Consider the following 57671-nt stretch of genomic DNA (forward strand, 5'->3'; position numbering starts at 1 on the left):
GCCGGTGGCCACATCCAGGGCGGCGAACAAGGTGGTGATTCCGTGCCGCACGTAGTCATGGGTGCGGCGCTCGGGCATGCCGGGCATCATCGGCAGGACCGGCGCGCTGCGATCCAAGGCCTGGATCTGCGATTTTTCATCGACGCAGAGCACCAGTGCCTTCTCCGGCGGGTCCAGATACAACCCACGACGTCACGGACCTTGTCGACGAACTGCGGGTCGTTGCTGATCTTGAAGGTGTCCACCTGATGCGGCTTGAGGCCGAACGACTTCCAGATCCGTCCGACCGTTGACTTCGACAACCCGGTCTCAGCCGCCATCGAAGACCGCGACCAGTGCGTGGCGCCTTTGGGTTGACGCTCCAACGTGGCCACGATCAGCTGCTCGACCGCCTCGTCGGTGATCTTGCGCGGCGCACCAGGACGCGGCTCATCGGCCAGACCCTCCAGTCGCGCCTCCAGGAACCGTCCACGCCATTTGCCGACCGTTTGCGGCCACACACCTTCATCAGCGGCGACTTCCTTGTTGGATTTCCCTGCCGCGCAACCCAACACGATCCGACAACGTTGGGCCAACGCCTGCGAGGACTTCGATCGACGGGCCCACCGCTGCAACGTCTCACGTTCGTCGTCGGTCAACACCAACTCGACTACCGGCCTACCCCTGGTTCCCACCCGCCAATTCTACAATTAATCAACTAATTTACGGCGCAGGACACTAGACCGCGGCTTCCGTCACCACCATCTGCTGGGCTCACAGACACGCGTTCAGCCTAAACAGCACTCGTGTTCGAATTGACACCTGCGGCAACCGCCCGGCGCCCCCACCGTGAAGTCATGCCCGGAGTCAAACATGCCCTGCGGAGTGCGATCAAGGCGAGATTGCTGCTGGCGAGGCTCTGCGACGTCTGCGAGAATCGAACACGATGTCGCACCTGACGGGGTGGAGGCGCGCTTCCGGGGAGGGTAGCTGTGAGCAACGACGCGGCTCGGCATGAGCTCGCCGAGGTGCTGGCGCTCGCCCAGGAACAAATGGCCGATCTGGCCGCCGTCCAGAAGAAGCGTGCCGCGCTCACCGCGAGCGCCACAGTCGCCGACGGGACGGTCGAGGTGACGGTGAACGCGCAGGGCATCGTCACCCGCACGGTGATCGACGAGACATACCTGGACGAATTCGAGTTCGCCGATCTCGGTGACTACATCACCACCGCGGCCCAGGCCGCGGCGCGTGACGTGGGGAAGCGGTCGGCGGAACTGCTGGTCCCGATGACTGAACGCCGCAAGAAATTCCCGGCGTTGTCCGACATCGTCGAAGGCGCGCCAGACTTCCGCGAGTGGATGCCGGACCTGACGCCACTTCGCCCCGAATCCGCCGCTGCCGCAGGCCCCGGAGATGACGACGGTGATGACGACACTTCCTACACCCCCACTGTGAGGAGATAGCGATGAGCCAACCGCTGGGTGTGACACCCGAAGGCTTGCGGGCCACCTCCGACCATTTGGCCGACGTGAGTTCGCGGATGAAGGGCGTGCTGTCCACGCTCCAGAACAACCTCAGCAGTGAGGGCGCAGCCTGGGGCGACGACAAGATCGGCAGCCAGTTCGCCGACGGTGGCGATGGCTACCTCGCCCAGGTGGATTGGGTCGACGGCTCGATCGATGCCAAGACCGGACTGTTGGACAACTATTCAGAGGGCTTGCGAACTGCTGCTGACACGCTCGAGCAGCAGGACCAGGCGTAGTTCTGACTGAATCGTGTTGATCGGCAAGGGGATCTCACGTGGGCATTGAGATCCCCCCCGGTTTGCAATGGGTTTCGTACCTCACCGGCTCGGAATGGCCGCAGGGCGACGAAACGGCCATGCGCCGCATTGGCGACTACTGGCGCGACGCGGCCAGTGACCTGTCCGACCTGATACCCGACCTGAACCGGGTGCGCTCGGAAACCATGTCGGTGCTGATGGGCGAAACCGCCGACGCGGCCGAAGAGCAATTCGCCATGCTGTTCGACGGTGACTATTCGGTCGACAAACTCTCACAGGCGATGTCCGCCCTGGGTGATCTGGCCGACGGGGCCGGCACGGAGATCGAATACACCAAGCTGCAGATCATCACGTCGTTGGCCATCGCCGCGGCGGAGATCGCCTGGGCGCTCGCCGCGGCGCCGGAGACTTTCGGCGGCTCACTGAGCCTCATACCGCCGGCCGAGGCCGCGACCATCATGACGGTGCGCCAGCTGGTGATGATGCTGTTGCGCCAACTGCTCCGAAAACTCGGCGAGGCCATGACCAAAACCATGGTCCGCCGACTACTCAGGGAGGCCGCGCAGGAAATCGCCATCGGCCTCGGCCAGGAGCTGGCGATCCAAGGCTTCCAGGTCGCGCAGGGCAACCGAGACGGAATCGACTGGAAGCAAGCTGGAATCGTCATCGCCGCTTCCGGAATCGGTGGGGCGGTCGGGTCGCCCGTGGGCGAGGGCCTGACCCGCGCCATGGGCCGGTCGGACAACCCAGTGACCAATGCTCTCAAGGGTGCCTTGAGTGGCTACGGGGCGGGTATTGCCGGCAACGTCGCCGGAACGCTCGGAACGGGCGGCGATCTGGATGCCGTCTCCATCTTCGGCGGTGCGGCCAGCAGCGCAGCGACCGGCGGTGTGCACGGCGCCAAGAGTGGCTCCCACGGTAATTCAAACAATGGCAACGGCAGACCGGACACGGGCTCGCCGGGGCGTCCTGACATCAACGGCGCCAACGGTTCCCGCCCGAACGGCGAAACGGGCAACAACGGGCAACAGACCCACAACGGCAACGACCATCAATCGTCAAGCAACACTTCGACTTCTACCTCGCATTCCTCGTCGGACACCAACAGTCATGCCGGAGTGTCGCAGTCGCAAGACACCTCCGCCGGCTCGCCCGCCACGAGCACCTCACAGGATCCGGTATCGCACACCGCTCCCTCCTCTTCGACGTCCACCAACGGGGACGGTGGCTCGCACAGTGCGTCCGCCACGCACAGTGGTGACAGCGGACCTTCCGGGCCGTCGGAGACCAGCCACGCCCCGGCCGGACAGGACGGCAGCTCGGCCCAGCACGAGGCCGGGCCGACCAAAGAGCCGTCCGGCACTCAGGAGACAACGAGCCAGAACGGAACGCCGACAACCGATTCCGGGCAGCAGGCCCACCACTCCGGCGAGCCGAAGCTCGGCGGTGACCCCACAGAGTCCTCCGGCACCCGCCCGGACACCACGTCTCCCAGCCACCCGACTGACACCAACACCACCGACACCGCAAGTCATACGACGCCCTCGACCCCTACGGACCACACAACCAGCGAGCCACAACCGTCTGCGCCCGTCGCTCAACCGGGCGCATCGACTCCGTCCGCCCCGAGCACACCGTCGATGCCCGGGCCGACGTCACCCAGCAATACCCCGACTCCGACCACACCCGCCAACAATCCGTCGACACCTCAATCAGCCCCTGCCAAGACCAGCCCCACCGATACACCGGCACCTACCGCGCGGCCATCGCTGTCAGACCCCTCGACTGCACATACCTCGACCGAACCCGCGGGAACCCCCGCTGCACGAAGCGCGGAAACCTCTGCCGCACAGGATCGTTCAGGTCAAGAGATCACCGACCAGCAGGACGGACAGCACCACCAGGATCCGGGTTCGAAACCCGAATCGACCATCCCGCCCATCGCCGTGACACCCGTGCTGCCCCACGCCGGTGGCGACAGCACGTCGACACGGACGGGGGGCAACGGCCGACCCGATACGGCGCGTCCCGGGCAGCGGCCCGTCAACGGCGCCGATCGCATCGGTGCCCCGCGTGATCCGGCCGACAATCCGCCGCCGCGCAACGGCGAGCCGCCCGATCGCGATGGCGGCCGCGCACGCCCCAGCGAGGATCCCGACCACTCGAACCACAGCCCGGCCAACCGCGAAACACGCAACCCGGCACAGATTGTCGATGAGCTCGGCCAGCACCGCACCGATCAGGACAACGGCCAGACCGCCGACGTGCATGACGCGGCGCAACGGGTCCGCGATCAGTGGAGCGACCTGACCCAAGCCGAACGCGACGCGGTGATCGCCCAGGAGACCCGGGAAGGACACCGCACGGATCTCGGTGATCTCGACGGCTTGCCGGCCTCGGTGCGCGATGTGCTCAATCGGCACAACCTGGTCGAGGACATGGTTGCCGTCCATCCGCAGCACGCCGATGCGATCCGTGAGTTCGCGCACGCGATGAACGCGCACCTGGCCGATCCCGAGAACGTCGCGCGGCCCGCCCCGGTGCGCAGCGATCAGTTCAACCCGTCCGGCCGGTTGAAACGGCTCGCCTCGTTGTTCTCCGATAGTTCCGAAATTCGCCAATTGGCGCGAAATGCCGACGCGGCGTGGAACGCGGTGTACGGCCATCCCGAGAATGCCTCGCCACGCCAGCTGTACACATACGACCCAACGGCTTTCAACGGCGACGGTCGGATCGCGGTTGCCGTCGGCAATCTCGATACGGCTGCCGCGGTGGCCGTTCACACGCCGGGTATCACCACAACGATCCGCAGCATCGAACTCAATGTCGACAACGCTGAGAACCATCACATCCGAGCACACCAGGAACAGGGTGACTTGGAGACCGCGGTGGTGTCCTGGATCGGCTACGACGCGCCGTCCGGTCATCCGATCAAGCTAGGACGAGAAACCGCGACCCAGCAGTTCGCCGAAGCAGGCGGGCACCGGTTGGCGCACGACGTGGCCGGCATCGTGGGCTCCCGCTCGGACAGTCCGAGTGTCCATCTGTTCGGCCACTCGTACGGTTCGACGACCACTGCGCACGCCGGCGTCGGTGGCCGGCTTGCCGACTACATCAGTACTGTGACGCTGCTCGGCTCCCCTGGCGCCGGACCGCTCACGCACGCACGCGATTTCGGGATCGGTCCGGAGAACGTCTATGTTGCGTCCGCGAGCCGGGATGTCGTCACCTGGACGGGCGCGCACATGGACGGCACGCCGAACAGGGCCAGTACTTACCTGCAGAACCTGAGTACTTCGACCTTCGTAGGCGCTGTGGAGGGCCGCTACGGATCGCTCACGAACCTGGCGCTGGGCGTCTCAAGCCTCGCTGACCGGCTGAGCGGTCGGCTGTCCGGGCTTGGTCAAGGTTTCGATCCGGCGATGTCAGAGTTCGGCGCGAACCGGCTTGCCGCGCAGTACAGTTCGCCCGAACATCTCGGCGGGATCAAACCACACACTCGCTACTTTGCCTCCGAAGAGTTCAACGGCAAAGATCCGATTCTGTTGCGCGACAACCCGAATGCCCGGGTAACCGAATCGCTGGACAACTTCAGCCACATCCTCACCGGCAACACCGACCAGATCAGCCTGGAGACGAATCACCGAGATCCGTCAGCGATGTTCGGCGATCCGGCGCGCACCCGCACGGCCGAACCGGCGTTGGGCTATCCGGCGAACGACTGCGTGCCACGAACCATCGACGGTTTCACCGAACGTCACCCCGGCACCACGGTCCGGCAGGTCGAGGGCGAGTACGGGGATCGTGGTGTCCCGCGGTCGGATTACGAACGGGCCCTTGGCACTCAATTGCGGGACGCAACGCTCGACGACATCATCGCGGCAACCCGCAGAGGCGAGAGCGTCATCGTCGTCGACACCTATCACGCCGACGGGTTGCCCGATGGGCATCCCGGTTCGCACACCTACTCCGTAGAGCCCAATCCCGACGACCCAAGTCGGCCGCTCGTTTACGAGGGCGACGAGCGGACTCCGCGTCCGTGGCCGCCGCAGGGGATCGACCACGTCTCGCACACACAGATCGCGACGTTCCATCCCGACGGCACGCCGACCCATCCGAACACCGACACCACCCACACCCCCCGGGCGGGCGACGGCCAGCGCATCGCCGCGGAACACCGCGATCCGACCGACCTTCCCGCCCACGACCGGACCGACGGCCACGAGTACCCGCCCGATCACATCTCGGACCTGCTCGGCCTGCCTGCCTACCACCCCGGCTCGCTTTCCGATTACGAGGTGCGGTCGGTGTACCTCAACGGCGAGCAGCGGATGCATGCGCTGCACGAGAACCTGGTGCAGCGCGGTGTCGACCCGGAGACACGCGCGCGGGCAATGTTCGAGGCGCGCAACGAACTTCGGTCCTGGGCACGCGAACTGATGAGCGACCGCGCCGGTGCCGAGCGGCTCACGCGGGAGAATCCCAATCACAGCTGGGATGACATCGTCGCCAAATACCGTGAGCGCGGACTGGACGGCGATGACCTGTACAACACCATCGCCGAACGCTCGATGGCGAGCCGGCCGAGCGTCAACGAGAGCCTCGGCCTCGACCCGAACCGGCCACCTCCGCTCCCCGAAGTCCGTGGTGCACCGGATGATCGAATCGGCGCCGAACACCCGGAGTCCGACCACACCCCAACGGGCGAGACGCGGCCACAGTCCGACGAGTCCGGCCACGATACGCACCGGCCGCTCCAAAACACCGATCTGCCGTCGCAATTGCCCACCGACCCGGTGCTACGCGATCAAGTGATCGCAGAGGCCGTCGCCCGCGCCCAAGAGCAGCATCAAGCCAGAGTGGACGAGGTCCAGCGGCTCCGAGATGAGCTCGCAGATCTCGACGCCCGCAGGAGAGCCGCTGATGGTGACGAAGCGGTGCTGAAGCAGGAACTCGATGCCAAGAAGAAGGAGCTGACCCAGGCGCAGTACCGGGCTGACGAATCGCGCGAACTCATTCGCGCGGTCAGTCACGCCGACCATCTGCAAGAGTCGATACAGAGGGAACTGCGTACACCGGCCTCCGACGACACAGCTTTGCGTGAGGTCCGGCAGCGTATCGATGAGGTCCGGCCGGACTCGGATACCCGCCAGGCCGAGATACGCAGGTTGGCATATGAGGCAGCCAGGGTTGAAGCAGAACGCAAAGAGGCTGCCCAAGCTGGCGACGACGCGCGTGCGCGAGAGCTTTCAGATCGTCGCAAAGATCTCAAGGCGGATCTCAAGGCGGCCCGAGCCGAGCTCCGTTACTCCGATGAAAACCTATTGCGGCTCGGTGATGATGAACGCCAGGCGGCTTGGGATCACCAGTCCCCAGAAATGAGGGGACGGCTGCTGGCCGAGCAGATGACAGAGGCAGAGCGACGGTTGGCAAGCCGCTACGCGGAGTTTGTCTCCGGTGATAACGCGCGCAGCGCGGTCGACCTCGCTCGCTCGCAGAACACCGATGTCGCGGTCGCATTGAAACATCTGCGGGAGGTGCAGGATGCGGCCGCTCAAGCCCGTCACATCGATCTAGACGCCGAGATTCGTGCGCGAGTCGATGAAGTAGCCCGGCAGTACATCGAGTCTCGGATACGGACCAACGGTATCGACGACCCGTGGGTGGCCCGTGAGCTGATGTCCAATGACCAGCGGGCACAGCATTGGCCGACCTTGGATCTGCAGCACATCCGGCAAGATATTGCAGACCGACTGGGCCCGGGCTTGGAGTGGCAGTTCGAGCGTCAGATGCGGGGTCTGACCCGCTGCACCGCGGAAGAGGTGGCAGACGCTCTGTCCGTCTTCCACGATGACAAGGTTCATCCGTCGCGTGATGGGAACCTCCCCGCGCGCGAGTCGTTCCAAGCGTCGTTACGCGAACAGCTGCGCGCGGAAGCAGAACGACTTGTGGAAGAAGGCCGCTTAGCCGATCCTGAGCAGTTCCTCAACGAACAAGTCGCATTCGTCATGTCACGGCTGGCGGCGCTGCACGAGCAGGACTGCGCCGGAGGAGGCGCCGACCACATCCCGACCTACGTCGGCCTGCCGGTGCTCGGCGATTCGTCGATCAACTCGTCACTAGGGTCGATCTGGACGCAACAGATTGTCGACCCCGACGGCAACCGAAACAAGCTGTACAAAGCAATTCAAGCGATTGCTCAAGCGCAGATCGATGCTGGGCGTGGTGACGAGCCGCTTGATATCTGGTACACCGATGTCCGGTAGCGATTCCCGCACCGTTAAAAGATCCGCGTGCGTGGGGCTTTCAGGGATCGCAGCCGCGTGAGTTCGGTGGCGGCATCCGCAATCTTGGCGTATTCGACACGGATGTCACCGCCTTCCTGAACACTGGGGTCGAAGGTGTAGATGGTGTCGTGGGTGGTGCGGCCTAACCGCTCGACGATGCGGGGGAACAGATCTTCTTGCAGGTCGTCTCCCTCATCCGGCGGATCGGCGTCTAGAAGAAACTGATTGGCCGGATATTTGAGAATGCTGCTGATATCCATATCGATCCATTTTTGGCCCGCAACGGGTTCCGGTCGGAAAAGAGCGATCATGGACAAAGCGGGATTGATCGTGAGTTTCTGCCCAAGTCCTGGCTTGAAGCACTTCGTCTCCCCGTAGGCCGTGCGGAAGATGGGAATCTGTTCGCCCCGGTAGTCGCCGGGCAGCTCTACGCCGTCGAGCCAGGTGTCGACGATCGGTTGCCAGGCGTGCGGGTCACATACCCAGAGCAGTCCGTTGCCGAACCCGGCGAATCCGATCTCGCGCCACAGGTCAACCATCAACTCGGGCAGTTGATCGCCGTACTCGTCGAAGTAGCTCTGCGGCACCTCGACGGGGTCGATCGGCTCGCCCCATCGGGATATGAAGTTGAGCAGCTCCAGACGCACAGTCGTGTCCCTTCACCTGTTGCGGTCATGCAGGGTCGAACCCCAGCGTAGCCATGCCGCCTGACATGGCCATACATTGAAGTTGTCGACAGAGGTGCCAGCGTCGGCAAGATCAGCTGCAATTGGGGTGTTGCGGCGTACGCGCTGTCAGGTAAGGGTGGGGGAGTGACACGTAGGTGAACTCGTCGACGGGGAGCGAGAGGCCGCATCAGGTCGCGGCACTACAGACATATGCTGAGGAAATGGTGGCTGACGGACACGATGAAACGCCGCGGTGGCAGGTGATCCGACTGGACCAGACGGGCCTGACTGGCACCACCGCACGATTGCTCACCGCCGACCCAACTGACGACGCGGGATGGCCCGCCGACTTGCCGCCCGGGACAACAGAAGTGGTGATCGCCGACGATACGCCCGGGCCACTGCTGACCTTACGCGTGCACCCGGTCGGAGACCCGTCGAAGGTGTCGTACGTCCGGTTCGATCAACTCGCCGTTCGGAGCTGAAGGGAAGACACCGGTGACTGACCCGCAGGAGTTCGATCCCACCCGATATGCGGCGGAGTCGTTGGCCAAGGCGAACATTGGCGGCGTCTCGGCAGAACCGGCCACAGATCCCCAGGCCCTGGTCGACCAGGCAGCCGCGATCGTCGCTCAGGCGGCTCCCGAGGGATGGCGCTCGCTGCACGGTGTCTTCAGCCTCGCCGGGGGAGAAGAGATCGCGAAGGCTGTTGCGGTGTTGGGCGACCGCATTGTCGGTGTACCCGTCGCCCCCGCCGCTGTCGACTTGGTCCGCCGGCAGCGAGAGTCGACCATCGGTGCGCAGGGTCCATGGCTGCGGCTGTTGTTCGATCTCGACAACTCCGGTGAGCTGAAGGTCGCGTTCGACTACGGCGACGTCGAGATTCCGGAAGATCAGCTGCTGTCGGCAGAGGCATACTTGCGGGATTTCGAGACCTATCCTCGCCCGGATGCCCCCGTGTGGCTGTTGGCGCACATGGGAAATGAGGGCCAGCAGACGCGAACACCCGCGCAGGCCTGGGCAGAGGCCGGCACCGAGGGCGTCGGCGTACGGCAATCCGATGATGAGCTGCCGGCGTTCCCAGCGTTGTGGGCTCGAACCGCGGTACTTGCCGCCGTATGCCGTGGCTCCGACGCGCCCGTCGGACCACGCACTGATCCAGCGTTCGCGGTGTACCGCGGTGAAAACGGCGGGTGCACCATCGCCCGGCTGCCCGGAAACCGCGCAGTCGTCTCCGGCGGTCGCGACGACTCGCCGCTGCTCTCGGCCGCCTACAAGGGACTCATCGAGTGGCCCGACCTTTATCGCGGCGCGCCACCCTGGCTACAGAACCTGTACCTGGATCCGCGCGCCGGTCGTGGGCTCCTCTCGTTCTGCTACTGGTGGGCTGGCGAGAACTGGTTTCGGTCCGACCTTCCCCAAGCCGCCACGCTGAGCCCCGACGACCAGAACTGGCAGCCGACGGACGAGATCACTGCCGGAATGCCTGGTCTGTGGACGGCAGAAACCACCGCTGACCTCGTGGCGAACGTTCTCAAGCGCATCGGTGTCGAGTTGACCGACCGCAATGCGTACGCCGCGCTCAACCTGGTGCGTGCCGCGGAGGTCGGCGTCGCGTCCGAGCGGTACCTCAACCGGCTGTTCATCGACGGCGTGCCAGCGAATTTCGATGTGGCCGAGGCGATTTCCCAACTCGACGCCGCAGGTGTCTTGCTGCCGGCATACCCGCCGATCGATGAGGTGACCGCAAAGAACCTCGTCGTGGATTACTGCCTGACGAACCGTATCGACCCAGCTTCCTACCCACTGGATCAACTGGTCGCCGCGCGGATGGACGCCGGTTGGCAGGTGTTCGCCCCGGTCGAGCCGGGCGAAATCGCCATCGGACGTGCGTACTTTCTGGTCGCTGACGACGGGGTCGTTGAGAAAGCGTCGACGTCGACATTGCCGGATGAGGTGGCGCTGACGTTTGCGAGTCGATTCGCCGCCCGCGTCCGTGGCACGAACGGCGGCTAGACGTGGGGCGGCCGTGGGCAGATCGCTCCGTTACCGAGTGGATGTGGGTGCAGCTCCGCACGGGTTTTCGGCAACAGCACGCATATGTGATCCCCGATGTGGCGCAACCGGGTTGCCGAGCCGGGATGGTCTCCACCCGGCATTGGTTGGACTGGCGACAAGCCAACTCGGTGATCGTGTTCGGAATCGAGTTCATGCGCGAGGTGGCCAGAGTCCTCGCCGAAGGTGGTACAACACCCGCCGACGCATGGATAGAGCAGTCGTGGCACACGAGAGCGGGTAGCCCCACCCGGCATCAGTCCGTCATGGATCCCTACGGCGAGGCCAACTGCGCCGCGCTGGTCAACAAGCTCACCTACCCAGTGAACAGTCTGACGTTCCACCAACTTCTCAACGATGTGGTGCCCCAGGTTCTCAAGACCCTGCCGATGGATCTGAGTAAGACCGTCGGCAAGCCGGGCGAGCACATCATCGCTCCGTACATGTGGACGATTGACCTTAAAAAACCCCAAATACCAAGCACTTTCAAGTACCGTGACGATCTCCGTGAAATCGTCTTCACCAGTCCCCACTACTACTGCGGATACACCGCGGCCAGCACAGGACCGGCATCGTTCAGTTCACGAAGTTGGCCTCTGAACCCCGCCGATGAGCGGCGACCTATCGTCTATGACGCCAATCCGGCGTCATTGCCAAAGCGATCCGATGTCCCTGCGCAGGCCGATCGCATAGTGGACACCATCCGCAATTGGGGGCACACGCTGGGCTTCACGGTCGGCCCGACTGAAACCGGATCGTGGAATGCGCCCACCGGTGGCAAAAGTGTGAAGTACATCGTCGACGCCCCTGTCAACGTCGATGTATCCCTCGTCGAGTTCCTCCAGAGGGCACAAAAGCTTGCAGACATAGTTCACCCGCTCATAAGCGAGCAAGCGGCCAGGGACAAACCCGAGAAGTACGGCTATGACCACGTCCGTTTCAGCACGCCACCAGGGTTCTTCGCGAAATTCACCGCACCGGACAAGAATGGCCAACCAAGACTGCGTGTTGAGACACGGATATACGAGTAAAGACGCCACGCAGCACCCGTCACGATCGAGCGGCAGCTGCGTTAGAGGCCGGACCACGTCGCGAAGACGCCAGAGCAGATCGACAATCAGCCAACTTGGAGAGCGCGCTATCGCCCGTCGTACGACACCCGCAGCCTGGAGAACTTCTCGGACACCGCACCGGCCAACTCGATGTAGGCCTGCATCGTGGCCGGCTTGAGCAGTCCAAAGTCGATGTCTGCGCCTTCTGCGAGATGCTCGTCGAACGGAATCAAATGTATTGACCGGCAACGTGCTTCGAAATGCTCGTACACCTTGTCCAACTTCAGGGCCGCCGAGCCGGGCCGGGACGCGCTGAGGACAACGTGGGCTTCCCGCACCAGCCCGGCATGGCCGTGCTGCATGAGCCAGTCAAGGGTGGCCGACGCGCTGCGGGCGGCGTCGATGGCCGGTGAGCTCACCAACACGATGGCGTGCGCGAGATCGAGCACGCCCGCCATCGCGGAGTGCATGATGCCCGTACCGCAATCGGTGAGGATGACGTTGTAGTAGTGCCGCAGGATGTCCATGGTGTGGCGGTAGTCGGTCTCGCCGAACACCTCGGCCACGGCCGGATCCTGTTCGCTCGCCAGCACTTCCAGCCGGCTCGAGGCCATCCGAGTGTGGGCACGCACGTCGGCGTAACGCCGGATGTTCTGATCGCGCAGCAGGTCACGCACGGTCGACCTGGTCGAGAAGTCTCGCACGCGTTCGGCGAGGGTGCCACGGTCGGGGTTGGCATCGAGCGCGATCACCCGGTCGGTTCGCACCATCGCCAGTGCTGAGCCCAAGCCCAAAGTGGTCGTGGTCTTTCCGACTCCACCTTTGATCGACAGCACCGCGATGCGGAAGTCGCCGACTATCGGCTGGCGGATCTGAGCGAGCAGCTCTTCCATCGCGCGGTTCTTACGGGAATCACCGGGATTGATCCGGCCGCCGGTGGCCCTGTGCACGGTGCGCCGCCAACCAGACTGCGGCGCATGGCGGCTCCGGTTGAACACCTCGGCCTCGTCGAGCGAGGGTGGCACCCGGAAGGCTTGCGGCTGCTGGTAATTCGGTGGGGGCGGGGACGCCGACGGTGGTCGCACCCATCCTTCCGGCTGCGCGTGCCGGGGTGGCTCGGTCTGCGGTGGCGGCGGTGCTGCGTGACGCGCCTGCTCCGCGTGCCGCGGCGGCGGCGGTTCGTACCCGGGCGGCGCGGGCGGAGGTGGCAACCAGCCTGGCGGTGGCAGGGGCATGGTCATCCACGGCGGCGGGTTTCTCCAGCCGGGTGGCGGGGGTGGCGGCGGAAGCGGGCCCCACCCCGGCGGCGGGCCCTGGAAACCCGGCGGTGGCTGCGGCGGCTGATCCTGCGCAGGAGGCGGCGGTTCCCGGTCTGCCGGTGGAGGCGGCGCCTGCGCGATCGGCTCCTCCATCTTGGGCTCGACGGGGTGGCGCACGGCCTGACGCCCAGTCGCATCGAGCGTGGGATCGAACTCGCGGCTCATCGCCGCACTGGGAACCTGCCACGGCGGCAACGCCATCCGCTTGTCAGACCGCTGCCGAGTGGGGCGCTCTGGGGCACCGTCGGCGTGATGTTGATCAGGTTCAGGCTCGGCCACCGCGAACGGATCGGCGGGCGCATCGTGCGCACCAAGTGGCTGCTGCACCGCGGGCTCGTCAACCCGATCTTCCGACGACTCGATCTGCTCAGCGTTGGGTTCAACGTCGGCTGGTGGTGGTGTCTCGGGGGCAGCCGGTTCTTCGACATCCGCGACATCCTCCACAGCTGCCGAAGCAGGTGCTTCGACAACTTCCGGCTCGGCCGGCGGCTCCGGCTCTACCGGCGCACGCTGCCCACGCCGTGCTTCCATCTGCGCGAGTAGGCGCGCCGCACGAGCTTCGATCTCGTCGACCTCAGGTTCCGCGGGCGCTTCGGGAGCCGGTTCGGAGTCGAAAGCCGTTGGTGGGGTGCTGTCGTCGAGTTCGAGCTCGACACCAGGTGGGGCCGATTCCGGTTCAGACGATGCGTCATCGAAGGATTCGCCGACGGTTTCGTCGAACGCATCGCCGGTGCCATCTACGCCGGTATCCCCAGCCTCGTCGACAATGTCTTCTTCGGAGGGCGTCTGTCGTCGCGCGAGCAACCGGTCAGCGCGAGCCTCGATGTCGTCGAACTCAAAAGAAGCCGCCGGCGTTTCGGGTTGCGGTTCGGCCGGCGAGGATTCTTCAATCGCCGCCTGTTGCCGCGCGAGTAACCGATCAGCACGCGCGGCAATGTCGTCAAACTCGAAAGCATCCGATGGCGGTTCCGGCGATGCCTCACCATCGGCATCATCAGCTACGTTGTCCGCGCCGGGACTCTCGGAGGTCTCTTCGCGCCCAACGTGAACAAGATCGCGAGATTCCGGGGAAATGTCACCATCTTCTTCACGCTCGTGATTTGGCGAGGGTTCGTCGACATCGTCTGCGTCGTGAGAACGCTCGTCGAAGGCTGCCGGCGCGGTCTCGGCATCCTCGGTCAACGAGAAGTCGGTGTCATCGACCGCGTCGCCGGGCTCATCGTCGTATTTCTGGGCGGCTTCATCGAACCAGGACGAACCGGCATCGGAATCGACGTCCTCACCGCGTGCGTGACGCGGCGCCTGGCCAACATCGACAGCGGGATCCGCCGGCGTTGCCGCCCGCCATTGCGGCACACCTGCCTCTGGGTTCTCAGGGCGGTCGTCCGACGGATTGAGGGCTTGCTCGGCCCGGAGCTGAGCAATTCGATGTTCGACGCTTGGCGGAGGGCTGGCCAGGCGTACACGCTTGATCACGCCGTCGGGCAGAACCTCTGGCGGCTCATCGACGCGCGGCGGTTCCGCCGCTGGCTGAGGCGGCGGTGGCAGCAGAGTGTCATCCGCTGTCATTTGTTTGCTGCGGCGTGAACGGCGGCGCCCCTCGCGCGGTTCCTCCTGCTCAGGTGTCCGTGACAGCCAGGGAGGATGCGCAGGCCCGCTCCGCTCCGCCGGCGGCGGTTCGTGATCGGCCAAGTCCCCTCGCTCCTCTGTAACACTGAACTCGTAAATTCTACGGGGATTCTGTGAACAAGGTGGCACCGGTTTGTCAGAGGGAGCCGCCTGAGGAGGGGGCATGACACAGCCGATCGATTACAGCCGACCGGTCGAACTGACCTGTGCACTCAACGCGGACAAGACCGTCACCAGGTTGATACCGGTTTTGCTGGTGCAGGCGTTCGCGATCTGGTTGCTGGTCGCGCTGGCGCTCGGACTGATGTTCCCGCACGTCGCGGCGGTATCGCTGGTGGGCGGAATCATCGTCGCGGCGGCGGTGTGTGTGCCCCGCTACTTCCGGAAACGTGACGAGCTGCGCCGCACGTATGGTCAGCTGCAGCGCCTGATCCTGCATCCGGGCGGGTTACGAAAGTCCGACGATTCCGTGGTCATCGACATGCCGTGGGCGCAGATCACCCGGTTCGAGTACCGGAACTCGGCGCTGCCGCCGATGCGCAATCCCACCCTCGCCGGAAATGCGATGCGGCCGGCAGCGTCGGCAGCGTTGCGGCACGCCCACACCGTGATGGGCTGGGGAATCGTCGGCTACGGGCTGGTCACTCCGCTACCCGGCGCATCTGCGCGCAAGCTCAAGTTTCTCGATGAGCTGGGCCGGTCAAACCTCCGCAACGGCCAGCCCCACCAATCACCGGACTGCCTGATCTTCCCTGCTGAATTCGAGCCGAACTGGCCGTCGGGCGTGGTCGGCGCATGGTTGCGGCACTACCGCCCGGATCTGGTGCTGCCGGCGCTCGAACGCTGACGCGCCGGCCGTTTGATGACGGCCAGGGCGATTGCCGCCGCGGCGATGCTCAACCCGACCACGCCCAACACGATGTTGCGCGCCATCATGCTGGCCGGATCGGGCGCCGGCGGCCCGTCGATCGGTCGTCCGGTCTGCGGATCCGGCAGTTGGTCTGCGGGTGGCAGCTGATAGGTGAGGGCGGCGACGGGATCGACGATGCCGTAGCCCGTGGCCAGGTTGGGGCCGGCTTCCGGTGTCCGCGCGGTGCGTTTGATCCGCTCCATCACCTCACCGGCCGACATCCACGGAAAGCGGGCGCGCACCAGTGCGACGACACCTGAGACGAACGGGGTGGCGAAGCTGGTTCCGTTGATCGGCGTCAGACCCTTGTCTCCCTGAAAGGCGTTGATCAGGCCGGGGCCGTTGGGGCTGAGTGAGGTGATCTTCTCGCCTGGCGCCGCCAGATCGACCCACGGCCCGCGCAAGCTGAACTCGGCGGGCTCGGCTTCGGGTGTCAATGCGCCGACAGCCAGCACGTAGTCCTGGAACCACGCGGGGCTGGCGATCGTCTTCACGGATTTCCAGGCGTCGGCCAGGGGCAGGTTCGGATCCCGGATCTCGTTCTGGGTGTTGCACCAGCCCTGCTTGTTGAAGTTGCCTGCTGCGGCGACCACCACCACATTGCGTTCAAAGGCGTACCGGACGGCCTGACCCAGTTCGGCGTCGTTCATGCCCGCGCCGACCGGTGCGCAGGCCACCTCGGACAGGTTGATCACGGTCGCACCCATATCGACAGCGCGGACGATGGCGCGGGCGAGCGTCTGGGTGCTGCCATACCCCTGCGACACCGAGTTCGGATCGTTCTGGGCGCTCGCGCCCTTCAGTTCGAACACGCTGCTGTTCTGCCGGATCGACAAGATCGCGGCCTCGGGCGCCACTCCGGCGAACGCGTCGTCGGGGCTGGGCGTTGCGGCGATCAGCCCGGCCACCAGGGTGCCGTGGGCATCGCAGTCCGAGAGCCCGTCCGACGACGACACGAAGTCGCCACCGCCCTCCAAGAGAGGCAGCCGCGGGTGCGGCGACACCCCGGTGTCGATCACCGCGACCTTCTGGCCTGCGCCACGGGAGAACTTCCAGGCGTCGGAGAAGTTGAGCATCGCGTCGGCGCTGGGCTGCAGGCTGAAATCAGAGTTGGGGAACACCGCCCCGACACCGCAGAGCGACTTCTGCTCGGTGGCATCCGGCGCGCCTCCGGCTCCACTCGGTACGGGCCCGGGCGGAACCACCGGCGGATCGATGGCATGCGCGCTCGGTGCGCCCCCGATGGTGACGACGACCATGGTCGTGGCCAGGGCCGCCGCGAATCGTTTCATCAGATCTCCAGCCGGCTGTAGATCCCGGTGACCCAGAGGGCCAGCGGAATCAACGCCGCCGAAGCCAGATACTCGAGGTAGGCCAGCACGGTGGCGAACCGGTCATCGGTGGTTCGGACCATGGCCACGACTGCGCACACCACTGCTGCGACCAGGAGCAGGCCGAAGGCCACGAGCGGGATGGGCTGGCTGCCGTTCTGTGCCGCCCAGCCGGTGTACACGGCGAGAGCGAGGGCAGGCACAGCCAGCGACGCGCGTTCGACGGGAGTACCTGGACGGCGGGTGTAGAGGCTCAACGCCACGGTGCATATCACGGCGAAGGTCAGGCCCGACCAGTGCACGCGTTCCTCCGAGCTCAACACCACCGCCGCGCCGACGGCTGCCGCGGCGGCCAGACCCGTGTAGAGCGCCGACCGCGTCAGCATCGCTGAACGCACGCGGTCCCACACGCCCTCGGCGGTGGGTGTCGAATCGGCGGCCTCTTCGCCATCCGCCCGGATCGCGCGCGGCGGCGTGTCGAACGGGTTCTGGAACAGGGTGTCTTCGCGGTCGGGCTCGTCCGCCGCGGTCGGGGCCTTGAACCTCTCGAGAGGAGCAGTCATCCGCGGAACGGTGAGGCACGTGAGGATGCCGACGACGGCCAGCCCGCTGCCCACGAAGTCCGTTCGGACACCGACCTGGTGAACCAGCAGGGCCAGGCCCGCGAGTCCGAAGAACACCCCGCCGGCGAGGTAACCCCAGTGGCCGGTGCCGATGGCGCGGTAGAACCCGAGCAGGATCACGATCAACCCCGCGCAGCCGGCAGCCAGGGCATATCCGCCCCAACCGGACGACAGCGCCCACACGACACCCGACGCGATGGGAATAGCGGCCCATCCGAGCACCGCGCCCCCCGCCGGCTCCCGATAAGAGCGGTGTGCCAGGGCTCCCACGCCCACGAGCGTCAGCGCCGCCACGATCGACACTCCGACCAGCGCGGGCCGGTGCGCCTCGAACGCGTCGGCGACCAGGAAGTACAGGAGGGCCAGTGACGTCAGCAAGACCCCGGTGAACGCCATCCATTTGGCGGCGACCGCGTCCCAGCCCGCGTACGAGGCCCTGTTGAGCCGCGCCGCAGCGTCGACCACGTCGTCGTACAGGGTGGGTGCCGACAGCGCACGTTCGGCGGTGAGTCGCAGCAAGGCCCCGTTTTCGACGCCCGCGCTGCGCAAGGTCGCGTCGGGTGACAGGGGCTCGGCGTCGTCGGCGCGGCTGAGCACCCAGAAGTTGCGTTTGGCTTCCTTCGCCGAGGTGTCCTCGGATCGGTCTGCCACGTCGCGTGATTCGACGAGCTTCACGAGTTCGGGCATCAGACTGGCGATCGGCGCGTCGAGCGGCAGCGACACGTCGAGTTGCGTGCGGCCGCCCACGACCGAGAGCCGCACGTGTTCAGGCGCGGCAGGTACCACCCGAACCTGGACGAGTTCGCGGGCGCCGGTCACAGGTCCGGCATCCGGGACAGCTGGATGACGTCGGACTTGATGCTCCGGGAGACCAGCATGCCGCGGCCCGGCGGCATCGGTTGCGGCTTGTACCCGAACAAGGCGCCCTCATCCTTGGTCCCGTTCATCACCAGACCATTGCACGACAGATCTTTGAGCCTGCCGATGATCGGGTCCATGATGGCGCGCCCGGCGCCGCCGATCCGCCGGGCGATGACGACCCGTAGGCCGATGTCGCGGGCCTGCGGGAGGTATTCGACCAGCGGGCCGAGCGGGTGGTTCAGCGAGCCACCCGGGATGAGGTCGTAATCGTCGATCAGCACGTACAGGTCCGGGCCACTCCACCACGACCGTTCCTTGAGCTGCTGCTGCGTGACGTCGCTGGGAGGCAACCGATCCTTGAGGGATTCGGCCAGTGCCTTCATCAGGTCGGCGCAGGACTGTGCGGCAGTGGCGTAGCCGCCCAGGTAATCGTTGTCGACGACGCCGAGCATGGTGCGGCGGAAATCGACCAGAATGATCTTGGCCTCGTCCGACGACGCGTTCTCCATCAAACCGGTCGCGATGTTGCGCAGCAGGCCCGTCTTGCCGCATTCGGTGTCCCCGAACGCGACCATGTGCGGCTGGGCATCGAAATCCAGGACCACGGGCGCCAATTCGGATTCGCTGATCCCGATCGCTACCTTGGCCTTGCCCAGCAGACCACCTCGCCGCGCAGCCTCGACCACCTTGGCGCGGTCGAGCTCGTGAGGCAGCATCCGCAGGCGAGGTGCCTGCCGGTCGCCGTAGAACTGCCGGACGGCTTCACAGGAATTGGCGACACCCGTGGGCAGATCCTCGACATCGGAGCTGGAATCCAGCCGGGGCAGGCCGATCAGGATGTGCAGCCGGTCGGGGCTCATGCCGCGACCGGGCCGGCCCATCGGCACCAGCTCGGCGAATTTACGGCCCACGTCGCTGTCGATCGGGTCGCCCATCCGCAGCTCGATGCGCGTGCCGAGCATGTCCTTGACGGCGGGCCTGATCTCCATCCACCGCGTGGCGCTGATGGCGAGGTGAATGCCGTAGGACAGGCCCTGGATCGCGATGGCCTGCAGCGCAGGCTCCAGGATGTCGAAATCAGCCTTGATGGTCGCCCACCCGTCGACCACCAGCACCACGTCGCCGAACCGGTCTCGGCTCAACGGATCACGAGCCGCGGCTTCCGGAGGCAGCGCGGCCAGTGCCGCCTTGCGCTGCCGGAAGTCCCGCATCGATTCGATGCCCAGATCCCGGAATCTCAGTTCGCGTTCCCGCAGCAGCCCAGTCACCTCGGCGACTGTGCGGCGGATGCGATCGGTGTCCATGCGGCCCGCGACACTGCTGACGTGCGGCAGGTTCGACAGGCTGCCGAGCGTGCCGCCGCCGAAATCGAGGCAGAAGAACTGCAACTGCTCGGGAGTGTGCGTGGCTGCGGCCGACATCATGATGGTGCGCAGCGCCGTCGATTTGCCCGACTGCGGACCACCGACGACGGCGACGTTGCCTTGCGCGCCCGACAAGTCGATGGTCAGCACGTCGCGCCGCTGGTCGTACGGGCGGTCGACCACGCCGATGGGCAGCCAGAGCCGGCCATTGACGTTCTGCGGGTCGTTCCACGTCGAGTCCGGCAGCAGATTGTTGACGGCCGGGCTTTCCTCGAGCGGCGGCAACCAGACCTCGTGCGCGGGCCTCCCGTGGCCGCGCAACCGGCTGACCACCATGTCGAGCAGGGTGATCTTGGTCGGCGAGGTCGACACCGGATCCTTCGGCGCCTCCGCCTCGACGGGCTCGACCGGAGCCACCGGCACGGGATCCTTCTTGACCGGCGTCGCGGTGAACAGTTTCGGTGCCAACACCCCGAGCTGCGACGTCCGCCCGGTCCGGGCCGACACCCGCGGCTTGACGTATTCACCGGACACGTAACAGGTGTTGAACCGGATCGGTTCGTCGGCGTCGCATTTCAAGAACGCCGAGCCCGGGACGCTGGGCAGGTGATAGGCATCCGGGACACCCAGCACGCTGCGGGACTCACCGGCCGAGAACGTCTTGAGGCCGATCCGGTACGACAGATGCGAGTCCAGGCCACGCAGCTTGCCCTCCTCCAGCCGCTGGCTGGCCAGCAGCAGGTGGATGTGCAGCGAGCGGCCCAACCGGCCGATCATCACGAAAAGCTCTGCGAAATCCGGCTTTTGGGACAGCAGTTCGGAGAACTCGTCCACCACGATGAACAGCGCCGGCAACGGATCCAGCTTGGCGCCGTTGGCGCGGGCCCGTTCGTATTCGGTGACGTTGGGGAAGTTGCCTGCGGACCGGAGCAGTTCCTGACGACGGTTCATCTCGCCGGCCAGCGCGTCGCGCATGCGGTCGACCATCGTCAACTCGTCTTCGAGGTTGGTGATGATGGCCGCGATGTGAGGTGCGCCGTCGAGGCCCAGGAACGTCGCGCCGCCCTTGAAGTCCACCAGCACGAGGTTGAGCGCCTCAGGTGAGTGCGACGTGATCATGGCAAGCACCAGGGTGCGCAGAAACTCGGACTTACCCGAACCGGTCGCACCGATGCACAGACCGTGTGGCCCCATGCCGTTCTCAGCCGACTCCTTGATGTCCAGCTCGAGGGGCTGGCCCGACGGCGTGTAGCCGATCGGCACGCGCAGGCGTTCCCGCGGTGTCCGTTGCCGCCACACGTCCTCGGGCACGATGTCGGCCGCATCCGGGATCTTCAGCAAGGCCATCAGGCCCGGGTCGGTGGCCCGGGTCTCGGATTCCAAGCTGACGATGTGGGCCGCGTTGCCGGGGCGGTAGCGCCCGAAGCGCCGCGCGGTGACCTGGGCTTCGGCCAGGGTCAGCCGGTCCGGAGTCGCGAAACGTTCAGTGCCCGCGGCGGTCTTGGCACCGATGTCGTCGTCTTCGACCACGAGGTGCAGGCCGCGCCGCGCGGCGGTCCCGTCAGCGGGGCCGTTGAGGTCGAGCACGGTGACGCTGTCCAGGCCGGCGTCGGTGATCAGCCGCTCGTCGCCGGTGACGTAGCCGTCGTCGATCACGATCACCAACTGCTTGAGGCCCTGCGGCAATTGCGAGTTGCGGTTGAAGCGGCCCCGCTCGGCGAGATCGGTCGCAAGCGAGTTCTCCAACAGCTCCAGCGACGGGTACAGCATCCGCATGGTGCCGCAACCGTCGCGCGTGGTCGGATGCTGCGCCTGCGGCAGCCACTTGACCCAGCTCCAGTTCTCGTTGTCCGGATTGGCCGCGACGATCGCGACCATGAGGTGGTCTGGCCCGTGGAACGCGCACAACTCCAGGATCATCGACCGGACCAATTGCTGGGCGAGCTTGCGATCCCCCTCGAACGTGATGGTCGGGAACGCCCGCAGTGACACCGCCGTTGGCAGGGCGTGCACCACCGAATGGGTCTTGACGAAACGACGCAGCGCGACCGTGGACACCGGCTCGAGGTCTTCCGGGGGCCCGGTCTCGGGTGCCAGCAGCCGCGTGGCCAGACGGTGCGTGCCCACACCGACACGCACGTGACAGAAATCCTGGTCGGTGGGCCTGCGCTCCCACATCCTGCGGGTGCCCGCCACATCGCTGAGCGTGCGGGGATCGGGATGGCTCCACTCGAGGGCCTTGCGCTGCGACTCGCCGGTGTCGTCGGCGTCGTCGCGCAGGTTCGCGAGATAGCTGAAGTAGTCCTTGCGTTCCTCGTTGAGCTCCGCGGCCGCTTTGCCGGTGCGGCCACCGCCGCCCATGAACATGCCGGCCATCGACATGATCATCATCATCGGGAAGATCAGGAACATCGGGTTGCGGGTCAGGTCACGCCCGCCCACGGTGACCATCAGCGCGATCATGCCGATGACCGCGACGATCATCACGAACGGCATGAGCTTCATCAGCAGATTGCCCGGGATGACCCGTGGCACTTCCGGCGGCGCCTGGAGGTTGACCTCTCCACCAGGCATCCGCGGTGGTGACACCCGCAGACGACGAACAAACCCCTGCGTGGCCAAGCTACCTCCCCGCCCCGATAGTCGCCCGACCAGGCTACGAGCGATCGTGGGTATTGTCACACCGTCAGGATCGCGAGGTGGGAGGCACTATCCGATGACGTTGCCGCCGTCGCTGTCAGAGTTGGATTCCGAGTCCGAATCCGAGCTCGAGCTAAGTCGCATCGCCGTGCTGGTGGGCGACATGCTGCTGGACGTGGGGTTGCCGACCCACACCAGCATCGCGGCCGTCATCAACGACGTCATCGAACTCGCCAACGATCAGATCCCGGTCCACAGCGACATCGACGACGTCGAGTTCGACAACACCGAGGGCAAATGGACGTTCGCCCGACTCGGCGGCGCTCCCATCGATCCGAACCGATCACTGGCCGAGGCCGGCATCTATGACGGCGAGCTCCTGGTGGTGCAGGAGATCGGGGTGCCTGCCGCACCGCTGTTGTTCGACGATGTCGAAACGGTGTCGCCGGAGGTCGACAGCCGAAAGCAATGGCTGATCGACAACGCTTGGCCCGCAACGTGGTTCGGTTTGAGCATCTTGCTGGGCGTTGCCGTCGCGGCGGTGCTGCCCAGGCAATCGGTGGTTTCGCTGGTACCCGGGGTGCCCATCGCGGCCATCGCGACCCTGCTCGCGGGCGTCGTCTGTGCGATCGTCGCCTGCGTGCTGCCGTACCGGACCGGCGACGATGCACGGTCGGCGTGGCTCGGCGGGGTGGCACTGCCCCTGGTGTTCGGTGGCGCGCTCTACGTGATCCCGGGCGGCCACGGCGTGACGGCGCTTCCGATGGCACTGGGGCTCACCGCGGTCATCGCGCTTCTGGTGCTGCTGATCTCCGGGCGGGGACGTGCGCTGTACACCGCGGTGATCGCTGTGTCGGTCCTGTGCGCGCCCGCCGCGGTGGCCGAGATGTTGTTGAACCCCAATCCACGTTCCATCGGGGCGATCCTGACGACGGTCGCGGTGATCGTCGTCTATCTGGCGCCACGCACCACCATCATGCTGTCCAAATTGCCTGTGCCGCGGGTGCCGACCGCAGGCGAGCCACTCGACGACATCGAGACCCAGGGCGGCACCACGGTGGAGGGCGTCAACGCGATCGGCAAACAGATCATCCCCACTGAGGAGGGGATGACCGAACGGGTCAGGCGCGCCAACGAATACCTGACCGGGATCATCGCCGCGGCGGCCATCGCGGCGGCCATCGGCTGCTACCTGGCGGTGGACGTCAGCAACGGGTTCTTCTGGCAGGGAACGGCTTTCTCGATAGCAGTGGCGACAGTGCTGTGCCTGCGGGGGCGCAGCCACCACGATCTGGTGCAATCCGCCATGTTGATCGGCGGCGGCCTGGTCATCGCTGTCGCGATGATCGTGAAAACCGCCACGTCACTTGACGGTTGGCAGGTCAACGGGGCGGTGGCGCTCGTGGCCTTGATGGCCCTGGTCGTGGCGACCGGCCTGGTCGCGCCGCGACTCGAGTTCTCACCCGTCGCACGGCGGCGCGTGGAGATCCTCGAGTACATCGCGATCGGCCTGGTATTTCCGCTGGCCTGCTGGATCATTCGGCTGTACGCGTTCTTCCGCGAGCTGCGGATCTAACTGCGTCGGCAGGGCACCGCTCAGCCCTTGGGCGGGTTCACCTTGAAACCGTCGGGATCGGCGGCCATGCCGTCATGCGCGATCAGCGCAGCCTCCTGGGACAGCTCCGGGCCGGGCGGCAGCAGGCTGATCACGGGCCACGGTGCGGACTGCGGCACATCGTTGGGGCTGTCAGGATCCTTGACGCCGACAACACCCAGCGCGGCCGACGTGGGCAGATCCTTGATGTGGTACCGCACGCCTGTGTCGGCGACATAGAACAGCTGACCCATTGCGCGGCTGTCCGGTTCACCGCCCGTCGCCTGCACATACTCCCCGGTGCCGGGCTTGAGGTACGCGTAGTCCAGGCCCGGGCCGTTGCCGTCGGCGGTGGCGAGCCGCACCGGCAGCGCGTCCTTGGGCAGCGGCAGCCGATGGCCGACCAGCAGCTTGGTGGTGGCCTCGGCCGCGGTGTTGCCGCGTTGCCAGGACATACACACCACGCGGTCCGGTTCGGTGCTGATGAACTCCGGCGGAGCCGTCGGATAGTGGTCGACGTGTAGCGGGTGCACGATGGGCACGTCGCTCACCACCGCGGGGGAGATGTTGCCCGGCTCGGCCACGGTCGGTGACGTGTGGTCGCCATACCGGATGATGTCCGCGGTGGCCTCCGAAATCGGTTGCAGGCCTTCACGAAGCACGACATACAGGTGGTCGCCGCGAGAGTCGACGGTCTTGACGATCGAGCCGATGCGATACTTCGAGTCCAGGTAGTTCGTGGACTGGCCAACACCGTCGATCGTGACCGGCACGATCGGGTCGACAAGCGGAAACGCGTTGAGCAGGCCGGGGGAGACCTCCCGAATCTCGGCGCCCTCGAGCCGCAGCGCACTGTGTAGCACAGGATCCATCGGGTCGATCGGTGCGCGGACGCCGTTGTAGATCAGGAACGTGGTGTTGCCGGCCTGCGTCAACAGCATCTGCGACGGGTTCGCCGCCCGGATGTCGTCGGTGAGGACCGGATTGTTGGCCAACACCGACGTCTCGACGGCGAACGAGCCGACGGTCTCGGTCACCTTCGGGGTCTGGGTGGTGTCACAGACGGTCCACGACGACATGCCCATGTCGTCGCCCTGGTGGATGGCCGCCGGGGCGCCGACCACGCCGACCATGGGCCCCAACGGGACCGTGTTGAGAAACTTGTCGTCCACCTGTTTGGGGGGATCCGCTTTACCGGCGATGAGACGCGCCGAGGCCAGGTTCAGCGTGGGGTGCAGCCGGTCACCGATGCGGACGAAGATCGTGCCGTTCGATTTGCTGAGCATCACGGTCGAATTACCGAAGTTGGGCATGGGCTTGAAGAACGCCAGCACTCCCGCTGCGCCCGCGATCAGCACGGCGATCACCGCGCCCACCAGCAGCGCCCGCATCTGACCGCGCATGGGGTCGTGGATCATGCGGGAATCACCGCGGATCAGCGCATGTTCCAAGCGTCGGATGAGGAACCGATACCCGTTGACCTGTGCACGCGTGGTAACTTGCGCTGGCATAGCTGCCCCCCGTCAGCCTCTGAAGAACGCTGCTCCTGCGCACGTGAGGAGCAGATAGCCCAAGGGCACGACCAGGGTACAGCACGATCGCGGGGGTAGCTGGGCGCCGAAAGAATCGCTCATCGAACGAGGGACCGGGGGCGTGAAGGGTCGTCGTAAGGCTCGAAAGAGTTCGGCGGAGGTGGCCGAGCCGGGGGAGCTGACCGCTGCCGCCGACATCGTGCCGCAGCGGGTGGTGCCGCTGCTCGACCTGTTGCTGGTCCAGTTGTTCATCGCGATCGGCCTCACCGTCGCGCTGTTGCTCGAACAGCCCGGGTGGTACGGCGCCGCCGCCGGACTCGGGGTCGCCCTCATCTTCGTGGTGCGCGTGCGCGGCCACACGCTGCCGCGGTGGATCGCGGCGCGGTGGAGCTTCTCCCGCGAGCGCAAGCGCCGCGCCGGCCGCAAGGAACGCCTGGAACCGTTCGACGCCGAGCTCGGCGACGGCACCCAGATCGGATTCCATTGGGACGGAAAGACACTGCTGTCACTGGTGCGGATCCAGGAGAACCCGCAGGCCATGACGGTCATGGAACCCGGTGTCACGGTGTCGGGGGACATGGTGTCGATCCAGATGGTGGCGGATTGCCTGCGACAGTTCGACATCACGCTGGATTCCATCGACGTGATCAGCCAGGGCGCCCGCTCGCAGGGACATGGCCACATCGCCGCGATCTACGACGCCGTCCTCGGCCCGCTGCCCGCAATCGCGCAGCGCAGCGTGTGGGTGGCCGTTCGGTTCGACCCGACCCTGTGCCCCGATGCGGTGCGTAACCGGGGCGGCGGCCGGGAGGGCATCATCCGCACCGCGGCCACCGCGACCCGGCGTGTCGCGAACCGTTTGGCCGAGGCCGGTCTGCGGCCACAGATCATGACCGCGAGCGACATCGCGTTGGCGACCAACCAGCTCGCCGACGGCGTAGCGCTGCACAGCGTCGAGGAAACCTGGTTTACGTGCCAGGAAGGCCGGTTCCAACTCCGCAGCTTCTCGGTGAAACCGTCCATGTTCACCACCGCGGGTCTCGGTCTGCTCTGGACGATCCCGAGTTACTCCACCACCGTGTGCATTTCGTTGCGCCAAGACGATCGCAAAGACACCATCAAGATCCGGGGGCTGGCTCGGTTCGACAGTCACGGCCGCACCCGCGTGCGGTTGCGGGGTGTGAGCCCGCTGCGCGGCTACCAGTATTCGGCGCTGGTCTCCAGTCTGCCGCTGCCCCCGCCGCGACGGCAGATCGACGACCGATGGGCGTACGGGAACAGCGGGGACGTGCTCACGGATCTCGCCATCCCCGCATCCGGTTGTGGGCAGGTCATCGGTGCCGACGATCACGGACGCGCGGTGGCGCTGCCACTGTTCGGCCCGCAGATCGAGCGAGTCGAGATCTGCGGAACCCTGCACCTCGCGCAACAGGCGGTGCTGCGGTCTTTGGCGCTGGGCGCGCGGGTGCGCGTGCACACACGCCGGCCCGCCGCCTGGCGCGACATGGTCGAGGAGGTCGGCGACCAGAACCTGCTGCGGGTCACCGACTTCAACCGCAGCTCGATGCAGGCCGGGTCCGACCGCAACTACTCGGTGGAGATGTTCGACGGTGTCACCGAACAAGGGGTGCGGGTCGGTGTCACCGCGATCGTGGTGAAACCGCCGCAAGCCAGGCCATCCGGTGATGCGGACGTGACGCTCCAGCTGATCGACCCCGACAACGACGTCGTCCGGGTCGGCACCCGCTCCGGTGCTGCTGTGGTCACCATGGTCGCGACCGATGACGAGATGCGATACATCAAATCCTCGTTCGATTCCGCCGAGTGACCGATTAGGTTTGGTGCTGAGGAACTGTCGACAGCGTTCAACTGGACGAACAGGGGGCGGCCATGACGAACTCGCCGGGCTACTACTCGGGCTACAGCGCCGGATACGGCAACGACGGGCCCTATTCCGGCTACCAGTTCGGCGCGGCGGAATCGCCCGGCGCCAATGAACAGCGCAGCAGGATGCTGCGAATGGTCGTGGCCGCACTGGGTTTGGTGAGCTTCGGGGTTAGTTTTGGCTCGCCGGTGTCCCTCGGCTGGAGCGTCTGGCTGCCGGTCCTGGCAGGTGCGATCGCCGCCGTCAGCCTCATCCCCAACGAAAGCAAACGGGATTGGCTCGTCGTCGCACTCGCCCTCACCGGGCTCCTGGTGTCCGTCGAATCGTGGGTGAGGGCCGACGAAGCCGGCTGGGCCGTCGTGGTGGTCGTCGTGCTCAACGCGCTGCAGACGCTCGCGGCGGTCACCGCGCTCATCCTGCAACCCCGCACCGAGGCCGGCGCAGACAGCATGTCCGATTACGCGGCGTATGCGCAGTACGCGCAGGCGTACCAGGCCTATGCGATGCAGTACCAACAGGGCCCGCCACCTCAGGTCGACGCGTCCGGGCAGGCGACCGCGCAGGCCCAGAGTGCCGCGACAGCGCAATCCCGCGGCGTCGCGGGTGCGCGCGGTCAGGCAGCGGACCGGGCGCAGGAGTCCTACGAGGCACTGCAGGACCGGTATACGCAATACGGCGGATATCCGCAGGCCCCGCAGCAGCGCGGATCGGCCGCGGCGCCCGCGGCCGCCGCCGGGCCCGACCCCGGCATCCCGAACTACGAGCGCGGCGGCGCCGCCGCCGCGCAGCATCCTGGCGCGCGGACGGAGAACCCGGGGGAAGCGTCGTCGAACTGATCTGACCAACAGGGGGAATCACTGATGCGGATCATCGCCATGCCGGCTGCCATCGCACTGGCGGGGCTTATCTTGTCCGGGTGTTCAGGCTCGGGCGGTGAAGACCGGAAGCCGGAACCGTCCGGCTACGTCGGGACCGCATCTGGCACGAGCACCGCGGACGTGCCCGAATACCGCCTCGAACCCGGTGGCACACCCGCCACCCTGACGGTCTCGGTCGACAAGGCGTATTCCAAGAGTGAAATGACCGCGATCCTGGACGATCTCAAACGCCGGCACGACGGCCAGGACGACGGCTTCTTCGTGCACATCAACTGCGCGCAGGGTCAGCCCAGCCGACTTGCGATGGGCAAGTTCGCGGTGGGCCCGGCCGGGGCGCAACGCACGGGCCTGGCCGTGGGTGAAGCCAGCGTCGACATGGTCGAGGGAACGAAGTGCCCGGGCGAGGCGCCCCTCAACGCGCCGGCCGATCCGAAAGCCGTTACCGCACAACAGGTTGCTGATGCAATCTTCGACTCTGGATTGCCCGGCACCGATGTTCGCGACAACTCGCAACAGATGTGCGATTACTTGACATGCGTTCAGTTCGTCAAGACCGAAGAATATTCCGTGTACCAATTCCCCGATGTGCAGACAGCTCAGGCCCGCGGTGAAATGTTGGGCAAAGGCACGGTCAGCGGCGCGATCCTGACCGTGTTCGACGGGGTCGACCCAGCCCGCGTCGCCGAATACGAGGCAGCGGCCGACGCGGCCATCGCGGGCCGGTAGGCAACGCACCACGATTGGTGTCGCTGAAAGTCGCACGGAGGAACCGATGACCGGTAGCCGCGTAAATGCGCCGCTGGTCCCCGAAATTGGTGAACAGCAGCTGACCAGCAGCAAATAGAATTGGTCGTTGAGCACAATCGACGACGTCCACGGGGGGTCAAATGGCAGAGCCAATCCAGCAGTCCGCTGCAGACAATCAGCTTTGGAGAAGTGCTCTGGCATCAACCCAGCAGCAGTACCCTGCGCCGCCCGTTGAACCGATCTTTCAGGTCTCGACGATGACGCACATTGGCGCATTGATTCTGTGGTTCAACCAGCGTCGCGTCGTTACTGGAACCTACGCCCAATGTGACGCCGCATTGCGTAGCGCACAGACCCAGAATCTTTTGGTGGGGTGGTGGAGTTTCCTGTCCATCTTGATCATGAATTGGGTCGCGCTGGTCCACAACGTGAATTCGCGCAAGAAGCTGAACCGAGACTTGCAACAGGCGCAGGCGTACGCCCAGTGGTGGCACCAGTATCACGCACATACACAACGGCACGTCCCCCCGCAACCGCATGTGTAGGCGCAACCTTCACTCCCACGAGTTGCGGGTCATCAGATGGCACAACGCCTTGGATCGGCGCCACGCTCGGACCATTCGGACCGACCAGTGACCAACTCCACCAACCATCCCGGGAAGGAACGATCATGCGTGTGGCGAAAGCGGTGATATGGGTCGGCGCCGTGGTGCTCGTCGCCGCGGGTTGTGGGGAGCCTAGTAATACCGGTGGCACGGCCAGCCCCACCAACGCCTATCCGACTCCCGGTGATAAGCCGCTAGCCGGGGTGAATGTCGGCGAGTGCATATCGTCAAGCCACGTCGCGCAGGATCTTCCTGGCAATGTGTTGTCAGTGACATGCCCCAGCCCCGCAGCCCCGTACGAATTGGCGCACAAGGGTCTTGCCGAGAAGGGTTGTCCGGACGCGAAAGCCGGCGACCAAGGATCGGCGTATGCGCGGGTAACCACCACTGATCGAAAGACCCCGACGAACCCCCGCCCGAAAAGTTGGGTGATGTGTTTCGCACTGAATATGATTCCCGGACAGTGCTATTCGGAAGCCAACAGTTACTTCAACTCAGCTCCAGATTGCGTCTCGATCGGCACCGTGTTCCGTGCGGTCAGTCAGGTCGCCGATGCCAACGGTACCTGTGAACCGACGCAGGAACTTTACTCGTGGCCAGTGCCACAGCGCACCATCTGCCTCGAACGCGTCAGCTAACACTAGCGAAAGCAAGTTACCAGGTCGACTGTGTCCGCTCCTCTTGCTCAGCCATGAGCGCCGTGCAAACAGTCATCCACCGACCTGCTCAAAAATTGAGTTTGGGCCTATCTTCGGGTGGCAATAATGGATAACGCGAGAACCGTTGGATCCAACCATCCACGTCCGTTAATTCACCATAAAAGTTCCAAGATGCACCGACTGGCGTCGTCAAGATCGCATCATCGTTTACCACGGCGAGTCCAAGATAGCCTGGTGTAACCATTTCGCCCTGAGTGTCGCAAATAAGCTCTGTAAAACCGGCGATATTTGTTTGCACGAATCCAGTCGCGTAACTCTTCAACGTCGCTTTTTCAAACGTCAGCGAAGAAGTAATTCCCAGTCGATTGTCGATGTAGAAGTGCGAATCATCAATCGCTGGATCGACCCATCCTGTTATCAGCGTCTTACCAACGCGATCCAGCCAGCTCACGCTGTTCGTGTCCCAAGGTTCTACGCTCAAGACGTTGGCCGGTGGTTCGAAATGACGAGCAGTCGCGCGATCCGGTATTGGCGCAAGTGTCGACAGGTCGAACGATGGGCGGTGCATACTTAAAGCGGACCAAGGGAGGCCCGAACCTTCGATCGCTGAATCTAAATCAGGAGTCGACGCCCAAATATCATCTGGTACCCAGGAATTCCCATCATACCAATACCAAACTAGTGGCCGTCCAGCACCGAAATCTCTAATAGCTGAGACCAATCGCCGAACTATAATGGCGTGGAGATCGAAATTAAACTGGTTGCCAAAGTCTGTTTGCGAAAGCTCGTTCGCAATTATGAACTGACTGAATTCCGTAAATAGTTTTGAGTTCTTATCCATTTTAGCGCCAGTTCAAAATTTAGGCTAGTCCGAAAAGTCGTCGTAGAGTGTCCCTAAAATTATCGATTGCGATTGGTACGCTTGTTTGGGAAAGAAGATTCAGACATCGTCACTTGATGTGTCCTGAGGTCAAATTGGTGCCGGGATGTGCAGCACGGAGGTGAACAAGCGATGAGCGGCGCGCTGACCGGGATTGCCTGCAACACCAGGTGTCAGGCGTGGGTGCTAAGAAAATCTAGGAACCCACCGCTGACTGTCTCGCCAGTGTATTCGCTAGGAAGAAGCGGAACTATGACCACTCGATCGACGCACCTTCCATTTTCCACTGGAAAGCAGTACGCATTCCCAAACCCGTCGTCAGAAAATGCAACAAACTTACCCAGCGTTTCCTCGGGTTGCCGTTTACCAATGTAACTTCGGTCATTGGATTGCAATGTGTATAGGTCAACAGAACCGAACATCCCCGTCCAGTACCTGGCGAGGAACCATTTATAATCCTCAGGTAAGCCCGCCTGTAATTCGTCTTCGACGATGGCTATGTTGGCTTCATCCAATCCGCTTGTATTGCGAATTCCATAGGGATCGCCTTCGCTTACCAGCTCTTCAAATTTCTGCTCGAAAGACCCTCTATCCATCTCGTCTCCATCCCATCTCCGAGGCCCTCATCATCCAATGAAGTTTACGGTCGGCTTCCCGCATCTCTGACGAGACACCTTGGTTGAATTTATTCGGGTGTAGATCAGGCCGGCGGTGAATATCTTGAGGCACCTCGTGGATTGCTGATCCTGGCATTTGATCCGCGTGGTGAAGATGCGGGAACCCATAACTTCTCGGTGGAGCTCCATTCATCATTCTTGCCAGATCCTCTTGAGTCCATGGACCGTACAACCGTACGGGCGGATCGTTAACACCGTATCCATGCGACGAAGGCGGAAACTCGATCTGATCGGCCGACTCCGGTCTTGCGTTGTACGGCGCCAGCCCCCACGGATCAGCCCACGTAGTCGGATTCTCCGGATACCCATACGGATTCGGGGCCGGCGCCAGCCCGAGTGGATCGGGTGACAGGTAGCGCCCGGTGCGAGGCTGGTAGTAGCGGTGGTGGTTGTAGTGCAGGCCGGTTTCGGGGTCGTGGTACTGACCGGGATAGCGCCACGGGGTATCGACGCCGGTCCAGGTGGTCTGCCCCCACATGGTGGCGTGCGCCCGCCCTGCCAGCGCTCCGCTCGCGGGATCCAACAGCGCCACCGGAGTCTCGATATGGTCCGTGACCAGCGCATAGAACTGCCGGTCGATCTCCTGCTGCGGGGCAACGGCGGCGGGGCCGTCGAGGGACAGCTCCCCGGCACGCAATCCGGCCCCGTCGGATTCACCACCGCTGGAATGGATCTGGCTGTGCGGCGTGAACCGCCCCGGGAAATACGACCACGACATCACGTCAGCCTCAGCACCAGCGGCGCTGGAGGTTTGTTCAACCAGCTGGGTACCGTTCCAGGAAAACAGGATTCGGCTGCGTTCGCTCGTCTTGCTCAGCCGCCGCCCGGCCGGGTCATACGTGTAGCTGAACTGCTGGCCGTCGGGCGTGGTCACCGCACGAAGCCGATCCCACGCGTCCCACTGGTAATGCCACACATCGGGTTTGCGACCCAGGCGCTTGGTGACGGTCTGGATCAACCGGCCCGCAGCATCGTAGTGATACCGGGATCGGCCGTCATCGATCAGCCGCACTCCGTCGTACCGCCACCGCGACGACGGAGCCGGCCCTTCACCGACCGTGGGGTTCTGCGCAGCGTCGAAGACCGTCGATTCGATGATCGACCCGGCTGCCTGCCGCGACACCAGCCGGCCCATGACGTCGGTGCCGTAGGTTGCGGCGGTGCCGAGCGTGGGCGCGGTGGGATCGGCCGCGGCCACCGCCGCGAGCGTGTCATCGGAGCGGTATGAGTACGCCGCACCGGCCAGCAGCCGTTCGGTCGAACCCGCGCCGGTGCCCAGATTGAGCACCGACAGATCCCGCAGCCCCGCCAGCACCAGGCGTTCCCTCAGCCGGCCATCGGCGTCGAAGGCGGAGTCGATCGCGGTTGTGCCGAATTGCAGACGTGTCGCCCGACCCAGTTCATCGCTGGTGATCTCGCAGCGTTGCCCGGCCGCGGTCAACATGTCGACCAGCCCGCGGCGGTCGTAGGACAACGAGGTACGCAGGCCCGACGGTGTGAGCACCTCAGTCAGGTCGCCGGCAGAGTTGTACACCGACTGCACGGCGCGCCCGTCAACAGATTCCGACACCACACGCCCGGACAGGTCGTAACCGAATTCGACCTGTGCCCAGGGCATTACAGCAGTGAGCATGCGCCCCGCCGCGTCATATGCGTATTCGATGCGCTCGCCGCTGAAATCGTCGCCACTGCTCGACTCCGAAACCAGCCGACCAGTGGCATCGTAGGAGTAGGTCAGCGTCTGCCCCGCGGCGTTGGTTCGTGACGCCAATCGTCCCGCCGCGTCGTAGGTGTACGTGGTGGTCGCACCGTTGAAATCGGTTTGTGCGGCAAGCATTCCGTCCGGGTTGTACCGGTAGCTCCACGTCAAGCCGGCCGGGTTCGTGACGGCGATCAGCCGCCGCGCTTTGTCGTAGTTGAAATGAGTGCGCGACCCGTCGGCATCGACCCGCGCGATCGGCATGTCGTAGAAACCGTATTCCCAGCGGGTGGTGGCACCGACCGCGTTGGTGTAGGAGGTGCGGTTGCCCTCACCGTCATAGGTCCAGGTTTCCGACGAGCCGTCGGGACTCGTGCGGGACGTCAACCGACCTGCGCGGTCGTAGCTCAGCCGGGTGGTCCCGCCGTCCGGGCTGACGATCTCGGTCAGATTCCCGAAATCGTCGTAGGTGCACACTGTTTCGGCGCCGGACGGATCGATGACCCGAACGGGTAGACCAGCACTGTTCGTGTGGTAATCGGTGCGACGACCGAGCGGATCGATGCGGGCTGCGACCGAACCCGACGCAGTGTAGATCCAGCGCCACACGCCACCGGCGGGTTCACGCATGTGCACCCGGTTGCCGGACTCGTCATAACCGAACGACGTGACGGCCCCGTCCGGTGCGGTCACCTCTGCTGGGCGCGGCCCGGCCGGCGTGTCGACGTACCGGATGGTCGTGACCTGTCCGAGCGGGTCGGTGATCTGCGCCGGCATGCCGTCGGGGGTGTACCGCAGCGTCGTAGTCGCGCCAGTGGGGTCGGTGATCTGCAGCGGGTCGCGGTCGGCGTTGAAATCCGTCCGGACGATGCGACCGGCGGGATCGGCGACGGCTCGAGGCCGCAGGTCGTTGTCGAACCCGTAAACCCTGTGAGCGCCAACGGCATCGGTATGCACGGTGGTGGTGCCGGTGCCGTCGGGGTTCTCTTGGTAGTTGAAGCTGCTGGCCCAGACTCCGTCGTGGCCGCCCTGGTAGATGACGCGTCCGGTGTCGTCGTATTCGTTGACGTAATGCGCGCCGTTGGAATCGGTCCAGGCGACCATCCGGTGGTCGTCGTCATATTCGAACTGTGTGGTGGCCCCGGTGGCGTCGGTGACCGACGTGAGATCGCCACGGGTGTAACCGAACCGGCTCAGGGGTGTCGTCTCGGTATCGGTGGCCAGGGTGTAGCCGCGGATACGTCGGCCGTCACAGTCCACACCGATGCGGTAACCACCGGAGTGGACGACACCTGACGGTGCACCGGAATCGTCGTAGGTGAACAGGATTCGGTTTTGGTGCGCGTCGGTGATGGCCGAGATGTAGATGACTCCGGCTGCGGTGTCGGCGCCACCCAGATGTGGTTTCGGCGCAAAGTGATAGGCCACGCCACCGTGCGGCGGCTCGAGGCGATACCCGCCGGTCGGAGTGGACCACAGCCGCCAGGGCCGGCCGCGTCGAGCCACGCTCGGCTCGTCTCCGGTCGGGGGTTCGAACGAGAACATCGTCCCGTCGGCGTCGATCGTGGTGACGGAATGCTCGGTGACGACGACGCGGGCGTCGAAGCTGCAGGACCACGACGGGCCGAGCCAGACGCCGGCGCGGTAACCGGACTTGTGCGTGCGGGTGAGCCGCAGCCCGAGGACCGCCGGCAGGTCGACGTCGACGGCGGGCAGGTAGTACTCGCCAGTGGCGATGTCGACGGGATCGGTGTCCTTACTCGACTTCTGGTCAGGCTCGGTCGAGGCGTTCGGATCATGCTCGGACTTGTTGGCGATGTCCTGATTGTCGAGCGTGTCTCCGTCGATCGGATCCTCTCCGTCGGTGCCGTCGCGGCCGTTCCCGTCTCGCCCGTTGCCGCCACGATCGCCGGGACCGTCGGTCTTGTTCGGGCTCATCCTCTCACCGCCACCGGGATGACCCGGTCCGCGATCCATCACGGCGATGGGTTCGACAGGTTTCGCGCCCTCAGGCTTGGCGACGTCCTTGGCCGCCGCGGCGGCGGGCCTCGGAGCGTTGTCCGCGGCCGCGGCCGGGCTGGGTTTGGCGCGTTCAGGAATATCCGGTTTCGGTGCAGGCTCCTTGGCGGCCGGAACCTCGCGTGGTGGGGGAGGGCCGGCATCCTTCGGCGCGTGATGCGGCGTGTTCGGCTCGACCCGTGCCGGATTCACCGGCGAATGCGGACTGGGTGAATTCGTGTGTGGTGCAACGCTTCCGGTGTTCGGTGGGGAGTCAGACCGGGCTGGCTGTGGGGATTCGTCGCGAACCGCTGGGTTCTCCGTTTTGTGCGGTGCATCGTGCGGGGTGCTCGCCGGCTCGGTCCTGTCGACGGGCGCACGATCGGTGGGCTTGTCGGACGGTGCGTCGGTGCGGTTCGGTTCGTGCTCGGTGGTGCGGTCGTGTGGGGGGCTGTCATGATCTGCCGGCCGCTGCGGCGAATCACCCTGGTGGTCCCGGACATTCGGACTCTCGTCAGGCACGCGTTCTTGCCGCGGCTCGGGGTCCGGACCGTTGTCCGGGTCGCGGCGGGGAGATTCGGGCCCGTCGCCGTGCTGATTGGGCGAGTCGGGCGTCCGGTCGTGGCCGCTGGGGGTATTGGAGTCGGGGGTTCGGTCTCCGGCGGGGGTCTCGGGACGGTGCTCCCCACCCGGCGAATGATCGGTGACGGTCGGCTGGTCGGCGGGATCCTGCCTCTCGGCAGGGGTGCTGTCATGTGGACGCGGATTCTCGGCAGCGGGCGGATCGAGGGGCCGGGGTTGCTCGGCCGGCGGGCTTGAATCGTGCGGGCCCGAGTCCGGCCAGGGCGACTCGGATGGCGGATCCGTGTGTGGGGCGGGCTGTTCCGTGCGCGGATGATCCGCGGCGGGAGTATGGGATTCGGTCGGTGTGGCCGTAGTGTCCCGAGTACTGGTCGCAGGCGCGCCGTCATGGGGCGTGGTGTGCGTGGTCGGGGTGGCCTGTCCCGGCGACGTGTGCGGAGACGTGTGTACCGGGGGCGACGGAGCATGCGCCGCCGCGTTCGCGGCAGTGCGGCCGGCATCTCTCGAGCCGCCCGACACCGCGTCCTTGAGCACCGACTTGAAAACGCCAGTCCCCTTGGGGCCCATAGGAATAAAGTTCGACATGAGCGTGCCGAACGCCTGACCGGGATCCTTACCCCACCCGTCGCCGATGAATCCCTTGATCAGCTTGTCGGGGTGGGCGGCCATTTCCGTCAGGCCGGCCCCCACGGCGGTCGCGTTCTTGGCGTAATCCGCAGGGTGCGCGATGTTATACGGGTTGGTGGGATCGACGGTGCGGATGAGCTTTCCGAGGTCGGTGACCGCACCGACCAATCCGACCACGGCATGGCCTGTGAACATGTCCGCGGTGTTCTTGAAGTCTTCGAAGTTGGCTGCCAGCCGCTGTGATGGCGGCGGCATCGGCGGGGCTTCGTTGGCGGCGTTGTTGAATGCCGATGCGGCAGTGGACGCTCCCTCGTTTCGGGATTTGCGGGCGTCGTTGAGGATCTGGACCGCCTCGTCGCACAGCTTCTTCCCGGGATCCTCGTCGGGAGGCTGGGGCGGCAGCGGGTCGGCGTTGTTGGCGACGGCATCGTCGTACGCATTGCACGCCTTCACCCACTGATCGTGCTGCCGGAGGCCTTCCTTCCACTTCGCGATGGCCTCCGCGGCTCGCTGCTGGGCCGCTTCCACGATGGGCGCAAACGCATTCAGCGCACTGGCCGCAGACTTGGTCGCCGACGCCGCGTCGCGCCACTTCGGGATTTCCTGGCCAATCTTCTGGTGGTAGGCGTCGGCGGCCTCGCCTTGAAATTCACCGACGTTGATTCCGCTGAGCCCATCGGCCGCGGTGGTGAAGTTGGTGGACAGGCCGTCGAGTTTGCCTGCGCGGTCGCGCATGACGCCGGGCTCACCGTGGATGAGTTCCTTCGGATCCTCGGTTTCGCCGAGCTTCTTCTCATCCGGAGTGGCGCCCAGTTGATCGGCGACACTGTCGCCCCAGTCGCGGACGTTATCGGCGACTCCCTCCGCACCGATGGCGTCGAGTCCGTCGGCGACGAGCTCAGATCCTCCGTCCACCACTTCGCCGACGAGGCGTTTGCCGTCCTCGAGGAGATCCTCGCCCTCCTGCAGGAGGTCATCCCAGAATCCCATGCGCCGTCTACCTGAAAAGTTGTGTTACACAGCGGGATCAGGTGCGGGTTGCGGCGAGGTACGCGATGGCGCCGCCGGCTCGTCACCGTGTATGAACCCGTCGACGGTCACGCGGGCCGCCTCACCGGGAATCACAGCGTTCTTGCCGGCCTGCACGGCGTTGTCTTTGATCGAGTCCCAGTTCTCGTTGATCTGCGGAAGCGCTTCCTGGAACGACTTCGCGGACCAGTCCGGATGGGTCAGACGGTTGACGTTGTAATCGACCATGTCGCCCCACGACATGTCGTCGGTGCCGCGGACAATGATGTTGCCGTGCTCGTCCTTGACGGATTCTTTTTGCAGCGACGGGTCACCCACGAGGTCGTTGACCATGTCCTTGGCGGCGTCGTTGTAGTACTTCTCCTGCAATTCGTAACGCCCCGCGCCGAGGTCGAGCGCTTGGCCGATGTCGTTGGCGGCGACGATGAGCGCCCTGGTGCCCCACTCCCACCGCTCGGTGAAGTTGTCGAACCCAGACTTGGCGTCGGGGTGACTGAGTTCCAGGCCCGTCATCGACAGCTCGTCGAACCCCCGGCCGAGTTGACCCTGGTAGCTGCCGAAGGCGCCACCCGAGATACCGCTGATGACCCCGTTGATTCCGTCGGCTGCCTGCTTGAGTGTCGTCGGGTCGACACCGAGTACCTTTACGCCGCCCATGTGCGGACCGCCTCTCCGGTTTCTTCGTCGATGTAGCAGTGCGGGGTGATGGCCCTGGCCGGGGGAAACACCATGACGTCGGTGGATGCGGGATCCACCACCAGTCCAGTCGGCTCCGGTGCACGGTCCATCCCCTCGATCACCGCTGCGCCGCGGACTGTGCACACCTCGATCGCCTCGAGGTCTCGACCGGCAGCCTTGGCAAACGTCGCACACCGCTCAACCGTCGTGAACGCTACGAGCCACGGCAATCCGCGCCAGACCCACGTGAAGACAGAACCCTCGACGTCAAGGGGCATCACGAGGTTCGTCGCGCGCAGGCTTTCGAGCAGTGCGGATCCGTCTCCGAACCCGCCGAAGAACGCCGATCGCTCCACATCGAACGGAAACACAGTCCCCCCAGCAAACATGTACCTTTTCCGCATCCTACCGACTGTGGCAGGGTGCCGCTTCACTCAAATTTGAGTTGCACGGTCTCGACCTTTGACGGTTGCGACGATTTGATTGGCGTCAGGTATCGCTTGCTGTGGATTCTGCTGATAATTTCGCTGAAGTGGGGCTCGAGCTCGGCAACGTCTCGACCAACGAAACGGGGAGAAGATCTAGTGCGAATTTCAAAAGTGACCGCTGCCATTGCAGCGGCAGTCGCGGCTGCCGGCACCATGGGTTCGGCGACAGCGTTCGCCGATGAAGCAGGAGTGACGACCACGTCGAGCCAGATCGGCGGTCAGGCCAAGCTCGTCGACGGCAACGTTGTCCAAGCCTGGACGATCAGTGACCTGAAACCCAGCACGGACACCATCCCTTACGACGTGCAGGGCACGTTGTGGGAAGCCACCGCCACGGATGAAGCCATTCAGGGCTCGGTGACACCAATAATCTCGAACCTGAACGCCCGGGCCGCCGACGGCCAGAACTACCGGGTGTTGTTCCAGGTCGCGACTCCGCAGGGCGTCAATCCCGCAACGCTGGCGCAGGGCGAAAAGACCTCAGGAAAGGTCTATTTCGACGTCACGGGCGAGAAGCCGACCAGTGTTGTCTACAGCACCGGTGGGCATGACGTGGCCACGTGGACCGCGTCCGCACCGACACAGCAGCCTCGGACCGCACCCGCACCCGCGCGTACGCAGCCTGCTCCGGCGGTGGCGGCACCTGCGTCACCAGCGCCTGCTGCTCCCGCCCCGACTCCGGCTCCGGCGGCGGCAACTCCGGCCCCGGTCGCCAACGCACCGGCTCCGGTCGGCGCAGGCAATCGTGCTTCGGATCTTCCGGTGCCGGCCGGGACACAAGGAACACCGCTGCCGGAGGGCAGCCAAGGAACGCCGCTCCCGCCAGGAAGCCAAGGCACACCCCTTCAACCCGGGACCGAAAGTGCTCCGCTACCGCAAGGCAGCCAAGGAACGCCTGTTCCTGCCGGTACCGAGGGCCAGCCTCCGCTGCCCGGAAGCCAAGGAACGCCACTGGCACCGGGGAGCCAAGGAACGCCACTGCCGGAGGGCAGCCAGGGCACCCCGCTTCCTCCGGGAAGCCAGGGCACCCCGTTGCCCGAAGGCGCCGCGCCGACGACCACTACCGTTCCGACGACGGTTCCGGCCGCAAATCAGGGCACTCCGCAGCCCTGAGTGCGTGCGGCCGACGGGCTACCGGTTCCTGACGGCCGGTAGCCCGTGCCGTTTCCGGGCAATCAGGAATGCGATGACCACCACGAATACAGTTGAGGCAGCGTCGGTTGGCGTGCGTCGGCGCGCACGACGCTGAGCAGTAATCGCGCGTCGTCCGTCCACGCCACCACCGGCTGGCCCTGCATGCCGCAGAACAAGGTGCCGCTCACCTGTTGCGGCGTCGCGTTACGCCGCCACGGCCCCGGCGTTCACTCGCCCAGTCGACAGTTGTCGATGAGCCCAGCATGATTGCCTGTCATGTGGGACAGGAAACGAGACAACGTGATCTCTAGGTGGCGAGTGCCTGGCATTGACGACCACGACGGTGTCGGTTCGTCGGGTTGCCACTTCGTCGTGGAAGGGGTTATCTGTCGGAAGTTGTCGACGAAAGCGGCCGTCCTGCGGTCGAGTGCCGTGCGATTTCGACGAACGGCCGGCTACCGCGTGGCGTTGTCGCCCTTCAACAGACTGGCGAGCAGCGAGGCGAGAAGCTCGACGCCGCAGGAGATGTCTCCGAACGGGCGATCGGCGAGATTCTCGGTCGCCAGCAGGGTCGCGTAGCCGTGAGACATTGACAAACCGGCATTGACGCGGCTCGCAACGTTGGCCCTCTGTGACAGCATCGGGGTCGCCAGCACCGATCAGGCTTCGTCGCGCGCTTCCGTAGAGGATTTCGAAGGCCTCCGTGCGAGACCTCTTGAAGTCGGGTCGTCTTGGTGGCTGGGGTAGGCCGGATCAACACCTCATCGAACCCGGGTTCTTCGAGTGCGAACCTCATGTACTCCGTACCCCTGGGAGAGGAACCCTCGATCATCGATGCAGCTGGTCCGATCGTCGCCATCGTTCTAAACCCTTCTGCGGCAACGGCGGTGAATAGGCCGGTCTCGTCGGCGAAGTGACAAGCAAGGGCTGCATGGGTGACGCCTCCTCGGCGGGCGATTCCCGACAGTGTTGACGCAGACTCGGTCCCTGTTGACCGGGCCTATCGGCATACGCGCTACGCCGAACCGTGCGGCGCCGGCCTCCATTCAAACGGCCGCGCGGAAAGGTTTGTGAGCCAGCACCGCTCTTGAGGGAGCCGTTGGCATCGAGCAGACCCCTGCCGGGCGACACCATTTCAACCACCGCGGTTAGAAACTGCTCCGCGGATTCATTGGCCGCGTGTGAGGTCACGTGGTTCGGCCCACGCCGGTTATGTGTGGTTGTGCCAAGCGGATTGAGCCACGCGATGAAAGTTGCCGCCGAGCACAGCGGCGATGTCGGTGGTCGTCCATCCGTGCTGGGTGAGGTGTTCGCCGAGCCTGAGCAGTGTTTCGGGTGGCATCCATTGGATGGTTCCCCATCGCGTGTAGCTCTCATCGAACAGGTGCGGGTTGCGGGTGATTTCGTCGACGAAGTCGGCGTAGTCGAAGCAGAAGTCGGTGCTGATGCCGACGTGGTCGATGCCGACCAGGTCCACGGCGTACTCCAGGTGCTGTGTCATGGCGTCAAGGGTGGGGGTGTTGGGGCCCAGGAAGATCCCGACGCCGGTAATGCCGACAACACCACCGGTGGCCGCGCAGGCCCGGGCTTGGTCGTCGGTGATGTTGCGGGGATGCTCCCAGACCGCCCGCATGCACGAATGGCTGTAGATGACCGGGCCGGCGGAGACCTCGCACATGTCCAGGCCCGTGCGGACACTGCAGTGCGACCCGTCGGGAACGATGCCGACCGTATTCATCTGGGCCACGATCGAACGCCCCCACCCGGTCAGGCCGCCGTCGGCGGGGTCCAGGCAGCCGCTGCCGGCACGGTTGGCGTGGTTGTAGGTGGGCAGCAGCGTGCGCACGCCCATGTCGGCCAGGGTCGCTAGATTGTCGAGGTCGTCATCGAGGGGACGGGAGTCCTCGAGGTCGAACACCACCGCGACACGACCCGCACGAGTAATGGCCTCGACGTCGTCGGCGCCGCCCGCCAACTGCAGGTCCGGGTGGGCCTCGACCCCGGCGTGGTAGTGGCCCAGCAGCGCCATGGTGTCGTCGAAGCTGTGCGGCGAATACCCCGCGTTGACCGACACGAACGCGCCCCCGCGGCGCCGGTAGCGAGCCAGCGGTTCGACGTCGGCGTCGGTCCGCAACGGCAAGCAGGTGTGCTGATCCCACAGCAGTGACGTCATGGATAACGATCCTGCACCATCGCGCCCCAAGCCTGGTTGCCGCTGCGCACCGAGCACCGGCACCGTTTACCCGTGACGAGTCCGACCGATTGCGTTGCACGAGGGCATACCCGCGTCCACTGTCATGTGTAAGGCGATGCCGAGCTCCTTTCGGCGGGCGCCAGTGGCGCCGCATTTGATTGGCGCATCAGGGTACGGTGCGGCCGCTTGTCGTTTACTCAGTGCTCGTGGCCGGGCGTGCCTGGTTGAGGGTGTCGAGGTGGCGGGTGGCGAGTTCGCCGAGTCGGATGACGCCTTCGGCGATCTGGCGGGCCAGCTGGGTTGGGTCGTCGCTGATCCGGCCGTGCAGGTTGCCGGTGCGCCAGAGGGCGGCTAACCCGTGCGACAGCGACCATCCGGCCACGACGACGCCGGTGATGTCATGTTCGGGCGGTGCGGCCAGGCTGGTGCGCGCGCTGCCGTAGAGAATGGCGAAAGCCGCGTTGCGGGCCTCGATGAGGTCCGGGTCGTCGTCGCTGTAGAGGTCGGGTCGAAACATCACCTCGTAGTGCCCCGGATGGGTCAGGGCGAAGGTGACGTAGGCGATACCGCCGGTCAGGAAGCCCTCGGGCCCGGTCGCGGCCGGCCCGATGGCGGCGGCGGCCAGACGGAATCCTTCGGTGGCGACCGCGGTGAACAAACCCGACTTATCGCCGAACTGGTAGGCAAGCGCCGCGTGCGTCACCCCGGCGCGGCGCGCAATCTCGCGCATGCTCACTACGGCGGCGCCGACGCGCTCCACCTCCGCGACGGCGGCCTCGATCGCCGCTTCGCGCAGGTGACCGTGGTGATAGGACCCAGCACTGCCCGACATGAAGTGATCCTAGCCCACCATCTAACCATTGATAAGTTCCAAATCGTGAGGCAGACTATCCACTGGTAAGTTTCCTCCAGGCTGGGAACGATGTGATGCAGACCTTCGACGTGGTCATTGTCGGCGCGAGGTGCGCGGGTTCGCCCTTGGCCGTGATGCTCGCGCGTCGGGGCTTGAACGTGTGTGTGGTGGACAAAGCGCGGTTTCCCTCGGAGACGCCGTCCACCCACGTCATCCAGCCGTGCGGGGTGAGCATCCTCGAAGGCATTGGCGCGCTGGACGCGGTCTTGAGTGCTGGCGCCGTGCCGATCGATCACTTCACCCTCGTCAACGAGGACGTGCGTATCGACGCCGAGATCGATCCCGCGGTGCTCCCGCGCCCAGGGCTATGCGTGCGCAGACTGACGCTGGACGCACTACTGGTCGAGACGGCAGCAGCGGCGGGCGCCGACGTGCGGACCGGGGTGAAGGCGACCGGTGTGCTCACCGCCGGTGATCGGGTCGTCGGTGTGCAGACCGAGCAGGGACCGATCCGAGCAAGTCTGGTGATCGGCGCCGACGGCCGGCACTCCCGCGTGGCCACGGCTGTGGGGGCACGGGAGTACCTGGTGACTCCGGGGGGCCGCATACCGGCCTGGGCCTACTTCGAGGGAGTCGCCGACCGGGAGGGTCGACTGCGGCTCGCACGCCTCGGCAAGGACGCCTATCTGGCCTGCCCAACCGATTCCGGTCTGTACATGGCCTGCATCGCCACCGGTGCCGGTCTACCCGCGAACCGCGACGCGGCGTTCAGCGCCGCCATCGCCGGCTGGCCCGAACTCGCCGACCTGATCGCCGGTGCGCGACGAGTCGGCCCAATCCGAGTAATGACCAAATGGCACGGCTACTTTCGCCAGGCCGCTGGACCCGGCTGGGTCCTCATCGGCGATGGCGGGCACTTCAAGGACTTCACCCCCGCCCAGGGCATCGCCGACGCGCTGCGCCAAGCGCAGCGTCTCGCCGAGACGCTACCCAGTGACCTCGCCAACCACCAGGCCGTCGACGCGACGACCCAGCGGTGGTGGCGCTGGCGCGACCACGACGCGCATCCGATGTACTGGTTCGCCACCGACATGGGCGGGCCCGGACCGTCGACCCCGCTGATCACCCAAGTGCTACGCGACATCGCCACCGACTCTGACGCGACCCAGACGCTGCTGCAGGTCCTCAACCACGACGTCGCGCCGGCACGTCTGCTGACCCCCCGACGGCTGGCCGTCGCCGCCGCGCGGACGCTTCGCGATCACCCCGACCTATTCGGCGCGACGAGCAAGGAAATCGCGGTCGCGCTCCGCGACCAGATCCGCCGCGCACGCCTGAGCCGCAAGCCGCCGTCGGGCATGACCCGCGGCCGACACACACGGCGCGCGCAACACAAAGGCTTCGCAGCGAATACGTGAGGACGGACAGCGCCCGGCCTCGGCTGCCGTATGGTTGCGAGCGCCATAAAACCGAGGATGTATTTGCCGCGTTGACCGGAGGGTTCCTTGTTGGGCTTGGCTGACGGTGGGTTCAGGAGCGCAGCTACACGACGGCGCTATTTGGCAATGTATGACGAGTTGCGCGCATTGAGTCCGCGGCCGGATGTCGTGCACGATGTTCCAACGAAGTTCGGCACAGTTCGGGTCTATCAGCACGGGCCAGACCGCGGAGTACCCGTCGTACTGATACACGGCTTTTTCCTCACCTCGGCCATGTGGTGGGACCAAGTCGCAGACTTGACAAGCGACTTCACCGTATATGCGATGGATATGCTGGGCCAGCCCGGAGCAAGCATTCAGACGAAAACGATGTTTGCCCCCGCAGATTGCGCACGCAGCATCGACGCGGTTCTGGCGGGGCTGAAGCTGCGAGATGTGCATCTGGTCGGGCATTCCTATGGGGGTTGGCTTGCCACCCACACCGCGGCGCGGGCGCCCCATCGGCTGGCGACGCTAACACTGGTTGACCCGGCCAGCACGGTGGCTCGAACCTCTGCAAAGTTCTGGCGAAGCCTTGCGCTCATAATGTCGCGCCCGCGTTCCGCGCGAGCTGAACACGCCGCGGCGTGGATAGCGGGTCACCCCGCACCGGGCAGCTCCGTCGACATGCTCGCAGGGCTGTTTGTGGCCGGATTCGCTGCCTTCGCGCCACCCGTACGCACCGCGCCACTACGTTTCCCTAGTGATCGTCTGCTGCGTTCAGTGCGCATTCCGGTCCAAGTTCTTTTGGCGAGCAACACTGTTCACGACTCAGAGAAGGGGCTTCAGCGGATACAATCGGTAGTGCCCGGATGGCGATATCACCTTTGGCCCAACGCCTCACACGCTTTGCCGACCGAGGTCCCTGACGAGGTGAATACGTGTATCCGTCAGTTCGTGATGGAACATCGTAGCGATGCCTAGTCGTTGTAACGCTGCTCGCGAGAGTGTGGTCGCCGATGACCAGATACTTTCGCCGGCACCGCAATCAGTCGTCGCCCGCGCGGTTGCGCCGGCAGCAGCGGCCGCCACATGCGCCCCGCCCGCCTGGAGGTCGCGATCCAGCACCAACGACGTACAACACCTGCAGCACCGCGAGTAAACCGGTGGATCGCCTCCTGGCGGATTCGGCCACCGTTCTGGCAGCGAGGACGACGATGTAGCTGAGAACGAGAAGCGGTAGGTGACCTGTTCTCTACCTTCAGCGATTCCGCCCCGCGTGTTTTCGTGGCATCGGAACAATGACGTTGGCTCCGGAGGTTTCGTGCGTGAGTTCGGTGATCACCGCGGAGAGCGTTCTGTTTTTTCTTCGCAGTTGAGCATTTTCGGCAGCTAGTTCCTGGTTGTGATCACGGGCCTGTGCAAGTCGTCGTTGCAGAGCCTCGGCATTTGGAAAGACGGGTCCGCACCCGACCGATGCCTTGAACTCGTTCAGCAGGTCGCTGTGATGTTCGTAGAGTCTCTGCCGTGGTATTCCGGATTCGTCAGCCAGGGCCACGACAGTGTGGGCACCGTTGCTCCGCTCGGCTTTGTTCTCGCGGAGGCGAAGCATGGCGGCCTGGACCAGAAGTCGTTCCTCCTCGTTGCGGTTGGCTTCGCGCCCCAGGGTCATTCGTTCTCTCCGCACTGTTGTGGGATTGTCGCCGGTCGGCTGGATTCGTGTTCTGCGAGGGCCTTTCGGTGCTCGGTCAGGCGGGCGTGAATTCGTTGTCGCAGTGGTTCGGGGAGTCCGAGGGTCGAGAGGTCTTGTTGGAATGCGTTGACATGCTGGCGCAGGTTGTCCGCGTCGCGGTCGGTCCGGGCGGCGTTGACGCAGCCCAAACGGCATCGACTCCAGAAGGGTTCCGTTGAGCTGTCGGTGGGTTCCAGGCAGGCTGCGGTTTCGCGCCGGAACACGCAGGTCACGACGGCGCCGTGGTGGATCTGTAAGTCGGGGTTCGATAGCGCCTGGTTGATCTGGCCTTTGGTGGTTACCGTCAAACCCGCGAATGCGCTTGCCCTGGCGACTCGGGCCCGGTATTCATCGGCAGCCGGACCGGAGACGTGCTCGCCGCGCTCGAGTCGTTGGGAATCGTCGTGGATGATCTCAGCACGGTGGAGGAAGTCTTCGAAGGTGATGTCGTCGAGGAATCCTGCATCAGCTCCGCCGGCATAGCCTTGGATCATTTGTGTGTGCAGGTGGCCGTATTGCGTTGCGCCGGCGATCGTTCCGCCGGGCCGCCGGACGATATGCCAAGCCAGTGTGCGTCGCAAGCGCGGTACCTGGATTGCGCCGTGCGAGTCGGTGCCGATCAGCGGATGGCTGACTGCTGGAGCGACATCATGGTTGAACCATTCGATGAAGCTGGCGATGTCAGTGTTGATGGAGCCGGGTGTTCTCGTCCGGGTAGCGCCGAAGCGAAATTGGTCCTCGGAGAACAACTTGAAACCCGGAAAGAGTAGATCGCTCACCGTGATCTGCTCAAGAACGCTGACGGCATGGGCGGTTTCGTCGGTCACGACCCATGGGATCGTGGCCGGCGAGCGGTCCCTGCGCGTCCCTTCGGCCTTCAACTGGTGGCCGGACATGAGAGTCAACGCCAACTTGGAGTCCCGGCTGATGCATCCGCGTCGCAGGTTGAGCGCCTCGCCGGTACGGACACCCGACAGGTAGGCGATCACGACGAAACAGGCAGTCGTGACGTGGCGCAGCAGTTCGACGAGTTCACCCGCATCGACGGGGGTTTCACGCCAGCAATGCGGACCGATGGCGCTGAATGTAGTGGCGCGCAACATGTCCACGTCGATCGGCAACCCAGACCTGGCTAGCAGGACAGGGGTCTCTTTCATGCGTTTCAGTTCGGTGTGGTGCAGCCATCCACCCACCGCCAGACCCGCCAGGTCGACAGCGGCCGTGTCGCCCGTCCGGATACCTGGCAGTGCGGCGTCATTGCGGCCCAGTGCCGCAAGCAGGCATTCGAGTTGGGCCTTGGTGGTCTCGAACACCGACACGGTGCGAGTGCGAGCCCGACGAATGTCCGGGGCGATCTGATGGGCCAGATTGCGCATTGCGAGAAGGTTGCGTGCTGCAGGAAGTAGATCGGCGGCGACCGTGTGGCTGACCACCAACGCCGCCGAGAGCAGCGGCTCCATGACATCGGGATGAATTCGTGGTGTCGTGTTCGGTTTGCCCCAGGATGACTCGTAGTTGGCCAGGCCGCGTGCACTCGCACCGCCCCACAAAGGACCCACGGGGAGCCGGCAATACGCGGGCAGTGCATCCCGGTACAGGTGTAGACGCTTGATAGCCTGCAGCGCTGAGCGTTTGGACCCGGCGCTGACACCGCTGGTCTCGGTGACGTGGCGCAGATAGTCGTCGAGGTGTTCGGCGCTGACCCAGCCAAACGATGTGACACCTCGCTCCACCAACCACGACGTGAACCTCCGCAACGGCACCAGCTCGCCCAAGATCGTCTTGACGTGCGGATAGAGCGATCGAGCACTGTCAAGCCGGGGTGCGTCGTCAACAACGTTGAGAAGGGCGAACAAGTAGAGCTTGCAGGCATGACGAAATGGCATCGGAAATCCCTCCCAGTGCACGGCCTGTCCAGCGCTGTGTCGGTCTTCGATCGCCGCGGACAGATCCCACACCGGGTCACCGAATCGGCAGCAGATCCCGTCGATGTGAAGAGTGCGGTTGATCACGACCTCTGTTGCGGGACCGACGTGGATGCCTGCCACGACGTCGATAGCTTCAGCCGGTTCCGTCATGATGCTTCGAGGTTTCCTGTCAGCAGAAGGTTGACCGTCCGGTGATCGCTGTCGGTGATCTCGGCGCGCGCGGCGCTCAGCTGGGCCTGCTCGAACTCGGCGAAGATGGCGTCCAGTTGCGCGAGAGGGCCCGCGTGCTCGGCGATCCACTGCCCGATGGGCATCTCTTGGCGCAGGCCACGAAGCCGGTCGGCCACGACCAATTGAACGGGTAGGTGGCGCGGGAAGGCGCGAGCGTTGCTGCAGTCAAGGCATGCCATGAACGACTGGCGGCACCGTTGACCGTCGATCGGCGAGTGCTCGAAATCAGCGCACGTACCCAACACGGCGTCCTGACCGGACCCGATGTCGTCGGTTTCCGGCTGCACCGTCATCGAGCGTCGGGCCAGTGCTCGTGCGACCTGCTCATCGAGAGCTTCAGCCACGATCTGGAATCCCTCGTTCCTGATAGGGTCCATGCGACTCAGATAGCGAGCCAACGTGGCCGGGCTGTGGGATGTGGGTTTTCGGACCTGTTCCAGGTAGGTCTTGCGCAGCCGATCCATGCTGATCCCGAGGAGCAAGCCATCCTGGTCGGGATCACCGTTGAGCCATGGTGCCATCCACCGCCGTCGAGCGTTCACTCCGGACGCTGTGCTGCTGATTCCGTATCCGAAGGGTTTCTGTTCGACGTAGTCGGGCTGGCCGCTGTAGTAGATGAAAGCGCGCTGGGACCCGGTCAGCGCGCGGGCCGGTTCGGTCAGTTCCAGCAGCAACATGAAGGCCCCGTACGCGGTTGTCAGCGATGTGTTGGCCACTGCTGCGCGCCGATTCTCCCCGCCAAGCGGAAGCAGTTCGGGGCGCAGCGCGGTCACCGGCACCGTCATGACCGACTGTTTCCCACGACGGGGCTTGTTGGTGTTGACGAACACGATGCCGGGTTCATCGGGGCTGCTGGCGTGTCGGTGTGGGGCCGGCAGCGAGTCCAGCGTCGACAGGTTCAGGCCGGTCAGTCCGGCGAGGAGAACACCAAATGCCCATACCTCGCCCGGGCTGAGATGCAGGAACGACTGAAGATGGTATCCACCGGCTGCGGCGGCTACCCGCCGCGTCACGTAAGCCCTTGCACCCGAAACAGTACGAGGGAAGTCTCCCTCACGGGCGCAGTGATCGAGCACTTCGGCCAGACTACGACCGGGGTCTGCGCGGGGGAGGTGATCGAACCGTCCCGCACGATAGTGGTCGACCATCTGCCAATGAGTCTGCAATCGGGCACGTGCCCGTCGAACCATTCCCCGTGCGACGACTGTGATGCGGCGCATCTCCTCGGTGGAATAGGGCTGGCGCGCCGTGTTCGTCTTCGGGTGACGCACGCGCGTAAACGCCTGGCGTGCGTCGTCGGAAACGACAGGACTAGAACGCAGCAGCGTCTTCAGGCTATGCAACGGGCCAGGACCGCTGGGTACCCGACACGATAGGGCGAGGAGCCGGGCATCCGCGGCGGACAACTCAGCCAGTCCCTGCATTTCTGGCCGGTTTTCGGCGAGCCAGCAGCAGGCATGCCGGGCAGACTGCCACAGCGCGCCAGCACCCCTCAACCGCTTGGATACGCCCAGGACACCGGTGACATCCTCGAACGCGATCGAGAAATCGCGGCGGATTCCGTCAGCACCCGGCAGTGAACCGAAGTCGAAGTCCTTCGACTGCGTGCCATCCTCGCTAACGAACGTGACGATCAGCCCGCGTCGCCGCAAAACCGGTCGCCAGGCCGGACCCGGCTGCGCCGCACGGTGACCCGTCACATTGGCACTGTCAGTACACGAGGCTCGCCCACGCCGACCGTTGCGACGAGACGTTCCAGGGATTGCCGATCGTCGGTATCCATCAGCGCGATGAGCTCCTCCACCTGCAACGCTTGAAACGGCTCCAGATAGACGCTGCGTGTCACCTCGGCACTGCGATGTCCGAGAAGTGTCGCCAGCAGAAACCAGACATCGCCAAGCTGATTGCGGAAGTCGCGCTGCTCCTGCTTCGTCAACGTATCGGTACGGCGCCACGCGACGAATGTGGCGATGCAAAACCACCGCAGCGCAAAGGAATGCCTCAGCATGTGGGGACGGCACCACAACGACGTACCCCCTGATGGTGCAAGCACTTTCGCGACCCTGGTGTTCGCGCGGTCGAATGTCTTGTACCAGGAATGTTTGGGGCGAGGTGTCCCGTCGTGATTCAGCCACAGCCACATCGGTTCCAGGCCATCGCGTCCCCGGCGGAACAACATCATTCGTGTCGAGGGCCCGAGTGCTTCCAGCCGAACCGTACGATGCGATCCCGTCGCATCAATGACCTCCAGCTGCCCACCCCGGCGAACATGTTCAACGATCCAACGATCCGCAACCTGCTCATAGCGACCAGCACGTTGCGCACGCGCTACAGCAGCAGTGCGACTACCTTCCCGCAGATAGAAGTGGACTTGTTGGGCGACGCGGCGCCGCATCCAGAACGCTCGCCCGCTACCGCCCTTCGCGCAACGAGATGCGACGCGCGAACGCAGGAGCCCCTCAGAGCCCGGCTCGGGCACCTCGATGGTCAACATGCTGGCCCACTCGCCGATTCGTAAACCCGTCCCGAACAACCCCTCCACGAAGGCGACGTCTCGATCCTCAGTCGCTCCCCGCCAATCGTCTCGCGGCACGCCCTCCATCGTGAAACCGCGCAACCCCAGGTTCCGCCACAACCGAAATGCCTGTGGGGTAAGCCATTTCACGTCGGCCCTGCGCATCCCCGACGGAGTGCTCTCCAACGCGACGTGGCCCCCGCCCATCCAAGATGTGGCAATCGCACGGGCTCGGACGGGGTTGTCGATTCCGTGCTGCTCAGCCGCCCACGAGTAGAAAGTACGGATCGCCGCGCGATCAACACAGAAACTGTTGGGACTCACGTGCTGAGGATTCTCCTCAGCCGACAAACGCCACTCCTTGAACGCAGCCAACTCCGATCGCGACGCCTGATCCCAGCGAACGCCCATCGCGTGCAGAAAATCCAGCCACACCTTCAACGACAAGGCGTAACGACGCAACGTCCCCGTTGCTCGTCCCCGCACCAGCGGATCACGCCAATAGGCGTTCACCAAAGCATCGGCCCGGCCCCACGGATCAAGAAAGAACGGAGTGCCATCACACGCACCGTTTCGCTTAGCCCAGGCCTCGACATCACCCAACCCTGAGACCACGTCGTCCACCGGTACGAACCGCTGGCGGAAATCATAGAAGTACAGGGTCCAACCATCAGCCGAAGCGTCAGTCATCCCCAGACCCCTCCTACCTCACGACCACTGCCCCCATCATCACTGACGCAGTTCCCGAAGCGGCTTCGACACGCCTGTCGGGCAGAGAACGGGCGACTGGATCCGCCCCGGGCATTCCACCGTGACCGATTTCTTCACGATCTCGTTGAACGCTGCCGACAGATCCTGCCTGCTTCGGGCCAGGGTGTAGGTAGCGGTGACCGGGCCACCGGGATCGGAGTTCTTTTCACACGTCATGGCGGCGACGGCGAAGCTCGGCGCCGGTGTCGGTTTACAGCTGCCGGCCGGGTAACCCGCGGGAATCAGTTCCGACAACCGAGCCTGCGCCTCCTTGACGGCTGGATCCTGTACCGCCGGGCTGGCTTCCGAAGACGTTGAGCCAGAAGCGGATTCAGCTCCCCGGTCCGACGGGACCAACCAGACCACCAGTGCGATGACCACGATCAACGCGATCGCGGCCAGTGCCGCGAGCACCCACTTGGGGTCCGGTTTCCGACGTTGGGGCTGAGGCCGGGCGGTCGGGCGACGGATGTCGTCGAGTTCGAAGAGCTGGTCCCAGCTCGGAGCGGGAGGTGGCGGCGAGATACTCGGCTCACCGAATCGTGGCTCGTTATCCCCGGATTCCGGCGGTGGCGGCCACGAGCCGGGTGGCGGGGGTACGGTCACGTCGAGACCTCCGTCGGACGGCTCAGGGCGTACTTGGCGTGGCGGGTCCGGCCGACATGAGCCGGCCGAACCCTCACAGTCTACGCAAACCGCTAAACATCCAAGAAGCGAACGTCTTTCGCGTTGCGGGTGATGAAGCTGCGGCGCGCCTCGACGTCTTCGCCCATCAGGATCGAGAAGAGTTCGTCGGCCGCGGCGGCGTCGTCGAGGGTCACCATACGCAACACCCGCACGGTGGGATCCATCGTGGTCTCCCACAGCTCCTTGGCGTCCATCTCACCCAGACCCTTGTACCGCTGGATGCCGTCATCGACATTGATCCGCTTACCGGCGGCCTTACCCGCCTCCAGCAACGCATCCCGCTCCCGGTCGGAATAGGCGAACTCCGGCTCCTGACGCTGCCACTTGAGCTTGTACAACGGCGGCTGCGCCAAAAACACGTGACCGTTCTCGATCAACGGCTTCATGAACCGGAACAACAACGTCAACAGCAGCGTCGAGATGTGCTGACCGTCCACGTCGGCGTCGGCCATCAACACGATCTTGTGATACCGCAGCTTGTCGATGTCGAACTCGTCGTGAATACCGGTGCCCAGCGCCGTGATGATCGCCTGGACTTCGGTGTTCTTCAAAACCCGATCGATGCGGGCCTTTTCGACGTTGATGATCTTGCCGCGCAACGGCAGGATCGCCTGAAACATCGAATCCCGGCCGCTCTTGGCCGAGCCACCCGCCGAATCACCCTCCACCACATACAGTTCGGACTTACGCGGATCCGTCGACCGGCAATCGGCCAACTTGCCCGGCAACCCACCGATGTCGGTCGCGCTCTTACGCCGCACCAACTCCCGGGCCTTACGCGCCGCGATACGCGCCTGAGCGGAGGAAACCGCCTTGTTCACAACGGTTTTGGCCTCAGCGGGGTTGGCCTCGAACCAGTGTGTCAGCTGCTCGTTGCAGATCTTCTGCACGAACGACTTGACTTCGGTGTTACCGAGTTTGGTTTTGGTCTGCCCCTCGAACTGTGGTTGTGACACCTTCACCGAGATCACGGCCGCCAGACCTTCGCGGATGTCGTCGCCGGTGAGGTTGGGATCCTTGTCCTTGAGGAGCTTCTTCTCCTTGGCATACCGGTTCACCACGCTCGTGAGCGCCGACCGGAACCCCTCCTCGTGGGTACCGCCCTCATGGGTGTTGATGGTGTTGGCGAACGTGTGCACCGACTCCGAGTAACCGGCATTCCACTGCATCGCGATCTCGACCTCGTGACCGGGGCCTTTACCGTCGAAATCGATCACGCTCGGCTGAATCGGGCTCTTGGTGCGGTTGATGTGCTTGACGAAGTCGACCAGACCGCCCGGGTAATGGAACGTCCGGTGCTTGACCTTGTGCGGTCCGGCGGCCTCGGCAGCCTTCTCGTCGGCGGTCTTGGGTGCCTCGGCGGTGTCCCGGACGACCTCGTCGACGACGTCTTCGGCGGCAACCCGCTCGTCGGTGAGTTCGATGGTCAGCCCCTTGTTGAGGAACGCCATCTCCTGCAACCGGCGGGCAATGGTCTCGAAGTCGTAGTCGGTGGTCTCGAAGATGTCCGGGTCGGCCCAGAACCGGATGGTGGTACCGGTCTCCTTGGTCTTGTCGCCCTGCTTGAGGGTTCCCGGCACCGACCGGTCATACGTTTGGAACCACTCGTAGCCGTCCGTACGAATATCGGCCTCAAGCCTGGTGGACAGGGCGTTGACGACCGAGACGCCCACGCCGTGCAGACCGCCCGAGACCTGGTAGGCACCTTCTTCGAACTTTCCGCCCGCGTGCAGCACGGTCATGACGACGTCGACTGTGGGAATGCCGGTGGCGTGCATGGCCACCGGGATGCCACGCCCGTCGTCGGTGACCTGAACGCCGCCGTCCTCGAGAATGCGGACGTCGACCTTGGTGGCGAAGCCGGCCATGGCCTCGTCGACGGCGTTGTCCACAACCTCCCAGATCAGGTGGTGCAGACCGCGCTCACCGGTGGAACCGATGTACATGCCGGGGCGTTTCCGGACGGCTTCCAGACCTTCGAGAACCTTGATCGAATCGGCACCGTATTCCTGGGGCGCATTGTTCTTCTGGGCAGCCACGTTGGACGCGTCTCCTTGGGGTTCGCGGGAGGCGGTCGACGTACCGCCCTGAGATCCGTCAGCCAGTCTACCGCCATATACCGGTAGGACCGATGCTGCGGCGGCGTTTCTGCCCATCTGTCAGCGCCGTGCACGGAATTTCTCGGCCGTCGGTGCGTGAGGACGCTTCAGCGGCGAATTCGTCACCGCATCGGCGCGACTAGCCGTATGTGTCGCGCGGGCCTCGGCCCGGGATGTGCCGCGGTCCCTTCCGCCACGACGGGCCTACCGGACCGATGATTTTCAGCGACGTGACGACACCATCGCCCACAGCCGCGGCGATCTTGGCGAGCAACTGCGCCTGCACCATCCGCAGCTGGGTGGCCCACGCTGTCGACTCGGCCGACACTGTGAGTATGCCGTCGGTCAACCCGGTCGGGGTGGCGTGCTCGGCGATCTGGTCACCCACCACGGCGCGCCAGCGACCGAACACCGAGCCTTCCGCGACCCGGTCCGACCAGCCTCGCAATCTTGCGAGATCCTGCGTGGCCGCGCCGAACAACTGTGGATCCCGGCGGTCCGGGCCAGGCCCCGACCAGCTCCTGCGGCGTCCTGTCGGCGCGGCCTTGCGGATCGGCGCGCGTCGGCCCCGTCCCACATCCTTACCTTGACTACGGGCCGCGCCCCGGGCCTCCTCGAGCGTCCGGCGGACCAGATCCATGCCGCGCAGCCCGGCCAGATGCTCGGGCAGCGGCGGAATCCCTTCGCCGCTCGGGTCGTCCGTCATGACGACGCCTCCGGCACCACCGAGACCCGCCCCTGGTCCTCGTCGACCATCCGAACTTCGATCCGCCGGGCATCCCAGTCCGCCGGAATGTCATCACCCACCGCCGCCGTCACCAACACCTGCTCGGCCGCGCCGGCCACCGTCGCCAGCGACCGGCGCCGCGAGGTGTCCAACTCGGCGAAGACATCGTCGAGCAGAAGCACCGGGTCGGTGCCTTCTGACCGCAACAACTCGTAGGCGCCGAGCCGCAGCGACAGTGCCATGGACCACGACTCACCGTGGCTGGCAAAACCTTTCGCAGGCTGGTCACCCAATCGCAGCTCGAGGTCGTCACGGTGTGGACCCACCAGGCACACGCCGCGCTCGAGTTCGGCGTCCCGGCGCCGGGCCAACGCATCAAGCAGTGCTGCTTCGTAGAACTCGACGCTCTGCGCCCCGGGGGCCTGCTCGATGGCCTCGACGGCGCTGCGATACCGGATGGCAGCAGGACGCGACGCCGGCGCGAGAAGCTGGTAGGCCTTTTCCACCTCGGGGTGCAGTTGCTCGACCAGATTGACGCGGGCCGCGATCAACGCCGCGCCGTGTGCCGCGAGGTGACCGTCCCACACGTCGAGCGTGTCCAGCACGCTGCGGTCACCGCGATAGCGTGCTCCCGCAGCGGTTTTCAGCAGCGCTGTGCGTTGCCGCACGACCTTGTCGTAGTCGGCGCGGACACCCGCGATCGCCGGGCGACGGGTGGTCGCCAGCTCGTCGAGATACCGCCTCCGGTCACCCGGATCCCCGCGGACCAGGGCAAGGTCCTCCGGGCTGAACAACACCGCACGCAGCACCCCGAGGATCTCCCTGGCGCTGCGCACCGGCGACCGGTTCAACCGCGCCTTGTTCGCCCGCCCGCTGGTCACCTCCAGGTCGACGGCGAGTTCACGACCGTCGTTCACCACGATCGTGGACACGATCGCACGTTCGGCCCCGGCCCGGATCAACGGCGCGTCCGACGCCACCCGATGTGATCCCAACGTCGCCGAATACCACAGGGCTTCAACGAGATTGGTCTTACCGAAGCCGTTGGGACCGACGAATACGGTGCGCCCGGGCTCGAGGTCGAGCTCGACATGCGCCCAGGATCGGAAGTCCGTCAGGCCCAAATGACGGACATGCACCGTACTCCTCCTCGTGTCCGACGGTTCGTGTGCTCCTCGAGACCGCGGTACCTATTGTGCTCCGCGTCCCCGACGAAGCTAACCGGACTCGCTGATGCGCTGGACTGCGTGACCGCCGAACTGGTTGCGCAACGCCGACACGGCTTTCATGGTGGGCGAGTCCTCCTGCCTCGACGCGAACCGCGCGAACAGCGACGCCGCAATCACAGGCATGGGCACGCGGTGGTTGATCGCCTCTTCGACCGTCCACCGGCCTTCACCGGAATCCTCTGTGTAACCGGTGATCTCGTCGAATCCCGGATCTTCCTTGAGGGCCTTGGCCAGCAACTGCTGCAGCCATGACCGCACCACCGTGCCGTTGGTCCAGGCCTGGATGACCGCCTGGACATCGGTGATCAGGGGCTCGGCGGCCAACAGCTCGTAGCCCTCGGCATAGGCGGTCATCAGGCCGTACTCGATGCCGTTGTGCACCATCTTGGCGTAGTGACCGGCACCGACCGGGCCGGCGTGGACGAATCCGTCGGACAGCTCACCGGGTGGGCGCAGCGTGTCGAAGATCGGCATGGCTCGAGCAACGTCGGCATCGCTGCCGCCCACCATCAGCCCGTAGCCTTCGGTCAAGCCCCAGACACCGCCGGACACGCCCGCGTCGATGTAGGAAATTCCTTTGTCGCCCAACAACTTTGCGTGCGGCCCGTCCTCGGTGTAGCGCGAGTTGCCGCCGTCGATCACCAAGTCACCGGGGCTGAGCACCTCGGACAGCGTCACGATGGTGTCATGCGTGATGGAACCCGACGGCACCATCACCCACACCACCCGCGGGGCCTCGAGCGCAGCCGCGAGATCCGCCAGGCTCGCCACATCGCTCACCTCGGGGCGCGGGTCGTAACCGACGACTTCGTGGCCACCCCCCCGGAGCCGCTCGCGCATGTTGAAGCCCATCTTGCCCAGGCCGACCAACCCCAGTTGCATGTGCGCCCCTTCTCTCGCCGAGCCGATCAGCCTGGTAGGCGCACCGGCATTAACAGGTAGACGTAATCCGTTTGTGCCGCGGGGAACGGCCCCGCACCGGCACTGCCATCATCTTCACCCGCGGGCCGCAACACCGCGGGACGACTGGGTGTCGTGAAGCCGAATGTCACACGTTCGGAGTGCAAAGATCCCAGACCGTCCGTCAGGTACGTCGGGTTGAACGCGATGGTCAG

General features: G+C 65.0%; 41 protein-coding genes and 3 pseudogenes (2 of these 44 only partly in view). 18 read left to right on the top strand and 26 right to left on the bottom strand.

Features of this window, described 5'->3' with window-relative positions:
• A pseudogene (locus tag G6N67_RS11865) lies at window positions 1–674 on the bottom strand (IS630 family transposase); it reaches 417 nt to the left of the window's first position.
• A 297-nt stretch (window positions 675–971) separates the two neighbouring features.
• On the opposite strand from G6N67_RS11865, the gene G6N67_RS11870 reads away from it, so the two are divergent.
• Genes G6N67_RS11870 through G6N67_RS11880 form a run of 3 tightly spaced genes read left to right on the top strand, consistent with a single transcriptional unit; the run spans window position 972 to window position 8028 of the window.
• Window positions 972–1442 (top strand): YbaB/EbfC family nucleoid-associated protein, encoded by a 471-nt coding sequence (locus G6N67_RS11870; protein WP_051578564.1) that lies wholly within the window; start codon window positions 972–974, stop codon window positions 1440–1442.
• A gap of 2 nt (window positions 1443–1444) precedes the next feature.
• Window positions 1445–1741, top strand: a complete 297-nt coding sequence (locus G6N67_RS11875) for a WXG100 family type VII secretion target (RefSeq protein WP_036430483.1) — start codon at window positions 1445–1447, stop codon at window positions 1739–1741.
• 38 nt (window positions 1742–1779) lie between these two features.
• Window positions 1780–8028 carry an alpha/beta hydrolase gene (locus tag G6N67_RS11880; RefSeq protein WP_036430485.1) on the top strand — a complete coding sequence of 2083 codons (6249 nt, stop codon included), beginning with the start codon at window positions 1780–1782 and terminating at the stop codon, window positions 8026–8028.
• 14 nt (window positions 8029–8042) lie between these two features.
• On the opposite strand, the gene G6N67_RS11885 is transcribed toward G6N67_RS11880, so the two are convergent.
• The gene (locus G6N67_RS11885; protein ID WP_036430487.1) at window positions 8043–8696 is read right to left on the bottom strand and encodes a GAD-like domain-containing protein; all 654 of its coding nucleotides are present in this window, start codon (window positions 8694–8696) and stop codon (window positions 8043–8045) included.
• Window positions 8697–8938: 242 nt separating this feature from the next.
• Here G6N67_RS11885 and G6N67_RS11890 point away from each other — a divergent pair, with 242 nt between their 5' ends.
• From G6N67_RS11890 to G6N67_RS11900, 3 genes are all read left to right on the top strand, one after another.
• Entirely contained in the window at window positions 8939–9202 is a 264-nt protein-coding gene (locus G6N67_RS11890; RefSeq protein ID WP_036430489.1) for a DUF7161 family protein, read from the top strand.
• Window positions 9203–9215: 13 nt separating this feature from the next.
• The gene (locus G6N67_RS11895; protein WP_051578565.1) at window positions 9216–10733 is read left to right on the top strand and encodes a hypothetical protein; all 1518 of its coding nucleotides are present in this window, start codon (window positions 9216–9218) and stop codon (window positions 10731–10733) included.
• A gap of 86 nt (window positions 10734–10819) precedes the next feature.
• A complete protein-coding gene (locus G6N67_RS11900; RefSeq protein ID WP_163642170.1) occupies window positions 10820–11803 on the top strand; it encodes a hypothetical protein in 984 nt (327 codons plus the stop codon).
• 107 nt (window positions 11804–11910) lie between these two features.
• On the opposite strand, the pseudogene G6N67_RS39170 reads toward G6N67_RS11900, so the two are convergent.
• A pseudogene (locus G6N67_RS39170) lies at window positions 11911–13260 on the bottom strand (MinD/ParA family ATP-binding protein); the annotation flags it as partial.
• 135 nt (window positions 13261–13395) lie between these two features.
• Here G6N67_RS39170 and G6N67_RS39505 point away from each other — a divergent pair.
• The 3 genes from G6N67_RS39505 to G6N67_RS11910 all read left to right on the top strand — a co-directional run bounded on the left by G6N67_RS39505 (window position 13396) and on the right by G6N67_RS11910 (window position 15619).
• A complete protein-coding gene (locus G6N67_RS39505) occupies window positions 13396–13686 on the top strand; it encodes a hypothetical protein (protein ID WP_131524618.1) in 291 nt (96 codons plus the stop codon).
• A 501-nt stretch (window positions 13687–14187) separates the two neighbouring features.
• Window positions 14188–14730 carry a hypothetical protein gene (locus G6N67_RS39175; RefSeq protein WP_051578567.1) on the top strand — a complete coding sequence of 181 codons (543 nt, stop codon included), beginning with the start codon at window positions 14188–14190 and terminating at the stop codon, window positions 14728–14730.
• A 205-nt stretch (window positions 14731–14935) separates the two neighbouring features.
• Window positions 14936–15619, top strand: coding sequence for a hypothetical protein (locus G6N67_RS11910; protein ID WP_036430497.1), 684 nt, complete (start codon window positions 14936–14938; stop codon window positions 15617–15619).
• On the opposite strand, the gene mycP is transcribed toward G6N67_RS11910, so the two are convergent.
• From mycP to G6N67_RS11925, 3 genes are read right to left on the bottom strand one after another with little or no spacing between them, the layout of a single operon-like run.
• Window positions 15580–16974 (bottom strand): type VII secretion-associated serine protease mycosin, encoded by a 1395-nt coding sequence (gene mycP, locus G6N67_RS11915; RefSeq protein ID WP_036430499.1) that lies wholly within the window; start codon window positions 16972–16974, stop codon window positions 15580–15582. The genes G6N67_RS11910 and mycP overlap by 40 nt on opposite strands.
• Window positions 16974–18455, bottom strand: coding sequence for a type VII secretion integral membrane protein EccD (eccD, locus tag G6N67_RS11920; protein ID WP_036430501.1), 1482 nt, complete (start codon window positions 18453–18455; stop codon window positions 16974–16976). Before eccD (G6N67_RS11920) ends, mycP begins: the two co-directional genes overlap by 1 nt.
• Window positions 18452–22483 (bottom strand): type VII secretion protein EccC, encoded by a 4032-nt coding sequence (locus G6N67_RS11925; RefSeq protein ID WP_036430504.1) that lies wholly within the window; start codon window positions 22481–22483, stop codon window positions 18452–18454. Before G6N67_RS11925 ends, eccD (G6N67_RS11920) begins: the two co-directional genes overlap by 4 nt.
• Window positions 22484–22577: 94 nt before the next feature.
• Between G6N67_RS11925 and eccD (G6N67_RS11930) the strand changes: the two genes are divergently transcribed.
• Window positions 22578–24077: a type VII secretion integral membrane protein EccD gene (gene eccD, locus G6N67_RS11930; RefSeq protein ID WP_036430506.1), complete on the top strand. Its 1500-nt coding sequence runs from the start codon at window positions 22578–22580 to the stop codon at window positions 24075–24077.
• Window positions 24078–24097: 20 nt separating this feature from the next.
• On the opposite strand, the gene eccB is transcribed toward eccD (G6N67_RS11930), so the two are convergent.
• Window positions 24098–25606: a type VII secretion protein EccB gene (gene eccB / locus G6N67_RS11935; RefSeq protein ID WP_036430508.1), complete on the bottom strand. Its 1509-nt coding sequence runs from the start codon at window positions 25604–25606 to the stop codon at window positions 24098–24100.
• Between the two features lie 142 nt (window positions 25607–25748).
• Here eccB and eccE point away from each other — a divergent pair, with 142 nt between their 5' ends.
• From eccE to G6N67_RS11960, 5 genes are all read left to right on the top strand, one after another.
• On the top strand, window positions 25749–27455 hold the full coding sequence (eccE, locus tag G6N67_RS11940; protein WP_235684120.1) for a type VII secretion protein EccE: 1707 nt from the start codon (window positions 25749–25751) through the stop codon (window positions 27453–27455).
• A 62-nt stretch (window positions 27456–27517) separates the two neighbouring features.
• On the top strand, window positions 27518–28348 hold the full coding sequence (locus tag G6N67_RS11945; RefSeq protein ID WP_036430510.1) for a DUF5336 domain-containing protein: 831 nt from the start codon (window positions 27518–27520) through the stop codon (window positions 28346–28348).
• 24 nt (window positions 28349–28372) lie between these two features.
• On the top strand, window positions 28373–29116 hold the full coding sequence (locus tag G6N67_RS11950) for a hypothetical protein (protein WP_036430512.1): 744 nt from the start codon (window positions 28373–28375) through the stop codon (window positions 29114–29116).
• A gap of 161 nt (window positions 29117–29277) precedes the next feature.
• Window positions 29278–29682 (top strand): hypothetical protein, encoded by a 405-nt coding sequence (locus tag G6N67_RS11955; protein WP_051578568.1) that lies wholly within the window; start codon window positions 29278–29280, stop codon window positions 29680–29682.
• Between the two features lie 125 nt (window positions 29683–29807).
• The gene (locus G6N67_RS11960; RefSeq protein ID WP_131524620.1) at window positions 29808–30380 is read left to right on the top strand and encodes a hypothetical protein; all 573 of its coding nucleotides are present in this window, start codon (window positions 29808–29810) and stop codon (window positions 30378–30380) included.
• Between the two features lie 88 nt (window positions 30381–30468).
• On the opposite strand, the gene G6N67_RS11965 is transcribed toward G6N67_RS11960, so the two are convergent.
• The 5 genes from G6N67_RS11965 to G6N67_RS11985 all read right to left on the bottom strand — a co-directional run bounded on the left by G6N67_RS11965 (window position 30469) and on the right by G6N67_RS11985 (window position 38942).
• Window positions 30469–31242, bottom strand: a complete 774-nt coding sequence (locus G6N67_RS11965) for a hypothetical protein (protein WP_131524622.1) — start codon at window positions 31240–31242, stop codon at window positions 30469–30471.
• A gap of 212 nt (window positions 31243–31454) precedes the next feature.
• Entirely contained in the window at window positions 31455–31877 is a 423-nt protein-coding gene (locus G6N67_RS11970) for an SMI1/KNR4 family protein (protein WP_073911095.1), read from the bottom strand.
• Entirely contained in the window at window positions 31870–37854 is a 5985-nt protein-coding gene (locus tag G6N67_RS11975; RefSeq protein ID WP_051578569.1) for a putative T7SS-secreted protein, read from the bottom strand. Before G6N67_RS11975 ends, G6N67_RS11970 begins: the two co-directional genes overlap by 8 nt.
• A 24-nt stretch (window positions 37855–37878) precedes the next feature.
• A complete protein-coding gene (locus G6N67_RS11980; RefSeq protein WP_051578570.1) occupies window positions 37879–38550 on the bottom strand; it encodes a hypothetical protein in 672 nt (223 codons plus the stop codon).
• Entirely contained in the window at window positions 38538–38942 is a 405-nt protein-coding gene (locus G6N67_RS11985; RefSeq protein WP_036430516.1) for an SseB family protein, read from the bottom strand. The genes G6N67_RS11980 and G6N67_RS11985 overlap by 13 nt, the downstream gene beginning before the upstream one ends.
• Before the next feature lie 228 nt (window positions 38943–39170).
• Between G6N67_RS11985 and G6N67_RS11990 the strand changes: the two genes are divergently transcribed.
• Complete coding sequence (locus G6N67_RS11990) at window positions 39171–40172, top strand: MPT63 family protein (RefSeq protein ID WP_230022277.1); 1002 nt, start codon at window positions 39171–39173, stop codon at window positions 40170–40172.
• 62 nt (window positions 40173–40234) lie between these two features.
• Here the strand turns inward: G6N67_RS11990 and G6N67_RS39585 are convergent.
• The 4 genes and pseudogenes from G6N67_RS39585 to G6N67_RS12005 all read right to left on the bottom strand — a co-directional run.
• Window positions 40235–40420, bottom strand: a pseudogene (locus G6N67_RS39585) (hypothetical protein); the annotation flags it as partial.
• Window positions 40421–40648: 228 nt separating this feature from the next.
• Window positions 40649–40849 (bottom strand): hypothetical protein, encoded by a 201-nt coding sequence (locus G6N67_RS11995; RefSeq protein WP_036430520.1) that lies wholly within the window; start codon window positions 40847–40849, stop codon window positions 40649–40651.
• A 554-nt stretch (window positions 40850–41403) separates the two neighbouring features.
• The gene (locus G6N67_RS12000; protein WP_036430523.1) at window positions 41404–42366 is read right to left on the bottom strand and encodes a dipeptidase; all 963 of its coding nucleotides are present in this window, start codon (window positions 42364–42366) and stop codon (window positions 41404–41406) included.
• 214 nt (window positions 42367–42580) lie between these two features.
• Window positions 42581–43219, bottom strand: coding sequence for a TetR/AcrR family transcriptional regulator (locus tag G6N67_RS12005; RefSeq protein WP_051578572.1), 639 nt, complete (start codon window positions 43217–43219; stop codon window positions 42581–42583).
• A gap of 95 nt (window positions 43220–43314) precedes the next feature.
• On the opposite strand from G6N67_RS12005, the gene G6N67_RS12010 reads away from it, so the two are divergent.
• On the top strand, window positions 43315–44658 hold the full coding sequence (locus tag G6N67_RS12010) for an NAD(P)/FAD-dependent oxidoreductase (RefSeq protein WP_051578573.1): 1344 nt from the start codon (window positions 43315–43317) through the stop codon (window positions 44656–44658).
• 147 nt (window positions 44659–44805) lie between these two features.
• Window positions 44806–45642 (top strand): alpha/beta fold hydrolase, encoded by an 837-nt coding sequence (locus G6N67_RS12015; RefSeq protein WP_165572150.1) that lies wholly within the window; start codon window positions 44806–44808, stop codon window positions 45640–45642.
• A 277-nt stretch (window positions 45643–45919) separates the two neighbouring features.
• Here G6N67_RS12015 and G6N67_RS12020 read toward each other — a convergent pair whose 3' ends face one another.
• From G6N67_RS12020 to dnaN, 10 genes are all read right to left on the bottom strand, one after another.
• Entirely contained in the window at window positions 45920–46330 is a 411-nt protein-coding gene (locus tag G6N67_RS12020; protein WP_036430524.1) for a hypothetical protein, read from the bottom strand.
• Window positions 46327–48438: a site-specific integrase gene (locus G6N67_RS12025; protein WP_235684121.1), complete on the bottom strand. Its 2112-nt coding sequence runs from the start codon at window positions 48436–48438 to the stop codon at window positions 46327–46329. Before G6N67_RS12025 ends, G6N67_RS12020 begins: the two co-directional genes overlap by 4 nt.
• Before the next feature lie 26 nt (window positions 48439–48464).
• Entirely contained in the window at window positions 48465–50249 is a 1785-nt protein-coding gene (locus G6N67_RS12030; RefSeq protein ID WP_081812456.1) for a hypothetical protein, read from the bottom strand.
• Entirely contained in the window at window positions 50246–51754 is a 1509-nt protein-coding gene (locus G6N67_RS12035) for a site-specific integrase (RefSeq protein WP_036430526.1), read from the bottom strand. Before G6N67_RS12035 ends, G6N67_RS12030 begins: the two co-directional genes overlap by 4 nt.
• A 39-nt stretch (window positions 51755–51793) precedes the next feature.
• A complete protein-coding gene (locus G6N67_RS12040; protein ID WP_131524624.1) occupies window positions 51794–52420 on the bottom strand; it encodes a hypothetical protein in 627 nt (208 codons plus the stop codon).
• Between the two features lie 92 nt (window positions 52421–52512).
• Window positions 52513–54540, bottom strand: a complete 2028-nt coding sequence (gene gyrB, locus G6N67_RS12045) for a DNA topoisomerase (ATP-hydrolyzing) subunit B (RefSeq protein WP_036430528.1) — start codon at window positions 54538–54540, stop codon at window positions 52513–52515.
• Between the two features lie 199 nt (window positions 54541–54739).
• On the bottom strand, window positions 54740–55306 hold the full coding sequence (locus tag G6N67_RS12050) for a DUF721 family protein (protein ID WP_036430530.1): 567 nt from the start codon (window positions 55304–55306) through the stop codon (window positions 54740–54742).
• Complete coding sequence (gene recF, locus G6N67_RS12055) at window positions 55303–56466, bottom strand: DNA replication/repair protein RecF (protein ID WP_036430532.1); 1164 nt, start codon at window positions 56464–56466, stop codon at window positions 55303–55305. Before recF ends, G6N67_RS12050 begins: the two co-directional genes overlap by 4 nt.
• A 78-nt stretch (window positions 56467–56544) precedes the next feature.
• Window positions 56545–57465 carry a phosphogluconate dehydrogenase (NAD(+)-dependent, decarboxylating) gene (gene gnd, locus G6N67_RS12060; protein ID WP_268951288.1) on the bottom strand — a complete coding sequence of 307 codons (921 nt, stop codon included), beginning with the start codon at window positions 57463–57465 and terminating at the stop codon, window positions 56545–56547.
• On the bottom strand, window positions 57465–57671 hold the final stretch of the coding sequence (gene dnaN / locus G6N67_RS12065) for a DNA polymerase III subunit beta (protein ID WP_036430537.1). The gene runs 984 nt beyond the window's last position; 207 of the gene's 1191 nt are visible here — the last part of the coding sequence; the start codon falls outside the window, past its right edge; the stop codon is at window positions 57465–57467. The genes gnd and dnaN overlap by 1 nt, the downstream gene beginning before the upstream one ends.

It is taken from the genome of Mycolicibacterium mageritense (assembly GCF_010727475.1).
Lineage (GTDB): Bacteria > Actinomycetota > Actinomycetes > Mycobacteriales > Mycobacteriaceae > Mycobacterium > Mycobacterium mageritense.

What these genes read in the sequence shown, in the direction of transcription:
- G6N67_RS11980 (WP_051578570.1), bottom strand. Translation starts at nt 38,550, where the DNA reads ATGGGCGGCGTAAAGGTACTCGGTGTCGACCCGACGACACTCAAGCAG.
- G6N67_RS11910 (WP_036430497.1), top strand. Translation starts at nt 14,936, where the DNA reads ATGACACAGCCGATCGATTACAGCCGACCGGTCGAACTGACCTGTGCA.
- G6N67_RS11955 (WP_051578568.1), top strand. Translation starts at nt 29,278, where the DNA reads ATGGCAGAGCCAATCCAGCAGTCCGCTGCAGACAATCAGCTTTGGAGA.
- eccD (WP_036430506.1), top strand. Translation starts at nt 22,578, where the DNA reads ATGACGTTGCCGCCGTCGCTGTCAGAGTTGGATTCCGAGTCCGAATCC.
- G6N67_RS11945 (WP_036430510.1), top strand. Translation starts at nt 27,518, where the DNA reads ATGACGAACTCGCCGGGCTACTACTCGGGCTACAGCGCCGGATACGGC.
- mycP (WP_036430499.1), bottom strand. Translation starts at nt 16,974, where the DNA reads ATGAAACGATTCGCGGCGGCCCTGGCCACGACCATGGTCGTCGTCACC.
- G6N67_RS11875 (WP_036430483.1), top strand. Translation starts at nt 1,445, where the DNA reads ATGAGCCAACCGCTGGGTGTGACACCCGAAGGCTTGCGGGCCACCTCC.
- G6N67_RS12020 (WP_036430524.1), bottom strand. Translation starts at nt 46,330, where the DNA reads ATGACCCTGGGGCGCGAAGCCAACCGCAACGAGGAGGAACGACTTCTG.
- G6N67_RS11890 (WP_036430489.1), top strand. Translation starts at nt 8,939, where the DNA reads ATGGTGGCTGACGGACACGATGAAACGCCGCGGTGGCAGGTGATCCGA.
- G6N67_RS12015 (WP_165572150.1), top strand. Translation starts at nt 44,806, where the DNA reads ATGTATGACGAGTTGCGCGCATTGAGTCCGCGGCCGGATGTCGTGCAC.
- G6N67_RS12005 (WP_051578572.1), bottom strand. Translation starts at nt 43,219, where the DNA reads ATGTCGGGCAGTGCTGGGTCCTATCACCACGGTCACCTGCGCGAAGCG.
- G6N67_RS12000 (WP_036430523.1), bottom strand. Translation starts at nt 42,366, where the DNA reads ATGACGTCACTGCTGTGGGATCAGCACACCTGCTTGCCGTTGCGGACC.
- G6N67_RS39505 (WP_131524618.1), top strand. Translation starts at nt 13,396, where the DNA reads ATGTTGATCAGGTTCAGGCTCGGCCACCGCGAACGGATCGGCGGGCGC.
- G6N67_RS12010 (WP_051578573.1), top strand. Translation starts at nt 43,315, where the DNA reads ATGCAGACCTTCGACGTGGTCATTGTCGGCGCGAGGTGCGCGGGTTCG.
- G6N67_RS12035 (WP_036430526.1), bottom strand. Translation starts at nt 51,754, where the DNA reads ATGACTGACGCTTCGGCTGATGGTTGGACCCTGTACTTCTATGATTTC.
- eccB (WP_036430508.1), bottom strand. Translation starts at nt 25,606, where the DNA reads ATGCCAGCGCAAGTTACCACGCGTGCACAGGTCAACGGGTATCGGTTC.
- G6N67_RS11965 (WP_131524622.1), bottom strand. Translation starts at nt 31,242, where the DNA reads ATGGATAAGAACTCAAAACTATTTACGGAATTCAGTCAGTTCATAATT.
- G6N67_RS11975 (WP_051578569.1), bottom strand. Translation starts at nt 37,854, where the DNA reads ATGGGATTCTGGGATGACCTCCTGCAGGAGGGCGAGGATCTCCTCGAG.
- G6N67_RS11970 (WP_073911095.1), bottom strand. Translation starts at nt 31,877, where the DNA reads ATGGATAGAGGGTCTTTCGAGCAGAAATTTGAAGAGCTGGTAAGCGAA.
- G6N67_RS12050 (WP_036430530.1), bottom strand. Translation starts at nt 55,306, where the DNA reads ATGACGGACGACCCGAGCGGCGAAGGGATTCCGCCGCTGCCCGAGCAT.
- G6N67_RS11960 (WP_131524620.1), top strand. Translation starts at nt 29,808, where the DNA reads ATGCGTGTGGCGAAAGCGGTGATATGGGTCGGCGCCGTGGTGCTCGTC.
- G6N67_RS11950 (WP_036430512.1), top strand. Translation starts at nt 28,373, where the DNA reads ATGCGGATCATCGCCATGCCGGCTGCCATCGCACTGGCGGGGCTTATC.